The sequence below is a fragment of the Bacillus sp. FSL K6-2431 genome (assembly GCF_038005165.1).
Classification (GTDB): Bacteria; Bacillota; Bacilli; order Bacillales; family Bacillaceae; genus Bacillus; species Bacillus pumilus.
In genome coordinates this window covers 2,475,120-2,532,790 of record NZ_JBBOSQ010000001.1, presented here as the reverse complement: position 1 = coordinate 2,532,790, position 57,671 = coordinate 2,475,120, and the positions used below count along the sequence as shown (strand labels likewise).

64 protein-coding genes (1 of these 64 only partly in view) are annotated in these 57,671 nt (G+C 41.3%); 18 read left to right on the top strand and 46 right to left on the bottom strand.

Annotated features, from left to right (window positions below):
- Positions 1-16: the final stretch of an MFS transporter gene (locus MHH40_RS12665; protein WP_050944419.1), read on the top strand. 1,172 nt of this gene lie to the left of the window's left edge; only the last 16 of its 1,188 coding nucleotides appear in the window; its start codon lies off the left edge, out of view; its stop codon occupies positions 14-16.
- Between the two features lie 104 nt (positions 17-120).
- On the top strand, positions 121-720 hold the full coding sequence (locus MHH40_RS12660; protein ID WP_050944704.1) for an undecaprenyl-diphosphatase: 600 nt from the start codon (positions 121-123) through the stop codon (positions 718-720).
- A gap of 37 nt (positions 721-757) precedes the next feature.
- On the opposite strand, the gene MHH40_RS12655 is transcribed toward MHH40_RS12660, so the two are convergent.
- Complete coding sequence (locus MHH40_RS12655) at positions 758-2,146, bottom strand: MFS transporter (protein ID WP_050944420.1); 1,389 nt, start codon at positions 2,144-2,146, stop codon at positions 758-760.
- A 168-nt stretch (positions 2,147-2,314) separates the two neighbouring features.
- On the opposite strand from MHH40_RS12655, the gene MHH40_RS12650 reads away from it, so the two are divergent.
- The 5 genes from MHH40_RS12650 to MHH40_RS12630 all read left to right on the top strand — a co-directional run bounded on the left by MHH40_RS12650 (position 2,315) and on the right by MHH40_RS12630 (position 6,439).
- Positions 2,315-3,202: a transporter substrate-binding domain-containing protein gene (locus MHH40_RS12650; protein ID WP_050944421.1), complete on the top strand. Its 888-nt coding sequence runs from the start codon at positions 2,315-2,317 to the stop codon at positions 3,200-3,202.
- Between the two features lie 40 nt (positions 3,203-3,242).
- Entirely contained in the window at positions 3,243-3,920 is a 678-nt protein-coding gene (locus tag MHH40_RS12645; RefSeq protein WP_078061638.1) for an amino acid ABC transporter permease, read from the top strand.
- Positions 3,921-3,930: 10 nt separating this feature from the next.
- Complete coding sequence (locus tag MHH40_RS12640; RefSeq protein WP_050944422.1) at positions 3,931-4,671, top strand: amino acid ABC transporter ATP-binding protein; 741 nt, start codon at positions 3,931-3,933, stop codon at positions 4,669-4,671.
- A 193-nt stretch (positions 4,672-4,864) separates the two neighbouring features.
- Entirely contained in the window at positions 4,865-6,073 is a 1,209-nt protein-coding gene (locus MHH40_RS12635; protein WP_050944423.1) for an ammonium transporter, read from the top strand.
- A gap of 18 nt (positions 6,074-6,091) precedes the next feature.
- Positions 6,092-6,439: a P-II family nitrogen regulator gene (locus MHH40_RS12630; RefSeq protein WP_003214763.1), complete on the top strand. Its 348-nt coding sequence runs from the start codon at positions 6,092-6,094 to the stop codon at positions 6,437-6,439.
- Positions 6,440-6,518: 79 nt separating this feature from the next.
- Here the strand turns inward: MHH40_RS12630 and MHH40_RS12625 are convergent, their stop codons facing one another.
- Positions 6,519-7,415 (bottom strand): peptidoglycan DD-metalloendopeptidase family protein, encoded by an 897-nt coding sequence (locus MHH40_RS12625; RefSeq protein WP_003214850.1) that lies wholly within the window; start codon positions 7,413-7,415, stop codon positions 6,519-6,521.
- 116 nt (positions 7,416-7,531) lie between these two features.
- Here MHH40_RS12625 and MHH40_RS12620 point away from each other — a divergent pair, with 116 nt between their 5' ends.
- Positions 7,532-8,041 carry a GNAT family N-acetyltransferase gene (locus tag MHH40_RS12620; protein WP_034620260.1) on the top strand — a complete coding sequence of 170 codons (510 nt, stop codon included), beginning with the start codon at positions 7,532-7,534 and terminating at the stop codon, positions 8,039-8,041.
- 32 nt (positions 8,042-8,073) lie between these two features.
- Here the strand turns inward: MHH40_RS12620 and MHH40_RS12615 are convergent, their stop codons facing one another.
- The 3 genes from MHH40_RS12615 to MHH40_RS12605 are packed head-to-tail and all read right to left on the bottom strand — an operon-like array spanning position 8,074 to position 10,959.
- Positions 8,074-8,604: a TlpA family protein disulfide reductase gene (locus MHH40_RS12615; RefSeq protein WP_050944424.1), complete on the bottom strand. Its 531-nt coding sequence runs from the start codon at positions 8,602-8,604 to the stop codon at positions 8,074-8,076.
- Positions 8,601-9,158, bottom strand: coding sequence for a MauE/DoxX family redox-associated membrane protein (locus tag MHH40_RS12610; RefSeq protein ID WP_050944425.1), 558 nt, complete (start codon positions 9,156-9,158; stop codon positions 8,601-8,603). Before MHH40_RS12610 ends, MHH40_RS12615 begins: the two co-directional genes overlap by 4 nt.
- A 1-nt stretch (position 9,159) precedes the next feature.
- Positions 9,160-10,959 (bottom strand): ABC transporter ATP-binding protein, encoded by a 1,800-nt coding sequence (locus tag MHH40_RS12605; protein ID WP_050944426.1) that lies wholly within the window; start codon positions 10,957-10,959, stop codon positions 9,160-9,162.
- Between the two features lie 98 nt (positions 10,960-11,057).
- Here MHH40_RS12605 and MHH40_RS12600 point away from each other — a divergent pair, with 98 nt between their 5' ends.
- Complete coding sequence (locus tag MHH40_RS12600; protein WP_050944427.1) at positions 11,058-11,567, top strand: thiol:disulfide interchange protein; 510 nt, start codon at positions 11,058-11,060, stop codon at positions 11,565-11,567.
- Between the two features lie 45 nt (positions 11,568-11,612).
- Here the strand turns inward: MHH40_RS12600 and MHH40_RS12595 are convergent, their stop codons facing one another.
- A complete protein-coding gene (locus tag MHH40_RS12595; RefSeq protein ID WP_050944428.1) occupies positions 11,613-12,017 on the bottom strand; it encodes a hypothetical protein in 405 nt (134 codons plus the stop codon).
- Positions 12,018-12,544: 527 nt separating this feature from the next.
- Between MHH40_RS12595 and MHH40_RS12590 the strand changes: the two genes are divergently transcribed.
- The 4 genes from MHH40_RS12590 (at position 12,545) to rpsN (ending at position 14,825) form a co-directional block, all read left to right on the top strand.
- Positions 12,545-12,967: a DUF5362 family protein gene (locus MHH40_RS12590; RefSeq protein WP_050944429.1), complete on the top strand. Its 423-nt coding sequence runs from the start codon at positions 12,545-12,547 to the stop codon at positions 12,965-12,967.
- Between the two features lie 144 nt (positions 12,968-13,111).
- Entirely contained in the window at positions 13,112-13,261 is a 150-nt protein-coding gene (gene rpmG / locus MHH40_RS12585; protein WP_003214771.1) for a 50S ribosomal protein L33, read from the top strand.
- Between the two features lie 81 nt (positions 13,262-13,342).
- Positions 13,343-14,539, top strand: coding sequence for a GTP-binding protein (locus tag MHH40_RS12580; protein WP_050944430.1), 1,197 nt, complete (start codon positions 13,343-13,345; stop codon positions 14,537-14,539).
- A 16-nt stretch (positions 14,540-14,555) separates the two neighbouring features.
- Entirely contained in the window at positions 14,556-14,825 is a 270-nt protein-coding gene (gene rpsN / locus MHH40_RS12575) for a 30S ribosomal protein S14 (RefSeq protein WP_003215208.1), read from the top strand.
- Between the two features lie 253 nt (positions 14,826-15,078).
- Here the strand turns inward: rpsN and moaA are convergent, their stop codons facing one another.
- Together moaA and fdhD are read right to left on the bottom strand one after the other, a co-directional pair.
- A complete protein-coding gene (moaA, locus tag MHH40_RS12570; protein ID WP_050944432.1) occupies positions 15,079-16,086 on the bottom strand; it encodes a GTP 3',8-cyclase MoaA in 1,008 nt (335 codons plus the stop codon).
- A 10-nt stretch (positions 16,087-16,096) separates the two neighbouring features.
- The gene (gene fdhD, locus MHH40_RS12565) at positions 16,097-16,885 is read right to left on the bottom strand and encodes a formate dehydrogenase accessory sulfurtransferase FdhD (protein WP_050944433.1); all 789 of its coding nucleotides are present in this window, start codon (positions 16,883-16,885) and stop codon (positions 16,097-16,099) included.
- 136 nt (positions 16,886-17,021) lie between these two features.
- Here fdhD and MHH40_RS12560 point away from each other — a divergent pair, with 136 nt between their 5' ends.
- Both MHH40_RS12560 and MHH40_RS12555 read left to right on the top strand, forming a co-directional pair.
- On the top strand, positions 17,022-18,287 hold the full coding sequence (locus MHH40_RS12560; RefSeq protein ID WP_003214916.1) for an L-lactate MFS transporter: 1,266 nt from the start codon (positions 17,022-17,024) through the stop codon (positions 18,285-18,287).
- 82 nt (positions 18,288-18,369) lie between these two features.
- Positions 18,370-20,718 (top strand): FdhF/YdeP family oxidoreductase, encoded by a 2,349-nt coding sequence (locus tag MHH40_RS12555; protein ID WP_050944434.1) that lies wholly within the window; start codon positions 18,370-18,372, stop codon positions 20,716-20,718.
- Positions 20,719-20,770: 52 nt separating this feature from the next.
- Here the strand turns inward: MHH40_RS12555 and MHH40_RS12550 are convergent, their stop codons facing one another.
- The 6 genes from MHH40_RS12550 to MHH40_RS12525 form a co-directional block, all read right to left on the bottom strand.
- The gene (locus tag MHH40_RS12550; RefSeq protein ID WP_050944435.1) at positions 20,771-21,448 is read right to left on the bottom strand and encodes a VWA domain-containing protein; all 678 of its coding nucleotides are present in this window, start codon (positions 21,446-21,448) and stop codon (positions 20,771-20,773) included.
- Between the two features lie 82 nt (positions 21,449-21,530).
- A complete protein-coding gene (locus MHH40_RS12545) occupies positions 21,531-22,229 on the bottom strand; it encodes a VWA domain-containing protein (protein WP_080984771.1) in 699 nt (232 codons plus the stop codon).
- Between the two features lie 326 nt (positions 22,230-22,555).
- Complete coding sequence (spoIID, locus tag MHH40_RS12540) at positions 22,556-23,581, bottom strand: stage II sporulation protein D (RefSeq protein ID WP_044140138.1); 1,026 nt, start codon at positions 23,579-23,581, stop codon at positions 22,556-22,558.
- A gap of 256 nt (positions 23,582-23,837) precedes the next feature.
- Positions 23,838-25,145 (bottom strand): UDP-N-acetylglucosamine 1-carboxyvinyltransferase, encoded by a 1,308-nt coding sequence (gene murA, locus MHH40_RS12535; protein WP_003214862.1) that lies wholly within the window; start codon positions 25,143-25,145, stop codon positions 23,838-23,840.
- A gap of 32 nt (positions 25,146-25,177) precedes the next feature.
- Entirely contained in the window at positions 25,178-25,912 is a 735-nt protein-coding gene (locus MHH40_RS12530) for a YwmB family TATA-box binding protein (RefSeq protein ID WP_050944436.1), read from the bottom strand.
- A gap of 128 nt (positions 25,913-26,040) precedes the next feature.
- On the bottom strand, positions 26,041-26,271 hold the full coding sequence (locus MHH40_RS12525; protein ID WP_003214947.1) for a DUF1146 family protein: 231 nt from the start codon (positions 26,269-26,271) through the stop codon (positions 26,041-26,043).
- A 170-nt stretch (positions 26,272-26,441) separates the two neighbouring features.
- Here MHH40_RS12525 and MHH40_RS12520 point away from each other — a divergent pair, with 170 nt between their 5' ends.
- Positions 26,442-26,915: a hypothetical protein gene (locus tag MHH40_RS12520; protein WP_050944706.1), complete on the top strand. Its 474-nt coding sequence runs from the start codon at positions 26,442-26,444 to the stop codon at positions 26,913-26,915.
- 42 nt (positions 26,916-26,957) lie between these two features.
- Here the strand turns inward: MHH40_RS12520 and MHH40_RS12515 are convergent, their stop codons facing one another.
- From MHH40_RS12515 to prfA, 21 genes are all read right to left on the bottom strand, one after another.
- Positions 26,958-27,353 (bottom strand): F0F1 ATP synthase subunit epsilon, encoded by a 396-nt coding sequence (locus MHH40_RS12515; protein WP_050944437.1) that lies wholly within the window; start codon positions 27,351-27,353, stop codon positions 26,958-26,960.
- A 24-nt stretch (positions 27,354-27,377) separates the two neighbouring features.
- Positions 27,378-28,799, bottom strand: a complete 1,422-nt coding sequence (gene atpD, locus MHH40_RS12510) for a F0F1 ATP synthase subunit beta (protein ID WP_034660283.1) — start codon at positions 28,797-28,799, stop codon at positions 27,378-27,380.
- A 24-nt stretch (positions 28,800-28,823) separates the two neighbouring features.
- Positions 28,824-29,690: a F0F1 ATP synthase subunit gamma gene (locus tag MHH40_RS12505; protein ID WP_003214656.1), complete on the bottom strand. Its 867-nt coding sequence runs from the start codon at positions 29,688-29,690 to the stop codon at positions 28,824-28,826.
- Positions 29,691-29,778: 88 nt separating this feature from the next.
- The gene (gene atpA, locus MHH40_RS12500; RefSeq protein WP_003214775.1) at positions 29,779-31,287 is read right to left on the bottom strand and encodes a F0F1 ATP synthase subunit alpha; all 1,509 of its coding nucleotides are present in this window, start codon (positions 31,285-31,287) and stop codon (positions 29,779-29,781) included.
- A gap of 16 nt (positions 31,288-31,303) precedes the next feature.
- A complete protein-coding gene (locus MHH40_RS12495; RefSeq protein WP_012011549.1) occupies positions 31,304-31,849 on the bottom strand; it encodes a F0F1 ATP synthase subunit delta in 546 nt (181 codons plus the stop codon).
- The gene (gene atpF, locus MHH40_RS12490; protein WP_003214532.1) at positions 31,846-32,367 is read right to left on the bottom strand and encodes a F0F1 ATP synthase subunit B; all 522 of its coding nucleotides are present in this window, start codon (positions 32,365-32,367) and stop codon (positions 31,846-31,848) included. The genes MHH40_RS12495 and atpF overlap by 4 nt, the downstream gene beginning before the upstream one ends.
- Before the next feature lie 120 nt (positions 32,368-32,487).
- Positions 32,488-32,700 (bottom strand): F0F1 ATP synthase subunit C, encoded by a 213-nt coding sequence (gene atpE / locus MHH40_RS12485; RefSeq protein WP_003214968.1) that lies wholly within the window; start codon positions 32,698-32,700, stop codon positions 32,488-32,490.
- A 48-nt stretch (positions 32,701-32,748) separates the two neighbouring features.
- Entirely contained in the window at positions 32,749-33,483 is a 735-nt protein-coding gene (atpB, locus tag MHH40_RS12480; RefSeq protein WP_003215198.1) for a F0F1 ATP synthase subunit A, read from the bottom strand.
- Positions 33,484-33,490: 7 nt separating this feature from the next.
- Positions 33,491-33,874: an ATP synthase subunit I gene (locus MHH40_RS12475; RefSeq protein ID WP_003215321.1), complete on the bottom strand. Its 384-nt coding sequence runs from the start codon at positions 33,872-33,874 to the stop codon at positions 33,491-33,493.
- Positions 33,875-34,370: 496 nt separating this feature from the next.
- On the bottom strand, positions 34,371-35,000 hold the full coding sequence (gene upp, locus MHH40_RS12470; RefSeq protein WP_050944438.1) for a uracil phosphoribosyltransferase: 630 nt from the start codon (positions 34,998-35,000) through the stop codon (positions 34,371-34,373).
- 147 nt (positions 35,001-35,147) lie between these two features.
- Entirely contained in the window at positions 35,148-36,395 is a 1,248-nt protein-coding gene (gene glyA, locus MHH40_RS12465) for a serine hydroxymethyltransferase (RefSeq protein WP_050944707.1), read from the bottom strand.
- Between the two features lie 177 nt (positions 36,396-36,572).
- Complete coding sequence (locus MHH40_RS12460; protein WP_003214786.1) at positions 36,573-37,112, bottom strand: TIGR01440 family protein; 540 nt, start codon at positions 37,110-37,112, stop codon at positions 36,573-36,575.
- Between the two features lie 12 nt (positions 37,113-37,124).
- Complete coding sequence (gene rpiB / locus MHH40_RS12455; RefSeq protein ID WP_050944439.1) at positions 37,125-37,574, bottom strand: ribose 5-phosphate isomerase B; 450 nt, start codon at positions 37,572-37,574, stop codon at positions 37,125-37,127.
- A 140-nt stretch (positions 37,575-37,714) separates the two neighbouring features.
- Positions 37,715-38,173, bottom strand: coding sequence for a low molecular weight protein arginine phosphatase (locus MHH40_RS12450; RefSeq protein WP_050944440.1), 459 nt, complete (start codon positions 38,171-38,173; stop codon positions 37,715-37,717).
- Between the two features lie 63 nt (positions 38,174-38,236).
- The gene (locus MHH40_RS12445; protein WP_050944441.1) at positions 38,237-38,791 is read right to left on the bottom strand and encodes a manganese efflux pump MntP; all 555 of its coding nucleotides are present in this window, start codon (positions 38,789-38,791) and stop codon (positions 38,237-38,239) included.
- Between the two features lie 60 nt (positions 38,792-38,851).
- Positions 38,852-39,904, bottom strand: coding sequence for an L-threonylcarbamoyladenylate synthase (locus MHH40_RS12440; RefSeq protein ID WP_080984762.1), 1,053 nt, complete (start codon positions 39,902-39,904; stop codon positions 38,852-38,854).
- Positions 39,905-40,065: 161 nt separating this feature from the next.
- Complete coding sequence (locus MHH40_RS12435) at positions 40,066-40,509, bottom strand: GNAT family N-acetyltransferase (protein WP_003215151.1); 444 nt, start codon at positions 40,507-40,509, stop codon at positions 40,066-40,068.
- Positions 40,510-40,572: 63 nt separating this feature from the next.
- Positions 40,573-41,229: a stage II sporulation protein R gene (gene spoIIR, locus MHH40_RS12430; protein WP_340901151.1), complete on the bottom strand. Its 657-nt coding sequence runs from the start codon at positions 41,227-41,229 to the stop codon at positions 40,573-40,575.
- A gap of 118 nt (positions 41,230-41,347) precedes the next feature.
- Positions 41,348-41,827, bottom strand: a complete 480-nt coding sequence (locus tag MHH40_RS12425) for a hypothetical protein (protein WP_003214608.1) — start codon at positions 41,825-41,827, stop codon at positions 41,348-41,350.
- Positions 41,828-41,969: 142 nt separating this feature from the next.
- A complete protein-coding gene (gene prmC / locus MHH40_RS12420; RefSeq protein WP_340901150.1) occupies positions 41,970-42,854 on the bottom strand; it encodes a peptide chain release factor N(5)-glutamine methyltransferase in 885 nt (294 codons plus the stop codon).
- The gene (gene prfA / locus MHH40_RS12415; protein WP_050944445.1) at positions 42,844-43,911 is read right to left on the bottom strand and encodes a peptide chain release factor 1; all 1,068 of its coding nucleotides are present in this window, start codon (positions 43,909-43,911) and stop codon (positions 42,844-42,846) included. The genes prmC and prfA overlap by 11 nt, the downstream gene beginning before the upstream one ends.
- A 210-nt stretch (positions 43,912-44,121) precedes the next feature.
- Here prfA and racA point away from each other — a divergent pair, with 210 nt between their 5' ends.
- Positions 44,122-44,670 carry a chromosome-anchoring protein RacA gene (racA, locus tag MHH40_RS12410; RefSeq protein ID WP_340901149.1) on the top strand — a complete coding sequence of 183 codons (549 nt, stop codon included), beginning with the start codon at positions 44,122-44,124 and terminating at the stop codon, positions 44,668-44,670.
- A 35-nt stretch (positions 44,671-44,705) separates the two neighbouring features.
- Here racA and MHH40_RS12405 read toward each other — a convergent pair whose 3' ends face one another.
- The 10 genes from MHH40_RS12405 to MHH40_RS12360 all read right to left on the bottom strand — a co-directional run bounded on the left by MHH40_RS12405 (position 44,706) and on the right by MHH40_RS12360 (position 55,095).
- Complete coding sequence (locus tag MHH40_RS12405; RefSeq protein WP_003214757.1) at positions 44,706-45,662, bottom strand: AEC family transporter; 957 nt, start codon at positions 45,660-45,662, stop codon at positions 44,706-44,708.
- Positions 45,663-45,750: 88 nt separating this feature from the next.
- Positions 45,751-47,451, bottom strand: a complete 1,701-nt coding sequence (malS, locus tag MHH40_RS12400) for an oxaloacetate-decarboxylating malate dehydrogenase (protein ID WP_003215037.1) — start codon at positions 47,449-47,451, stop codon at positions 45,751-45,753.
- Positions 47,452-47,729: 278 nt separating this feature from the next.
- Positions 47,730-48,332, bottom strand: coding sequence for a thymidine kinase (locus tag MHH40_RS12395; RefSeq protein ID WP_003214626.1), 603 nt, complete (start codon positions 48,330-48,332; stop codon positions 47,730-47,732).
- Between the two features lie 87 nt (positions 48,333-48,419).
- Complete coding sequence (gene rpmE, locus MHH40_RS12390; RefSeq protein ID WP_003215407.1) at positions 48,420-48,620, bottom strand: 50S ribosomal protein L31; 201 nt, start codon at positions 48,618-48,620, stop codon at positions 48,420-48,422.
- A gap of 130 nt (positions 48,621-48,750) precedes the next feature.
- Positions 48,751-50,034: a transcription termination factor Rho gene (gene rho, locus MHH40_RS12385; RefSeq protein ID WP_003215202.1), complete on the bottom strand. Its 1,284-nt coding sequence runs from the start codon at positions 50,032-50,034 to the stop codon at positions 48,751-48,753.
- Positions 50,035-50,398: 364 nt separating this feature from the next.
- Positions 50,399-51,364: a class II fructose-bisphosphatase gene (gene glpX, locus MHH40_RS12380; protein ID WP_003214904.1), complete on the bottom strand. Its 966-nt coding sequence runs from the start codon at positions 51,362-51,364 to the stop codon at positions 50,399-50,401.
- A 32-nt stretch (positions 51,365-51,396) separates the two neighbouring features.
- Complete coding sequence (locus MHH40_RS12375; RefSeq protein ID WP_340901148.1) at positions 51,397-52,686, bottom strand: UDP-N-acetylglucosamine 1-carboxyvinyltransferase; 1,290 nt, start codon at positions 52,684-52,686, stop codon at positions 51,397-51,399.
- A gap of 247 nt (positions 52,687-52,933) precedes the next feature.
- On the bottom strand, positions 52,934-53,572 hold the full coding sequence (gene fsa, locus MHH40_RS12370; protein ID WP_003215343.1) for a fructose-6-phosphate aldolase: 639 nt from the start codon (positions 53,570-53,572) through the stop codon (positions 52,934-52,936).
- 112 nt (positions 53,573-53,684) lie between these two features.
- Entirely contained in the window at positions 53,685-54,542 is an 858-nt protein-coding gene (locus tag MHH40_RS12365; protein WP_003214879.1) for a class II fructose-bisphosphate aldolase, read from the bottom strand.
- A 178-nt stretch (positions 54,543-54,720) separates the two neighbouring features.
- Complete coding sequence (locus MHH40_RS12360) at positions 54,721-55,095, bottom strand: response regulator (protein WP_003214681.1); 375 nt, start codon at positions 55,093-55,095, stop codon at positions 54,721-54,723.
- Positions 55,096-55,275: 180 nt separating this feature from the next.
- Between MHH40_RS12360 and MHH40_RS12355 the strand changes: the two genes are divergently transcribed.
- Positions 55,276-55,806 carry a DUF2529 domain-containing protein gene (locus MHH40_RS12355; protein WP_050944447.1) on the top strand — a complete coding sequence of 177 codons (531 nt, stop codon included), beginning with the start codon at positions 55,276-55,278 and terminating at the stop codon, positions 55,804-55,806.
- Positions 55,807-55,848: 42 nt separating this feature from the next.
- Here the strand turns inward: MHH40_RS12355 and pyrG are convergent, their stop codons facing one another.
- Positions 55,849-57,456: a glutamine hydrolyzing CTP synthase gene (gene pyrG, locus MHH40_RS12350; protein ID WP_003215143.1), complete on the bottom strand. Its 1,608-nt coding sequence runs from the start codon at positions 57,454-57,456 to the stop codon at positions 55,849-55,851.
- Positions 57,457-57,671: the final 215 nt, after the last annotated feature.

Sequence of the window (57,671 nt, the reverse complement as noted above, 5' to 3'; positions counted from 1 at the left end):
CTCCCTATCAGAATAGGATTCTATTTTAAACTTCAACGGAAACATGCTAAAATATAGGATGTTTCAAATAGACGATTATTTGAAAAATAGTTGGCATTAAGCGAAGGTATAGGTGATGTTTTGAATTACGAATTGTTTAAAGTGATACACGGGATGGCTCATCATTCTGAGTTTTTAGATCAGGCCATGATTTTCATTACGAAAAAGGCCATTCTTGTGTACGCCCTTGTCTTATTGATTTGCTGGTTTTTAGGTAATCACAAATTTAAGAAGCATGTCTTCTTTTCCGGTGTAACGGGTATCGCGGCACTTATCGTCAATTTTGCGATTACACTGTTTCATTATGAGGAGCGGCCGTTTGTGGCGCATAAAGTCGACACACTCATTCCGCACTCAGCAGATGCTTCCTTCCCAAGTGACCATACAACAGGTGCACTGGCTCTTTCACTTGCCATTCGATCTCGTAATAAAAAGCTTGGCAACATCTTGCTCGTCTTTGGATTACTCACAGGATTCTCCCGCATCTGGGTCGGTCACCATTATCCATTAGATGTTTTAGGCAGCTTGGTCGTATCGATTGTGGTCGTCTTTATCATGAATAAATTATGGAAATTCTTTGACTCTCCAATTGATCGCATCGTTACTTTCTATGAGACAATTGTAGGGAAAATATTTAGAAGGAAGCAAAAGGGTCAGGGCTCTGACCTGTCTAACTCTTAAGCGGCTTGCGATAACGTGATGAAGAATCTTCTTCCACTTATCGCGCCGCTTTTTTTATTGACTGTCCTCCTCTGACCTTGTTCGAAAAATAAAGACTGACACCGATGCCGATAAGGGAAATCATGATCAGCGTCCAGCCTAACTGCTCAAAATGAGGACCAGCAATTTCATCTCCAAACAGCATACCGAGAACAGCAGATGACAGAATGGAACCAAGGTAGCGACATGTTTGAAAAAGCCCAGAGGACGTGCCAATCATATGCTGAGGGCTTGCCTTGAGCATCGCAGCTTGCAGCGCAACATTTCCAATCCCGTAACTAAGTCCAAGCAGCGCTAGAACAAGCCCTTTTCCCCATAATGGTGCCGGAATAAAAAAGAAGGTCATCGCAGACGCCCCAGCCAGCATCAATACCGCACTGGCTAATACCGGATGGCGTTCATCCCCGCGGTCCACCCACTTACCCGTCAGCGGAGAGACAATGATGCTCACCCCAGACATGCAAAGCATAAAAAGACCCGTCATTTCCACACGCCAGCCTAATTCATCTTGGAAATAGCTCGGCAAACCAAAGAAAAGACAATAGAAAAAGATATTTAAAATGATAAATTGCACATACACGAGTGAAAGTCGCTGCTCCTGTCTGAACATCCGAATTTGAATAAACGGTTCATCCACCTGATACTCCCACCAAATAAAAGCGCCTGCACTCACGAGACAAAGAATCCCCTGTACATATTGAATGCCATGACCTAGTGATAATAAAAACGAAAGCAGAAGGACAATACAAACTGTAAAAAGCAGCATCCCTGGCAGATCGAGCTTCCGTACCGTTTCACCTATACGCAGCTTTCTCTTTTTCTGCTCCTTTGGAAACAAAGATAGTCCAAGAAAGAAGCTGATTAAAATAAAAGGCAGATTCACTAAAAAGATAGCCGGCCAGCCGCCGATTGTCATTAAAAAGCCGCCAAGTGTCGGTCCAAGCGCCGTCATCGCTGAAGCAAAAATGGACAATACCGCTAACGCCGATGCCTGCTTGTCTTGAATATGATCCCGAATGAGTCCGACACCAGAAGGATAAATGGCACTGCTCCCAATTGCCTGCAATAGCCGGATCACAATCAGCACCGCAAACGTCGGGGCAAACGGCGCACAGATGGCTGAGACCGCGACAAGACCCAGTCCGAATAAAAATAATGTTCTCCGGTTCATCACATGATCCCCAACCCGGCCGCTCATCGGCTGCGTCACCGCACTAGCTAAATAAAAAGACGAAATAAGCCAAGATACAGTCGTAAATGACAAACCGAATTCATGCTGGATTTGATGCAAGGCCAAAGAAATCATTGAGGAATTCAACGGATTTAACATCGTCCCAAAGGCAATCGCAGTTAAAAAGACTTTTCGGTTGTCCCTCCACTTCTTCATACACCGACCCCCTCTTTGTGTTCTGACATGTTTCCTTCCGTTATTATGAGATTCATTTCCCTTTTTTACCCTGATCAATTCAAGTTCTCTCTTGGAAAAGCAAGACATACATTTTAAAAAGGGCGAGTGTTGGAAAAACACATATAAAATTGAGAATATGAGGAACAAATGGTAAGATGCTACACATATTTAAAAGCCTACTTTCTCCTTATATGGAGAAAGGCTGAAAAGGAGGAGAAGCTTATTATTAAGAAAAGACGGTTTTGGGTCCCAGCCCTTTTCTCGGTTGCAGTATTACTTCTGTCTTCGTGTGGTGCAAATGAAACAAATGGGAACGGAGATAAACGTAATTCTACAGCGAAAGGGTCGCCAATTTTGGAGGATGGAAAATTTATATTTGCAGCATCAGGTGAATTTCACCCGTTCAGTTACATGGATGGAAATCAGATGTCAGGCTTTGATATCGATGTAGGCAATGCGATTAGTGACAAACTAGGCCTCGAGCCTATACAGAAGAAATATAAATTCGCAGGCATCGTTGAAGGTGTGAAATCAGGAAAATTTGATGCGGCAGTTGCAAGTCATACCATCAATGAGGAACGAAAAAAACACGTCCTTCTTTCTAAGCCCTACTACTACTCTGGTCCGCAAATTTTCACAAGACCTGGTGCAGACATTCAACATGCTGATGATTTAAAAGGCAAAGAAATTGCTGTATCAAAAGGCTCGTCCTACGCTGATATTGCAAAGGAACATAGCGGGCAGGAACCAAAATATTACGACAGTGATGTAGTCGCTTTAGAAGCACTAGCCAACGGAAAACACGATGCAGTCGTGACGGATTTTGCGACAGGTGCAGAAGCCATGAAGAAAAAATTAAAGATCGAAGCGCAGGAAAGACTCGGACAAAGTGAGCAGGCAATTGCTGTATCTAAAGAAAATGAACAGCTCATAAAAGAGATCAACGATGCGATTGACGCATTAAAAAAGGATGGAACATTAAAACAAATTAGCGAGAAATACTTTGATGAAGACATCACAGTCAAACAAAATTAAAACCACGATTGTGCGCCTTTTTTAGGCGCACTTTCTTCAAATGGAGATGATTGTTTTGCCTACCCTATCACATTTTTTTCAGACGCTGATTGATTCAAGAGGTATTTTTTTAGAAGGAATGCTGCTCACCTTACAGCTCACTGTGATCAGCATCTTCATCGGCATGTTCATCGGGCTTTTCTTTGCTTTATTGAAAATATCACGCGTGGCTGTCTTTGGTTATATCGCCAACGCCTATATCTTCCTTGTACGCGGCACACCACTGATTGTTCAAATTTTCATCCTATATTTTGGACTGACAGAATTAAATATTCCCGACTTCTGGGCCGCTTCCATTGCGCTCGCCTTTCATAATGGAGCGTATATAGCAGAAATATTCAGAGGTGCCATCCAATCAATCGATCAAGGGCAAAAAGAGGCTGGACGCTCTCTTGGCATGGGGCGTTTTCTAACAATGAGACGTATTATTCTCCCGCAAGCGATGCGGCGTGCCCTCCCCCCTCTTGGCAACCAGTTCATTATTGGCTTAAAAGATTCATCACTCGCCGCCTTTATTAGCGTCAATGAACTATTTAACGTCGCCACGACCCAAGGCTCAAACAGCTTTGACAATATGACCTATTTACTTGTTGTAGCCGTCTATTACTTAGTTCTTGTCCTGCTGTTAACATTCGCTGTCCAAACCTTTGAGAAGAAACTATCAGTCAGTGACCATTAGGAGGAGAAACATGACAGAATCAAAGGAACTCATTCGTGTTGAAAAACTCAATAAACACTTCGGAGAACTGCATGTTTTAAAGGATATCGACCTCACTGTTTATGAAAATGATGTGGTCGTCTTAATCGGAGCCAGTGGCTCTGGAAAAAGCACCTTGCTCCGCTGTATGAACTTTTTAGAAATCAAAAATGATGGAGAAATCGTCATTGATGGCAGCCCTGTTCACCCAAAACGCGATCAATTAAACGAGATGCGGCAAAAAATAGGCATGGTGTTTCAGCATTTTAACCTCTTTCCGCATAAAACTGTGCTTGAAAACATCATCGAAGCGCCTGTTATGGTGAAAAAAACAAAAAAGGCTCAAGCTGTATCAGAAGCCAATGTCCTGTTAGAAAAGGTCGGACTTGCGGATAAAGCCAACGTATATCCTTCTAAGCTATCAGGCGGTCAAAAGCAGCGTGTGGCTATTGCAAGAGCTCTCGCCATGAAACCAGATGTCATGTTATTTGACGAACCTACGTCTGCCCTCGATCCAGAGCTTGTAGGCGAGGTACTACAAACAATGAAAAGTCTCGCAAAAGAAGGCATGACGATGGTTATCGTCACACATGAAATGGGCTTTGCAAAAGAAGTCGCCGATCGTGTCGTCTATATGCACGAAGGCCGTATCGTCGAAGAAGGCACGCCATCAAAATTGTTCGATTCTCCTCAAGAGGAACGAACCAAGCTGTTTCTCAGCTCCATTTTATAGGTCAAACGCCCTTTATTTTTCGTGCTCAATGCACGTTTTTTCTCATATTTCACGAACTTTTCATCCATTTATATTGAATATAACCAAAAACCATGTAAGATTACCTTACATGAATATGTTATATATGACTTTTCTCTCTATAATGAAGAATTAAGAAATCAATTAATTCTGAATGATTCAGGGGGAATGCAGCATGCAAATGGGTGATACAGTATTTATGTTCTTCTGCGCACTACTCGTGTGGTTAATGACACCAGGTTTAGCCTTATTCTACGGAGGACTCGTGAGAAGTAAAAACGTCTTAAGTACAACCATGCACAGCTTAACTTCACTAGCGATCGTCTCTATCGTATGGATCATGTTTGGCTATTCCTTGGCTTTTGCGCCAGGCAATGCATGGATTGGAGGCTTAGACTGGATTGGATTAAAAGGCGTTGGCTTTGAACCCGGTCCCTACAGTGAGACCATCCCACATTCATTGTTCATGATGTTCCAAATGACCTTTGCCGTCTTAACAACAGCCATCATCTCAGGTGCCTTTGCTGAACGAATTCGCTACTCAGCGGTCGTTGTGTTTACACTCCTTTGGGTCACATTTGTATACGCGCCAGTCGCACACTGGGTATGGGGCGGCGGTTGGATTGGCGAAATGGGTGCGCTCGACTTCGCTGGAGGAAACGTGGTTCACATTTCATCAGGTGTTGCAGGTCTAGTCGTAGCGATTGTGCTCGGGAAGCGTAAAGAAGCAGCAAGCTCTTCTCCTCACAATTTGATTTATACTCTTCTTGGCGGAGCTGTCATTTGGTTTGGATGGTTTGGCTTTAACGTTGGAAGTGCCCTTACCTTAGACAGTGTCGCAATGTATGCCTTTATTAACACCAATACAGCTGCTGCTGCAGGAATCATCGGCTGGCTGTTAGTCGAGTGGATGATCAACAAAAAACCGACCATGCTCGGCGCGATTTCTGGAGCCATCGCAGGTCTTGTGGCAATTACACCTGCCGCCGGTTTTGTCACACCTTTTGCTTCTATCATCATCGGAATTATTGGCGGGATTGTGTGTTTCTGGGGAGTCTTCTCACTCAAAGCCAAATTTGGCTATGATGATGCACTAGATGCATTCGGTCTTCACGGAATTGGCGGGACTTGGGGAGGAATTGCAACCGGGCTTTTCGCAACAACCTCTGTCAATGACGGTGGAGCCAATGGATTATTCTACGGAGATCCCAGCTTACTTTGGAAGCAAGTCGTCGCTATTGTGGCCACTTATACCTTTGTAGCTGTTGTGACATACGTAATCATCAAAGTGGTCAATCTCTTCTTTAAGATTCGCGCAACCGAAGAAGAAGAATCAGTGGGTCTTGATTTAACCATGCATGGGGAAAAAGCTTATCAAGATTAAAGAAAAAGGGGTGTCTCTATGAGCAAAATGTATAAAGTGGAGATTGTCACACGTCCAGCCAATTTTGAAACATTAAAGGTGGAGCTTGGAAAGATTGGCGTCACTTCCATTACCTTTTCGAATGTACACGGCTGCGGTTTACAAAAGGGACATACAGAGCTATACCGTGGCGTCAAAAAGGAAAGTAATGTGTACGAACGATTAAAGATTGAAATCGTCCTAAGCGAAGTACCTGTCGAACAGGTCGTTGAAACAGCTCAAAAGGTACTTCGTACAGGCGAACCAGGGGATGGGAAAATTTTTATATATGAGATAGAAAATACAATCAACATTCGGACAGGTGAAGAAGGACCTGCCGCTCTTTAAACCATCCTCCGCCGAGTGCGGGGGATTTTTTAAAGACAGAAAAAACCTCTGCATGATTCATATACAGAGGTTTCAAGACTTAAGATTGTTTTGTTTCTTCAGATTGACTGCTGTCTTTAGAGGAATCAGAAGACTTTTCTTGATCAGAGGATTTGCCCTTCTCATCAGACTTTTCTTCAGATTTTTCTCCAGCAGGCTCTTTGGCCTTATCTTCAGCAGCAGGTTCCTTCGTTTTTTCATCAGCTTTTGGCTGAGCAGGTTCTTTTGCTTCTTCCGTCACTTCTTGCGCGGCCTTTTCAATAGTTGAAACAGGCTTGTCAATGAAGCTAAGTGGATTAAGCGCTAAACCTTCCATACGAATTTCAAAATGCACATGGTTGCCGCTTTCAGCACCATAAAGATTTTTACCAGAAGCACCGATGACATCATTCTGCTTCACTTCATCGCCTTCTTTAACACTCACCTGTGACAACGATTGATAAACAGTCGATAATCCATCTTCATGTTCAATTTCAACGACGTGACCGAGAACTGGATCTTTTTTCGCTTGAACCACTGTTCCACTAAGAGCAGCTGTGACATCAAACACTTTGCCATCTTTATCTGCAAGATCAATACCTTTGCTCAAGGTATAGGTGTTATTATAGTTTACAAGTGCTGCTTCTTTTTCTTTTTGATCAGCATCTGCTTCATAGAACTTTTTCACGACAGAAACATTATCAGAATTCTGGACTGGCATGGCAACATTTTCAATTGGCTTTCCAACTTCAACGGCATCATCACGCTGTTCTTGCCCTGTTTGATTTCCATCAGATAGTTGGTCTTTCACATCTTTTGATACAGCTTGATACCAAAGAACGGCTGTTAACACGACCGCTGCGCTGACCAAGTAAATTGCAGGGAATACCCAGCGCTTACGGAAAAATTGCTGAACTTTTGTGATTTTGGAAGTACGTTTCTTTTCTTCCTCTCTCATTTTTCATCACCTCAGCAACATTCTGAACACTTTTCAAAAAATATATACACACGAAATCATTTTTCTTTTTATTTTGCGCAATCGCATCAATAATATGTATGATGAATGAAAAAAAGATGGGGGACTTTAATGTGAAAACTTTCAACCGTATAGCAACAGAAGATGACCTCAAAGCAATCGTTGATATTTACAATTCGACTATAGCTTCAAGAGAAGTAACCGCCGATACAGAACCAGTTTCAGTTGAAGACCGCCGGCAATGGTTTTTGAATCATTCAGAGAAAAGACCTCTCTATGTGAAAACAGATGAGGATGGACATATTTACGGCTGGCTCAGCTTTGAAACGTTTTATGGAAGACCTGCATACAACGGGACCGTTGAAATGAGTATTTACTTAAACCAAGACGATCGAGGGAAAGGCTTAGGGTCACTTTTTTTACAAGAGGCCATTGAGTTGGCACCTTCACTAGGCATTCGAACATTACTCGCCTTTATTTTCGGGCACAACGAAGCCAGCATTCGATTATTTAAAAAGCACGGCTTTGAAACATGGGGTCACCTGCCACGCATCGCAGAAATGGACGGCAGCAGGTACGATTTAGACATTCTAGGAAAAGAATTATAAAATGAGCGTCTCTCCAACAAAGAGACGCTTTTTTATGATGCGTGTAACAGCTGTTCAAACTGTTTCGCATTTTGAACAGATTTTCTTTGGAGGATGATGCCATGTTCATCTATCAGAATCGCTTGCGGAACAACAGTTACCCCATACAGCTCCATGATTTGCGAAGAGCGCATATACACAGCTTGATCAGGCAGCAATTGAAGGAGCAATGCATCATCTCCTTGTTCATCTCCATTGATGAACATGAATTGAGTATCATCGCTAGAAATGTGCTGACGCATATCAGACAAAATGCTTTTGCATGTCATACAAGTGGTATTTACAAATAACAGCATCACGGCTCTTCCGTTTTGTAAATACTCCTTTAAAATAACCTTATCTCCTAAACGTGTATAGCTTCGAAATAACGGCGCACCATCACCAACATCCGCTTCCTTTAATTCAATCCCATCAAGGGATTTAATTTTACTCATAAATTTTCCGATAAAGCGGGCAAGCAAAAACACGACCGCCAGCTGAGCTATGACAATGAATAACACAATAATTAGTAGAATATCAGTCATTTCACTTGGTCTCCTTCTATAAACGATTCAAATTGATTCATCCATTTTCTTTTGAACATCATGATTGTTTTCCCAACCGCTATAATCAGACAGACAGCCACTGCAATCAGAAAACAAATAATATGAAGTGGCCACGGAATTGTTTCTACATAGGGATGGACATAAAACAACCCAATCACAAGAGCCAGCATCGACACATTACGAATCACAATTCCCCAGTGAAGATGGTCATTTTCAAGCAAACCTCCACAGCCGCATGAAATGTTACGATGTCCTCTCAATAAATTGAAGGTGACCGCTCCAGTATAGATACATAAAAGTGCTGTAAGACCAATCGCAGGTACAAAAGACATGTTCCACACGAACAATAAACCCGTACAAGCCAATTCAACAGTCAAAAACAAATAAAACATGGGCGCCGTGAGCGCAGGAGGCAGCAGGCGATAAGCATTCATCTGCTGAATATGCGCCGTTTGTTTTCTCACTTTATCAAGCCATGCACCTGCAAAGATGATTCCTAATAAATAGACACCTATAAAATAAAAGACACTCACCTTACGCCATCTCCTTTTGTTGAAATAGTTGGGATTGTGCCTCGTAAAGCCTTTTGTACTCTCCATCTAGCGCCATTAGCTCTTCATGGTTCCCCTCTTCAACGAAAGCACCATCTTTCATCACGATAATCCGGTCTGCTAAGCGGGCCGCTCCCATACGGTGTGTGATAAACAAGACCCCTTGATCCTGCGTATGATCGAATAGCTTTCGAATGAGTGAAATCTCCGATAGCGGATCGAGAGCAGAAGTCGGTTCATCTAAAATGATAAAATCACTTTCTCTAAAAAAGGTTCTCGCCATCGCAAGCTTTTGCCATTGTCCGCCAGACAGTTCATGACCTTCTTCAAAAAACCGGCCAAGCTGCGCATCGTATGTTTCTTCCATTTGATGAATTCTTTTCTCTATGCCGGCTTGCCGTGCAGCTGAGATCATGCGCTCTTTATCATCTATTTCGTCAATACGGCCAAATCCAATGTTTTCTTTCACAGTGAATTCGTACTTCATAAAATCTTGAAAAAGGACGGCCATTCTCGCATGATATGATTTTTTATAAATGGTCGAAATCGATTCACCATTGACCTTTTGCATATTCGGCTTATCTGGATCATATAAACCAGTCAAGCATTTAATCAAGGTCGTCTTACCTGATCCGTTATCCCCCACCAATGCAATGCGTTCACCTTTATCGATATGAAAATGTATATGTTCAATAGCAGGCGTTTTCATATTCGGATAGGTAAAAGAGAGATTTTCTAGCGTAATGGACTGAATACATTCAATCCTCCGAAGCGATGCCGCTTCCTCTGTCTGCTCATCAATTTCTTCTTCTCTCTTTTGAAAAGCTCTCATTTCATCAATATAGAGACTCGTTTCATATAAACTAGAACATTCCCTCGTCAAATCCTGAAAACCACTTTGAATATTTTGCACAGCTTGGAGCACAGCGACAAACGTACCCGCAGCTAATTTCTTTTGAAAGATAAGAAAGACAATAAAAAGACCGCAGCACACATAGGCAAATGTCATAAGCAATCCACCTGCCATCTCCCAGCGAACCTGACGTTTTAGTAATTTATATTTTTCATCTGCACTTTTTACATAATGGCCTTTCCATTTTTGAAGAAGGTAATTTCCTATTCCATATAAACGGATTTCCTTCAATGAATCTCGCTGCGCAACAAGATCAGACACATACATTTCTCTTCGATCATTTGCCGTTAACATGCGGTTTAATTGATACCGTGCGCCTCCAAAGAAAAGCTCAATCCACAAGACAGGCAGAGTACATAAGATCAGAATGACCGCCAAGCCCCAATGGATACCAATCATATAAATGAGAAGTGATACAACAGTAATCAATGCGCTCATGATTGTAAAAATACTTCTAACCATACTCAGAACATGCTGATGACTGTTCATCACACGTTGACTTTCATTATAAAAAGACGGGTGTTCAAATGTAATATATGGAAGCCTGATCGCCTTTTGAAGCAATTCACCCTTCAAATGCAAACCAATCAGATTTGTCGCTTTCTGCTGACTAAGCTGAAGAATGAATTGAAGCCCATATCCTAAAATCACAATGACCATTTGCAACCCAAATAACCTTAAGACCTTTTGAATATCTCCTGAAGAAGTCATGAATAAAATAATTTCATTAATCAATGTTTGAATAATCCAGACACTAGCCAAAGGCATAAAGCCAACGATCACTTGGATGAATAGAGTTAACAGAAGATATGATCGACTTCTTTTCCAAGTATAGGAGATTGCATATAAACAATGGTTCACTGTACTCATCAAACGCTCCACCTTACACCATTTAGTATAATTGACATATTTTTGATATTTATATTATGATAGCTCTGCGTAACTTCATTCTGAGAGGACGATATACGATGACTTCAATCTTACTTTTACAGCTAACTCTTATTCTTTGTAGCCTTTTATTGACGATCGGAATCATGATCTATTTAAAACACCAGATGGAATTAATCATCTTACCGATCCAGCATGTTGGACAAAAACTTGTTCATCCGCTACTCGAAAAACCATCACCTATTCAAATAAATGATCTACTGCAAACCAATCACAAGCAGCTGCTGCTTATATTCACTGACACAGCATGTCCGCATTGCATCCCATCACTGGAACAATTCCTAGAAACGAAAAAGCAGCGTCAATTAGCCATTTCTTTTAGTATTTTGCTAAAGAATGGGAAAGAAGAGGATCAAGAATTATATCGTGATAACCAAACCAACATGCGAATTATCTCAGTGGACGAACAAATGATAGGCGCCTTTCATATTGAAGAGTTTCCATATTACATCATGGTAGAAGAAGATAAAACAATCTCATATGCAGCCCCTTTTCCGGATGGTCTTTATTCAAGGTTTTCTGCAAAATAAACATAAATGAGGCATGTGAAGATAACAAACACACGCCTCATTTTTTTATTGGTTTGGATCTGCCTGAACATCCTGATCCTTTTCCCTTGCGGCGATTTCACTCGCTTCACTTGAAGCTGTGGCTTGTTCCTCAGCTTGTTCAAACTCACTGCGAGCCTCATTTGAAATATCTACTTGGTCACCATGCTGATTCACAGTAACGGACGAAGAAGACGATTCTTTTTGAACCTCTTTCTCTAGTTCCTTTAATTTAGACACATGAAGCTCTAAATCTTTTCCTTGCTGAACTAGAGTCAGTTGTTGAAATAATGCCTTTCTCTCTTCTGGAGAATGGTCGCCTTGAACAATTTTCGCTGCTTCGTTTAAAAAAGAATTGGATGTTTGACTCGCTTGACGACTGTTTGACGTCTGCATAGCATTTGTTAAGAATGAAATTGAAGATATGCTCATGCGTTCACATCCTATTAAATAAAATCCTTGAATTTAGCAGCCACATCTAATGCGTTCTTGGCTAGTACAAATCTCACCTGTATCACGATCCACGTAGTAACGGAAAGTTCCAACACCTTGAAGGAAACAAGTTGGCGCTGATTTGCATGAAGTGACTAATTTTTGCAAAATACATCTTGAAGCTGCAGGTTGAACATTGGTCATTTTGTTTAAGAAACGATCTAACATATGAATTCCACCTTCCAATTTTTATGGTAATACAACACAATAATAACCAATTACAAGACAACTAACAACATATTTTGATAATTTTACTAATTATTTTTAACTACTAATCTTATTTATCACATAAATTGTCGTTAAAATTCATAGTAAATGTTACTTTTTTCTTATTCGAAGATAATTTATTTATCCATAAATAGTAAAGTGAAGATAGAAATTTTTAAAAATTGTTCTACATTCACTCTTCCTAAAGTACTACCTGCTCAAGTATGATAAAGAGTGAATACATAAAGGAGTGAACACCATTGCAACAAACTGAGAAAATCATTCAATCTCTTCATTCGATCACAAAGTGGGGAAAAGTTGGTAGTATATTTCTCTATATTTCAGGTGGCTTAGCTATTCTTATTGGTTTTTGGCTTGTTCTTCCTGCTGCCCTTGGCGTCTTCCTCATTATGATGGGAATCCATGTACAAAAATCTGTAAACGCAGCGGAACAATTAATTCAAGCTCCTGATACTTCTTATGAAGAGTTATTAGAACAATATGCTAAGATGATGAAAATGCAGACACTATTTGCCATATCAAGTATTGTCGCAGCCATTCTATCATTCATCGCCATTATCCTGATGCTGGTATTAGGCGGTCTAGCATTTCTTCAAGAAATTCCTAGTGACATTCAGCACTACGAAGGTGAATACGAAGAAGAGCTTGGTGACTTTTATTAATGGAGAGGGGGTATCAATGAACATTTGATACCCCTTTTCTTTGATATTTGGCATCGTTTTACCCTTCTAAGCTTGACATTCTATCTTGATCATTTTAAAATACAAATCGTAACCATTACGAATTAAAGGAGGTTCCTATTACCGATGCGTGTAAAAATTACCTTAGCCTGTACTGAAACTGGTGACAGAAACTATATCACAACAAAGAATAAAAGAACGAATCCGGACCGACTGGAGTTAAAAAAATATTCTCCTCGGTTAAAGAAATATACCCTTCATAGAGAAACAAAATAATTTTTTAGGTTTCAAATCGTAATCATTACTTTTTAAGAGAGGCGGAAATGAACATGAGCATTGGCAAAGGGACAGAAGGAAATGAATAAGCGAATACCCGTTACAGTATTAAGTGGTTTTTTAGGAGCTGGAAAAACAACGATATTAAATCATGTACTACAAAATCGTAAAGGGTTAAAAGTAGCTGTTATTGTTAATGACATGAGCGAAATTAATATTGATGCAGAACTAATCAAACAAGGCGGTGAGCTCTCTCGATCAGATGAGAAGCTAGTTGAATTATCTAATGGTTGTATTTGCTGCACATTAAGAGAAGATTTGTTAATCGAAGTAGAGCGCCTATGTAAGACTGGTCATATTGATTATATTGTCATTGAGTCAACAGGTATTAGTGAACCTATTCCAGTCGCGCAAACTTTCTCTTATATTGATGAAGAAATGGGGATAGATTTGACGCGCTTTTGCCGGCTAGACACGATGGTCACTGTTGTAGATGCGAACCGTTTCTGGACCGACTTCCAGTCAGGAGAAAGTCTATTAGACCGTAAACAAGCCGTTTCCGATGATGACGAACGAGAAATTTCCGATTTACTGATTGATCAAATTGAATTTTGCGATGTGTTGATTATCAATAAGTGTGATCTAGTATCAAACTCAGAATTAGACCGACTTGAGCACGTGCTGACCACACTTCAACCAGAAGCATCTATCATCAGAACCTCAAAAGGGCAAGTAAAGCCAAGTGACATTTTAAATACTGGTTTATTCGATTTTGAAAAGTCCAGTGCTTCTGCTGGCTGGATTAAAGAAATCAACGCTGGGCATTCTCAGCATACGCCAGAAACAGAAGAATACCAAATCTCATCCTTTGTTTATGAAAGAAGACTTCCCTTCCATACTGGCAGGTTAAATAATTGGTTAGATCAGATGCCAGAGCAAATAGTTCGCGCTAAAGGATTTACATGGCTTGCCACACATCATGATTTAACCATTTTAATTTCACAGGCTGGAAAATCTGTTGCGATTGAACCAATTGCCTACTGGATTGCTGCCTTGCCTGAGCAAGAAAAAGCACAGATATTAAAGCAAGAACCAGAGCTTCTTGATGAGTGGGACGCAGAATTTGGTGACAGGCATACAAAACTTGTGTTTATTGGCGTAGATTTACCTAAAGCAGATATCATTCGCACACTTGATCAATGCTTACTCACACCTGAGGAATTTGATCAAGAATGGACTACGTTTGAAGACCCCTTTCAATGGAAAATCCAACATTAAGCCAGGAGGGTTTTAAATGGCAAAGAAATCTAAAATTGCTAAAGAAAAAAAGCGGCAGCAGCTTGTATTGAAATATGCAGAATTAAGAAAAGAGTTGAAAGAAAAAGGTGAATATGAAGCTTTAAGGAAATTACCTAGAGACTCTTCCCCTACTCGCTTAAAAAACCGCTGTGAGTTAACCGGTCGTCCTAGAGGTTACTTACGAAAATTTAAAATGTCCAGAATTGCTTTTCGTGAGCTTGCCTATAAGGGCCAAATTCCAGGAGTGAAAAAATCGAGTTGGTAAAGATTGAGTTGATCTTATCACAGCTCCCATAAAAGTAAAGCAGTAAAAAATGTTGAAAAATCTATTTTCTAAGCATATCTCAACCTTTTTGAGCCACAAAATAACATTTTAAAAACCAGCAGAGTTTCTGCTGGTTTTTGATCATGACAGAATTCTAAGATGAATAGACCTATTTCTATAAAAGGATTTTCAACAATGATTACGACATTTTCTCTACTTTTCAAAAAATCATGATCATGATACTTTGTTGTCACTACCCACCGATGTATGACATTTCAACTTTTTTCTGATCTTTCTTCTGCTCTCTCTCAGCTGAATATTGATCATCTCTATTCGACCATAGTTCCTTCAATATGTTCTTTATATCTTCATTATCTTTTGTTGAGCGAATCACCCGCTTCAGATCAAAACCCGATGATGCAAAAAGACATGTAAACAATTCACCGCGAGCAGAAAGTCTCGCTCTATTACATGTTCCACAAAAGGCATCTGAAACAGAAGAAATAATGCCTATCTCTCCTGAACCATCTTGGTAATAGAATCGGTTGGCTACTTCACCTGGATATTGAGGAGGTTCTGGTTTGATGGGAAATGTTGAATCAATTAGACCAATAATCTCTTTCTTTGTCATGACATGCTCTAGATTCCATTTGTTCGTATTTCCGACATCCATAAACTCGATAAATCTGAGAACATGTCCTTCTTTTTTAAAGTAAGCTGCCATTGGTAAGACATCCTGATCATTCACACCTTTTTGAACAACCATATTGATCTTAATAGCAAGTCCAGCTTTTTTTGCAGCCTCAATCCCATCAAACACTTTTTGGATAGAAATATTCCTTCCGTTCATTTGCTTGAAACGGTCAGGGTTTAATGAATCCAAACTAATGGTGACTCTTTGAAGACCTGCTTTCTTTAACTTTTCAGCATATACAGGTAAAAGCGTTCCATTGGTTGTCATAGCAATATCTTCGATTCCTGGAATTTTCGAGAGCTTTTCTATTAAGATAGGCAAATCTTTTCGCATTAAGGGTTCACCACCCGTGATGCGTATTTTCACCACACCTAGGTCCTTTGCAAAAAGGGTAGCAAGCTGTTCAATTTCTTCGAAACTAAGCAGTTCTTCTTTATTCAAAAAAGGATAATCTGGTCCAAAAATTTCAGCAGGCATACAGTACGTACATCTAAAGTTACAGCGATCTGTTACTGATATTCTTAAATCGCGCAATGGTCGATGTCTCTTATCCAATATACTGTCCATACTTTGCCTCCTATTCTGTTATACGCTGATGGTGAGTGTATATATTAAAAGATTCTCCTCTGACAAATCCAACTGTCGTGATATTTAATTCTTCTGCCATATTAAGCGCCAGCTCAGTAGGTGCTGATTTTGAGATGACGATCGACACTCCTAGTTTTGCTGCCTTCAATAGAACTTCTGACGATATCCGGCCGCTAAACACAAGGATTTTATCTCTAAGCGGAATTCGATGAAGTAAACAGTATCCATAGATTTTATCTAAAGCATTATGTCTTCCTATATCAGTTCTAGTGATGAATAGCTTTTCTGTGTCACACAGTCCAGCATTATGCACACCACCAGTATGTTGAAACAATTGACTTTCTTCTTGTAAACATTTCATTAGGCGTATACAAGTATCAGCAGAAATGTTGATTCGATCAATGGCTGTTTTTGCTGTTTTCACATCTTGGAGAAAATAAAAATGTCTCCCTTTCCCGCAGCAAGAACCAATCACCCGCTTTGTAAAATCTGATGACTGAAATCGGCTTGAGTGAACTAAATCAACATAGGCAAAGCCCATACTTTCATCTATTGTAAACCTTTTAATCTCATTTTCAAATCGAATGACTCCTTCTGAAGCTAAAAAACCGATCACCAATTCTTTCAAATGATCTGGTGAACAAACAAGTGTTACAAATTCCTCTCCATTCACGATCACAGTTAAAGGAAATTCTTCTACAACTTCATCTGTTTTGCAAGTAAATTGACCTTCACGGTATTGGTGTATAACTCGTTTCTTTTTAACAGAAGGATTCATTGTATGATCTTCCTTTCAGCACAAATTTAGTTATATGAACCAATCGAATTGTGATATTATTTTAAAAAGTCATAAAAATGTAACATATTTCTATCTTATCAAACTTTTTGATTGCTTTATATGGGGGGGGAACAAAATGAATAAATCGAAAAATCGCTGGCTCATCGCAACAAGTGCTGTAGGAATTCATTTATCTATTGGGTCTGTTTATGCTTGGAGTGTTTTTACGAATCCTTTACATCAGGCCTTTCAGTGGTCATTGACAGAAATAAGCCTGACCTTCAGTATTGCTATTTTATTTTTAGGATTATCTGCTGCTTTCATGGGGCATTTCGTTGAAAGATATGGCCCAAGGGCATCAGGGCTCTTCTCAGCAATTTTCTTCGGTATCGGGATGACAGGGTCAGGATTCGCTGTACACATGTCCTCACTCCCTCTCCTCTATTTATTTTATGGTGTACTCGCTGGGATAGGATTAGGGGTAGGCTACATTGCACCTGTATCAACTTTAGTGAAATGGTTTCCGGACCGAAGAGGACTTGCAACCGGCTTAGCTATTATGGGTTTTGGATTTGCGTCTCTTATTTGCAGCCCAATTATCCAATATCTCATTGAAAAAGTAGATATCGCAAATACCTTTTACATTCTTGGAATTTCCTATTTTATGATCATGGTGATTTCATCTCTTTATTTATCACCACCAACACCTGATGACGTCAAACAATTTGATGTGTTAAAAACAAATCAAAGAAAAATCCCTCAGGATTTATCACAGCTTACAGCAAATGAAGCGATCAAAACACGACGTTTTTATTATTTGTGGCTCATGCTCTTTATTAATATCACATGCGGAATTGCCATTATTTCAGTAGCATCGCCTCTTGCTCAAGAAAGTGTTGGATTCACTGCTGGTGCTGCAGCTACCCTTGTTGGCATTTTAGGTGCTTTTAATGGTTTAGGACGGATTGGCTGGGCTTCCTTCTCAGATTATATCGGAAGGCCGAATACGTATACAATCTTCTTTAGTATCCAGCTCATTGCCTTTCCTTTACTTCCCTACTTAAAAGAACCGCTCGTCTTTTCAATCGTGATGGCGATCATTTATACGTGCTATGGAGGAGGGTTTGCCTCAATTCCAGCCTATATTGGGGATTTATTTGGCACGAAACAACTTGGTGCCATACACGGTTATATTTTGACAGCCTGGGCAGCTGCTGGTTTAGCAGGACCTTTATTTTCATCCTTTATCCGGGATATAACAGGTAACTACACGCAGAGTCTGATGGTGTTCTCTGGCTTATTTTTCATCGCTTTTATCATATCTCTTCTCATACGGAAGGATATTCAGCAGCTTAGAGAAACAAACCTTACTGCTGATGCTTCTGTCTCATCCCGACCTTAATTTGAATTTGACAGAATCACAATCTAAAGGTAATTTTTAGATATGAAAACGCTTTATAAAGTAATAGGAGGGTGATGATATCATGGGGAAAACAAAACATAAGGGGCCTATTAAGCTTAATAAAAAACCCTCACCAAAGCTATGGGCCTCTTTTGCGCCTATGGGACTTGGAAAAGTAAAGCCGAAACACATTCGAGATACGATGAAAGTGGCTTGGGAGAACAAGGATAATCTCCCCTATGCATATCGCATTTTAACGCAAGGCGTGTGTGACGGCTGTGCCCTTGGTGTTTCAGGGCTATATGACCAAACGCTCGCAGGACCTCATATATGCACCACAAGACTAAATGTACTTCGTCTTAATACAATGCCAGCTATTGATCCAAAATGGTTTGAAGACATTCAACAGCTCAAACAAATGGACAGCACTACTCTCCGCAAACTTGGCCGTATCCCTTATCCACTGATTCGAAAAAAAGGTGACAATGCCTTTACACGTATTTCCTGGGATGATGCATTAGATCAAATCGCAGCTAAAATCAAATCAATTGATAAACGGCAGCTCGCTTTCTATTTAACAGCTAGAGGAATTACAAATGAAGTCTACTATACCGCTGCGAAGGCAGCTCGCTTTATCGGGACAAATCATATTGATAATGCGTCTCGCATTTGTCATTCACCGAGCAAAACCGCTCTTAAGCGATCCCTTGGGATAGGAGCCTCCAGCTGTAATTACAACGATTGGATCGGAACAGATGTCTTAATTTTTTGGGGATCTGTCGCAGCAAACAATCAGCCCGTTTCCACTAAATATATGTATGCGGCGAAAAAGAAAGGAACCAAAATTATTGTCATCAATCCGTACAAAGAGCCTGCCATGGAAAAGTACTGGGTTCCCTCTATTCCAGAAAGTGCTTTATTCGGCACAAAAATCGCGGATGATTTCTATCAAGTCAATATAGGCGGCGATATTGCATTTATGAATGGTGTCATCAAACATTGGTTTGACATGGAGCAGCACGCGCCCCATTCCGCTCTTGATCATGAATTTATTCAAGCCCATACTACCGGCATACAGGATTTACAGCAGCATGTCGCACAGTTGAAATGGGAAGACCTTGAAGCATCATCAGGCTTATCAAAAGAAAGAATGAAGGAATTTGCGATCCTTCTTGCCAATGCCAATTCAGGCGTTTTCATTTGGAGCATGGGTCTTACTCAGCACCGCTTTGCAACTGATAATATATCACAGGTTGCCAACCTTGCTATGTTACGTGGGTTTATTGGCAGGAAACATTGTGGTGTCATGCCAATTCGCGGGCATAGCGGTGTTCAAGGTTCTGGTGAAATGGGTGCTGACCCGTTTGTTTTGCCGGGCAGTGATTTTGATGAAGAGAATATTGAAAGAATCGAAAAGATTTGGGGGTTTGACATTCCGAAATGGCATGGTGACACCATTGGGCAATCATTTGAGAAAATGGCTCTCCCTAAAGAACATCCGCAAAAACTCAAAATGCTGTTTACGAGTGGCGGGAACTTTTTAGAAACGATGCCAAATCCAGATGCGATTGAAAAAGCTTTATCTGGGCTTGAACTTCGTGTCCATCAAGATATCATTTTGAATACCTCTACACTTGTAGAGGCAGAAGAGACGGTAATTATTCTCCCTGCTATGACAAGATATGAGCAGCCAGGAGGCGGTACTTCCACTAGTACGGAACGCATGGTATATTTCAGTCCAGAAATTGAAGGACCTCGGATTGAGGAAGCCAGAGCAGAATGGGATATTTATATGGATCTTGCAAAAAGAGTACGTCCACAAGATGCGGAGCTGATTCATTTCGAAACGGCTGAAGACATTCGCCGTGAGATTGCGATCGCAAATCGAAACTATGATGGCATCCAGCATTTACGTCATAAAGGAGACGTTTTCCAATGGGGAGGTGCCTGGCTATGTGAAGACGGAGAGTGTCCAACACCGGATGGCAAAGGACATCTCCTTCCTGCCCAGCTGCCTCAATACCGAAAAACCGAGGGACATTTTAATATTACGACAAGAAGAGGAAAGCAATTCAACTCCATGATCTATAGTGAAAAGGATGCCTTTAATGGTGGGAAGCGTCATTCCATCTTGATGAATGAAGAAGATGCTAAAGAGCTTTATGTCAAAGAAGGTGATCCAGTTGTTTTGTTTAATCAGTATGGATCCTACCAAGGAGTCGCTCAATTTGGGGAGTTGAAACGTGGCAATATCGCTGTTTACTGGCCTGAAGGGAACGTTTTAATTCCAAAGGGTGTGTATGAGAGCTACTCACAGATTCCCGAATATAATACGGCGGCCATATTAGAAAAAGCCGAAACCTTTCATGCAAGAAAAGACCAGCACTACGTGGAGAAACGAATTGATGAATTAGAAACCACCTTGAATTGATCTTCAACTAAAAAACAGCTGGGGAAAACAATCCCCAGCTCCCATTCATATCCTACTGACTAAAAGTGCTCGCTGCATTTTGTAGAATGTAATTCAATTCTTCGGCATTTGCAGCCGGTTGATATTGTCCACCGCCTGCTTTTGCAACAGACTTTAGACTTCTGGCTTCTTTTTCATTCACGTCAAAGCCAATGATATTAACAATGGTGTCAATTCCACCTTCATGTAATTCCTTTGCTGCTTGTGAAGGGCTTCCTCCACAAGTTTCTTTACCATCGCTGACGACGTAGACAATATTTTTCCCTTCAGCCTGGTGATCTTCAAAATCTTGCTTCGTATCTGTTAATGCTTTTGCAAGTGGTGTCCATCCGGTTGGCTTATACACATTCAGCGCTTGCTGAAATGTTGATGACTCATATGAACCAAATCCATAAACGGCTTCAGAGCTTTCACAAGAAATTGCTTTTCCAGCATTTTTATTGGTTCCTTCATGACCAAACACACGAAGAAGAACTTGTGTATCATCTGATAAAATACTTGCGAAGCTTTGAATAGAACGTTTGGCGATATCGATTTTCTTTTCGCCTTCAACTGATTGCGCCATGCTGCCGCTTAGATCGAGTAATATCACCACATGAGCCGGCCCCTGTTTTTTTGTCACAGCATGAGCTGGTGAAGAAAGAAGCAGGACAAGACTAGCCAAAATGGTTAATACGATATTGCGTTTCATTCATAAAAACCTCCCTTTTTACATTTGTACAGAAAAAGAGAAACGAAAGCATACATCAATCGTTTCCCTTTTGTTCAGCAAGTTATTCGTGTAGTTTTAATGATTCTGCTGACAGGATAGAACCCATTTCTTTACCAGTGCTTGCTTGGTAGTAATGCCCTTTACCAGCTTTGGCTACTTGCTTTAATTGACCTTCATAGCCATCATTAAAGTCTAATCCAATGACATTAACAACAGTCGAACCTTTTGAGTTATGCAATTCTTTTGCTACTTTTACTGGATCTCCGCCACAAGTTTCTTCGCCATCAGTGATGAGGTACACAATATGTTTTGTTCCATTATTAAGCTGCTCATCCGCTTGCTTTGCATGTTCAAGAGCACGAGCAATCGGTGTCCAGCCATTTGGTCCAAGTCCGTTTAAAGAGTTTTCAAAGCTTTCTTTTTCGTAAGGCTGTACGCCATAAACGCCTCTAATGACTTCACATGATTGAGCTTTACCTGAATTTTTGTTGTTTCCTTCAGAGCCAAACAAGCTCATACGAATTTTAGCGTCTTTTGGAAGTGACTGAGCAAATTTAAATACCTCTTGTTTTGCGAGGTCAAATTTGCGTTCTCCCTCTACTTTTCTTGCCATGCTTCCACTTGCATCAAGTAAGATGGTGACTCTTACATCTTTGTTATGTTTTTTGACTGTAGATGCTTTTGCAAATACAGGTGAAGAGATCGACATAGATAATGTCAATACAGCTAAGGTTACGAGTGTAAATACTTTTTTCAACATCATTTTTTCCTTCCTCCCTATGTATTAAATTGAAACATCTTAATCGTAAAATATTCTGTCTTGGAATGGTATAGGACTCGGTCCCTTTTTCTCTTTCATCAAAATCACTAAAAATCTGTCAGTTGTCTAGATACATTCACCCAACACATCATTTTTTCTCTTGTTTTCTCCTTCTTTCGAGGGGCTTTGTATCGGCCATCGGTTCTTGTCGGGACGTAAATGTTTAAGATTTCCTGAGGTGCGTCTTAAGTCGCAAATTGACACATTCTGTTCAAAACTCTTGGAACACACAAAAAAGATGCCCCTATTCTGGAGGCACCTTTGCTTTATTTTTTAGCCATATACGTGTTAAGAAAACGATCAGCTGATTCAATTTGAATCCCTTTATAATAATGTTTCACGATAGCATCTACTTTTTTACCTGACTGTGCCATATAATGCGCACCGTACTGACTCATTCCAACACCATGGCCATACCCTTTTGTCGTAATGATAATTTGCTGGCCCTGTCGTTCCCATGTAAAGTCTGCTGAATGAAGTCCTAATGACTCTCGAATGTCTCTGCCTGTCAATGTTTTACCGTTTATTACGGCTTTTGCTACTTGATTTCCTGGTGTCCGCTCTACTATCTGTCCTACCTGAGCCTGCTGAGTGAGCGTCACACCTAATTTTTGCTGAAATTCACTAACTGGGATGGTTTTCTTGTTTTGAAATTTTGGCGATTTTTCGTCCCATTTACTTGAGACACTTTTCAAATATGGGATTTCATTTTTCCAATAAGCTTCGGCATTTTCCGTTTTCCCATTACTTGTTGAAAAGAATGAGGCATCAATTGGTTTCTCGTCATAAGTGAGCACTTTTCCTTGTGTGCTGGCGACAGCCTCTGTGACTTTTTTTAACTTCCAATTGTACGCTTTTCCCCAAATTTTCTTGAGTTCCTGCTTGTTTTTATACACTTGGAACATTTGGGTATCATCTACAAGAGAGCCCTTTGGTGATTTGACGGTCTTATCGATGATCATTTGTCTGACGATATACGTTCTTGCGGCGAGTGCCTGTGCCTTGAGTGCTTCCATCTCAAAATCAGCTGGCATTTCAGATGCTACGACACCAATCACATACTCTTCTAAGGGGATGTTTTCTACCTGCTGATGAGCTGAACGATAGACGGGGATAGCGACGGGTGATTGCTTCAATTTGACTGTACCCTTTACTTCTTTTTTAACTGATGGCTCCGCTGATACATGCTGGCTTGCCTCCGGTTTCCCTTGAAACGTCGGCAACACAAGTAAAGTTGGAATCATTAAAATAATGATGCATATTCCTGCGATTGTCCATATCATTGGTTTCATATTTGGCTGCCCCCATTTGTCATTGAATCTCTTTTATCCTATGGGCGGGGACAAGCTAATATGACAGCTTCTTTCATTCAGTGGACAAGTCTTTTGATGAAGATAAGAGGCTCTTTATCAACTGATTTTACTGTTCGTCTTTATGAATAAAATTTAAGATGGTTGGATACACTAGTGATAAGCTTTTAAAATAAAGCATTCTATGATTCTAAAAAAAAATCAGCATGCCCCAATGGACACACTGATTTCTTTATGATTACGCGTTCAGATCTGATACAACTTGTTCTTGTGTCACATCTGCTGTTTCATCATTTACTCTTTCAATATCTGCACCGATTGCTGCAAGCTTCTGGTGGAAGTTCACATAACCACGATCGATATGCTTCAACTCAGTGACACGTGTATGACCTTCTGCTACTAATCCAGCAAGTACAAGTGCTGCTCCTGCTCTTAAATCAGTCGCTGACACTTCAGCACCTTGAAGTTGAACCGGCCCGTTGATAATGACAGAGCGACCCTCAATTTTAATATCACCATTCATACGGCGGAATTCTTCTGCATGCATAAAGCGATTTTCAAATACCGTTTCTGTGATCATGCTTGTTCCGTTCGCACGAAGCAATAGCGCCATCATCTGAGATTGCATATCCGTTGGGAAACCAGGATGTGGCATTGTTTTTAGATCGATTGGCTTGAGCTCAGATGGTCCAATGACTCTTAAACCTTCTTCTTCTTCAATGATCTGAATACCCATTTCTTCCATTTTTGCTACAAGTGATGTCATGTGCTCCGGCACTGCGCCTTTCACAAGAACATTTCCTTCTGTAATGGCTGCTGCCACCATGAAAGTACCTGCTTCAATTCTGTCAGGGATGATGTTGTGTTTTGCACCGTGAAGTGTTTCCACACCTTCGATTTTGATTGTACCAGTACCAGCTCCGCGAACCTTACCACCCATGGCATTGATGTAGTTTGCCAAATCAACAATTTCAGGTTCTTTTGCTACGTTTTCTAAAATCGTTGTTCCTTCAGCTAATGCTGCTGCCATAATGATGTTTTCAGTTGCGCCCACACTTGGGAAATCCAAATAGATTTTCGCACCTTTTAAACGGCCTTGAACTTCAGCCTCGATGAAACCATTTCCTACTTGAATTTTAGCTCCCATTGCTTCAAAGCCTTTTAAATGCTGGTCAATTGGTCTTGAACCAATCGCACAGCCTCCAGGTAATGCAACTCTTGCATGACCTGTTCTTGCTAAAAGTGGTCCCATGACGAGCACAGACGCTCGCATTTTACGGACATACTCAAACGGAGCCTCAGTTTCTAGTGCATGAGATGCATCCACTGATACTTCGTTATTTTCAAAATGTACTTCTGCTCCTAAATGACGTAACACTTCATTGATTGTATATACATCGGAGAGCGTAGGTACATCACAAATTACGCTTTTTTCTGTACTTGCTAACAAAGATGCAGCGATAACTGGTAAAACGGCATTTTTTGCTCCTTCTACTTTAACTGTGCCGTTTAACTTTTGACCGCCGCGGACGATGATTTTTTCCAAGGTCTTCCCCTCCGCGTCCCAAATTCTCTATATTAATATTCAGTCGTTACGATTGGTGTGCCAACCGTAATCGTATGATTTTCGTTCATTTCCGAACTTCTGATGGCAATTTGAACATTCATTTTATCATTTGAAGTCATAATGAACTGTTCCCACTTATCTGTGTAAGCGGAAAGCGACACAAAATTAGACTCAACGAGATACTCAACTGGTTTTGCTTGAAATTCATTTGCTAACATTTCAGCCTTTTTTTGCAAAACAACATCCATCATACCATTTACATGACCATCGAGACAAGTAAAAATTACAAATTTCTCTTGTAATATGCTTTTTGCATGACGTACGAACTGATCATATGTATGCTTCCAGGTATTCAGTGGGCGAGCACCTTTTTGCTCATATAATAAATACGACTTTTGATTGGATTTTGTGTCGGTCTTCACGAGTAAAATTTTCGATAATGTATCATTTTTTTCATCTTTGTAAATTCCTGTGACTTTGGTGACATGTTTTTCTTCTTTTTCGGTCCACTCATACTGTCGTAGTTCGTCTCTCAAACGTTTCACTTTTTTTGAAAATTGTTCGGATGAAATGTCTACATTTGTTTTGGCGTGAAGAGTCCATCCATCTACTTCAATTTGCTGGCTTTTCAAACCTTCTGCTATTTGGACGAGCGGAGAAGATTCTTCCGCACGAACACCTTGAATCATCAGAACAAAAAAAAGAATAAACGCAAATAATGGCCAACCTTTTACATACTTTCTCACTTGTCATTCCCCCTTGCTACAAGTGTTGCCGCAAGGAGGTCTATGCATACGTGGAAAAGTCATCAAAGGCCATACTTTTGACACTTCTTTTTACGTTCCCGCATAAGACAGTGACCAAACCTTTTATGTTAGAACATATAAGGTATTTGTTTGGAGAAATTTAAGTAATCAAGGAAGAAATTGCTGACTGCAGATGCAATAGCAATGGTAATGAGCATCATCAGCAATCTTGCCTGAATGATTTTCCCTTTTTTAATCAGTGGGTCAATATTAACGGCAAGCAATGCCCACCATGTAATCGCAATAAAAAACAGGTGGATCACAATACTAACAATTGCTTGTTGTCCTACGTCTTCCATACAGTTGAATCCTCCTTATATTTATTTCTGTAAAGGAAAACTCCCTTTCATTATATCCTCGAAAATCGGAAAGATGAATCATTTGGAAAAAAGAGCTACATTTAGAGTAAATCCCCTCTTATCCTGGTGCCAAGGAGATGATATACTGCGTGTGGAAGGAGCTGAACATATTGAAAGATTCTTTTCCTGACTTTGTTGATTTGTACGGAGAACTGGTTCCCTCATTTGATCATGAATGGGAGGCCATTGCTTTCTACTTTGATTATAGACAGACACAGCTAGAAGAATTAGCGCAATTGTGTCATTTTCATAACATTTCTTTGGATTATTCTGAGGAGAGCCTGTATCAGTTAGAAACACTTTACTTTGATGCATTTACCAAGCAGTTGTTTGCTGAGTGGAAAATGCCAATAGATGCATTAGAAGCGATGATGAGTGTATATATGGGAGAGGTTGTCCTCCGTCATCATTCTGATGCTGACTGGGTGGTACGTCCTTATATGGACTCTCCGCATCAATATACGCTGGGTTTGCGCCGGCACAATAAAACGTGGCATAGTACGCAGTTTTGCGAGCACTTATATTTTGAAAAACAGGATTCTCACCCGTATGTGTCAATGTACCAATCCCTCATGTCATGCTAAAAAAAATCCTTCTTATCATTGTGATAAGAAGGATTTTCTGTTTTATTTCCCTGCTACATTTAAACGGTTTAATGCCCGTTTTAATGCGAGTTCCGCCCGGCGTACATCACTTTCATTCGGGTGGTTCAAATGCTCTTCAGCACGCTGTTTCGCTGATTTCGCACGATCGACATCAACTTTTTCTGATGTTTCAGCGGCCTGAGCAAGAATGGTTACTTGTTCAGGGCGGACTTCAACAAATCCGCCACTGACTGCAACCAATTCAGTTGATCCACTATGTTTTAAGCGAACTGCACCGATTTTTAGCGGAGCAACCATTGGAACGTGGCCAGCTAAAATACCAAGCTCACCGCTTTCTGCTCTGACACTGACCATTTCCACATCCGCTTGATACACTGGGCCGTCGGGAGTAACGATATTGACTTGAACGGTCTTCATGCTTTTACCCTCCTAAGGACCAGATTAGGCCTCTACACCCATCTCTTTGGCTTTTTCAACCACTTCTTCAATGCGTCCAACTAAGCGGAATGCATCTTCTGGAAGGTGATCGTATTTACCAGATAAGATTTCCTTGAAGCCTTTAACAGTTTCTTTCAATGGCACGTAAGAACCTTTTTGGCCAGTGAACTGCTCTGCTACGTGGAAGTTTTGAGATAGGAAGAATTGAACACGACGCGCTCTGTGTACCACAAGCTTATCGTCCTCTGATAATTCATCCATACCTAAAATGGCAATGATATCTTGTAGTTCTTTATAACGCTGCAATGTTTGCTGCACTTCACGCGCAATGGCATAGTGCTCTTCGCCAACGATCTCAGGTGCAAGTGCACGAGATGTTGAAGCAAGAGGATCAACCGCTGGGTAAATACCCATTTCAGTCAGCTTACGCTCAAGGTTTGTCGTTGCATCAAGGTGAGCGAACGTTGTTGCTGGAGCTGGATCCGTGTAGTCATCCGCAGGTACATAGATCGCTTGAATCGATGTAACCGATCCTACGTTTGTAGACGTGATACGCTCTTGCAGCTGACCCATTTCTGTTGCAAGTGTCGGCTGATAACCTACCGCTGAAGGCATACGTCCAAGAAGGGCTGATACTTCAGAACCTGCTTGTGTAAAGCGATAGATGTTATCGATGAAGAACAATACGTCTTGACCTAGTTCATCACGGAAATGCTCTGCCATTGTCAAACCAGTTAGGGCAACACGCATACGTGCACCTGGTGGCTCGTTCATTTGACCGAAGACCATGGCTGTTTTTTCGATAACGCCAGAATCTTTCATTTCGTAGTAAAGGTCGTTTCCTTCACGTGTACGCTCTCCAACACCAGCGAATACAGAAATACCGCCGTGTTCTTGTGCGATGTTGTTGATCAATTCTTGAATCAGAACGGTTTTACCTACACCGGCTCCACCGAATAGACCGATCTTTCCGCCCTTGATGTAAGGAGCAAGAAGGTCAACAACTTTAATACCCGTTTCAAGAATTTCAACTTCTGTAGAAAGTTGATCAAAAGAAGGCGCTTGTCTGTGGATTGGATCTCTTTGAGCTTCCACACCAAGTGGCTCATCTAAGTCAATATTATCTCCCAGTACGTTGAATACGCGTCCAAGTGTTACGTTACCAACTGGTACTGAAATTGGTTTTCCAAGGTCTACAGCTTCCATACCGCGCTTCACACCATCTGTTGATGCCATTGCGATGGTTCTGACTGTATTATCACCTAAATGTAGTGCTACTTCTAAAGTTAAGTCGATCGTAACTTCACTTTCACTTTCCGCTTTATGCGAAACTCTGATCGCATTATAAATCTCAGGCAAGTGACCGTCTTCAAAATGAACGTCTACGACTGGTCCCATGATCTGACTGATGCGTCCTGTTTTCATTGCATTCCCTCCTGACAATTATTTCTATTCTAAGGCAGCTGCTCCGCCGACAATTTCTGTAATCTCTTGTGTAATCGCTGCTTGACGAGCACGGTTGTAAGAGAGTGTCAGGCCGTCGATCAATTCCTTTGCGTTGTCTGTTGCACTCTTCATTGCTGTCATCCTTGCAGCATGTTCACTTGCTTTGCTGTCAAGAAGCGCACCGAAAATCAAACTCTCTGCATATTGAGGAAGGAGAACTTCAAGAATTTCTTCTTCAGAAGGCTCAAACTCATAAGATGCGGAACGTTTATTGGGTGTCGCTGCGGCCGAAATGTCCGTTAGCGGCAATAATTTCTTCTCTGTTACTTCTTGTGAAATGGCACTGACAAAGTGGTTGTAGAACATGTAAAGTTCGTCAAACGCTTCATCAGAGAACATTTGAACTGTACTGCTTGCTAATTCTTTAATATCAGCAAACGCTACTTCGTCTCCCAGCCCTGTGACTTCAGAAATAACTGGAATACCGCGCTTTTTGAAGAAGTCGCGTCCGATTTTACCAATCACAATCACCGCATATTCATCAGCAGATTGATGACGAGATTGAATGGTTTGGTAAGCGGCACGCAAAATCGAGCTGTTAAAAGGTCCTGCAAGTCCTCGATCAGATGTAATGACGAGATACCCTGTTTTCTTGACAGGTCTTGAAAGAAGCATTGGGTGCTTAGCACTTGTTCCAGTTGCGATTGCAGCAACGACTTCCTGGATTTTTTCCATGTAAGGAACAAAAGACTTCGCATTGTTTTCAGCACGATTCAGTTTCGCAGCTGATACCATTTGCATCGCTTTTGTGATCTGACTCGATTTTTTCGTTGACGTGATCCTTGACTTTATATCGCGTAATGAGGCCAAAGATTTCACCACCTTTTTTCAGGAATCCGTGTTCATTTACGTGAAAAGAGAGAAAAAGAGAATCTTTTTCTCTCGGAAAGATTACTAATTAGTTGCTTGGTGCAAACGTACGTTTAAAGCCTTCGATTGCTGTATTCCACTCTTCATCAGCAGGCATGTTTCCTGTTTGAGAGATCGTGTCAAACAAGCCTTTATGGTTTTCTTCAATGTACATGAATAACTCAGCTTCGAAACGTTTGACATCAGCAATCGCGACATCGTCTAAATATCCTCTTGTAAGTGCATAAAGAATCGCTACTTGTTTTTCAACTTTAAGCGGTTTGTTCAAGTCTTGTTTTAAGACTTCAACTGTTCTAGCACCACGGTTTAATTTTGCTTGAGTCGCTTGGTCTAGATCAGATCCAAATTGAGCGAATGCTTCAAGCTCACGATAAGAAGCAAGATCCAGACGAAGTGTACCTGCTACCTTTTTCATCGCTTTGATTTGTGCAGAACCACCTACACGGGATACAGACAATCCTGCGTTTACTGCTGGACGTACGCCTGAGAAGAAGAGGTCAGATTGTAAGAAAATCTGTCCATCTGTGATTGAAATAACGTTTGTTGGGATATATGCAGAGATATCGCCAGCTTGCGTTTCTACGAAAGGCAATGCTGTGATAGAACCGCCACCCTTTTCGTCACTAAGCTTCGCTGCACGCTCTAATAAACGAGAGTGAAGATAGAAAACATCACCAGGGAATGCCTCACGACCTGGAGGACGACGAAGCAATAATGAAAGCTCACGGTAAGCTGCCGCTTGTTTAGAAAGGTCATCATATACAACAAGTACGTGCTTGCCGTTATACATGAATTCCTCACCCATCGTTACACCTGCATAAGGAGCAAGGTAAAGAAGTGGGGCTGGCTGTGATGCAGAAGCTGTGACTACAATTGTGTAATCAAGCGCACCATGCTTACGAAGTGTTTCAACAACACCACGAACCGTTGATTCCTTTTGTCCGATTGCTACATAAATACAGATCATGTCTTGATCTTTTTGGTTTAGGATCGTATCAATTGCAACAGATGTTTTACCTGTTTGACGGTCACCAATGATCAATTCACGCTGTCCGCGTCCGATTGGAATCAAGGCATCAATTGCTTTAATCCCTGTTTGAAGCGGCTCATGAACAGATTTACGATCCATAACGCCTGGTGCTTCACTTTCGATTGGACGAGTTTTGCTTGTTAAAATTGGACCTAGTCCATCAACAGGCTGACCAAGTGGGTTCACAATACGTCCGATTAACTCTTCACCAACTGGAACCTCCATGATACGACCTGTACGTTTTACATCGTCACCTTCGCGGATATCTTTGTAAGGTCCTAAAATAACGATACCTACGTTAGACTCCTCAAGGTTTTGAGCCATACCCATTACACCGTTAGAGAACTCAACCAGCTCTCCTGCCATAATGTTGTCAAGGCCATGTACACGCGCGATACCGTCCCCTACTTGGATGACTGTACCGACATCTTTTACTTCAATTTCAGATTGATAGTTTTGGATTTGCTGCTTTATCAGCGCGCTAATCTCTTCAGCTTTGATACTCACTAAGGTTTCACCCCTTCTAACGATTTTCGCCTGCAAGCTGACGTTCAATGCGGGAAAGCTTTCCGCTGACACTGCCGTCATAAATGCGGTTTCCGATACGGATTTTCACTCCACCTATTAGATCCTTGTCAATCACATTTTCAACACGCAGTGATGTGACTCCGGCTTTTTTGGCAAATACTTCAGATAAAGATTGAATTTCAGCACCGCTCAGCGGTTTCACTGAATACACGATCGCATCGTCTATTTGTTTCGTGCGGTTTGCCAGTTTCACAAACTCAGACGTCATTTCAGAGAAAATATTCGTGCGTCCGCGGTCAATCAATAAATACATTGTGTGCAATACATGTGTCGAAACACCTTTGAAAGCTTCTGCAATCAAATGTTTCTTTTTGTCTGCCGTAATCTTTGGATGAACAAGAAAGTCATTCAATTCTTGGTCAGCCTTTAGAACTTTTTTGATCTCATTCAGCTCTTTTTCAGTTTCGTCTACTGCCGAAGAAGCAAGAACGATGTCAAAAAGAGCAGAAGCGTAACGCTTAGAGACAATAGTCACGCTCATCGGCTTTCGCCTGCCTCTTTAAGATACTCTTGAATCAATTTCTCTTGTGCTTGCTCATCAAGTTCTCTTTCAATCACTTTAGATGCAATAAGTACAGATAGTGATGCAACCTGCTCGCGCAGTGCAGCCACAGCTTGTTCTTTTTCTTTCACGATTTCAGTTCTAGCAGACTCTTTCAAGCGCTCTGACTCTTGACGTGCTGCTTGAATGATCTCTTCTTTTTGTTTCTCACCAATCTTTTTCGCATTTTCGATGAGTGTATGTGATTCTTCGCGTGCTTCTTTCAATAAGACACGTTGTTCTTCAAGAAGCTTTTCAGCTTGAACGTGCTTTTGTTCAGCACTTGAAATTTCATTTCCTATATAATCTTCACGCTGTTTCATAATCCCTAATAAAGGCTTAAGCGCAAATTTCTTTAAAAGTGCAAGCAAGATGAGCATAGCGATCAGCTGGAATATCATATCCCCGGCGTTGAAACTTAAGCCACCTGCTCCTAAAACCACTGGTAACTGAGACATTTAGTACGGCAACTCCCTTCTTTAAATAATATGTTAAGAAACAAAACATAAAGGAATGGCGAAGTTTCGAACTAATCTGATCTTCGCCATTAAAATTCATATTAGAACGCTTCTCACATATTAACCAAAGAATGCCAAGAATGCGATAACGACAGCGATAATTGGAAGTGCCTCAACTAAAGCTACCCCGATGAACATAAGAGTTCTTAGTTCTCTACCAGCTTCTGGCTGACGAGCGATTCCTTCAACTGTTTTAGATACGATTAGACCGTTACCAATACCTGCTCCTAGTGCTCCCAAACCGATTGCAATTGCTGCTGCTATTAAATTCATTAAAAAGCTCCTCCTTTAAAATAACGTCCTTTTTGGACTCTCAATTTTTTAGTGTTCGTCGCTGACTTTATGAGAAATGTACACCATTGTCAGCATGGTGAAGATAAATGCTTGGATTGTTCCGACAAACAAACTAAATGCCTGCCATACAATCATCGGCACGATGGCACCTAATGTACCAACGATACCAAGCGCAATGTTTTGCGTGTAGAAATTGGTCGCAAGTCCTGCAAGCAAACCAAGAAGAATCTCTCCAGCAAAAATGTTTCCATAAAGACGCAAACCAAGTGTTAGCGTGTTTGCAAATTCTTCAATAAGTTTCAATGGTACTAAAAGCGGAATTGGTCTAAAGTAGTCTTTCGTATATTCCTTGACTCCTTTTGCCTTGACACCGTAGTAATGTGTCAATCCCATGACCATAATCGCTAGTGTCATTGTAATTGCAGGGTCTGCTGTTGGTGATTTCCACCACAAGTTGTGATCGACCGTAATCGAAAATGGCAGTCCAAGCATGTTTGAAACAAATATGTACATGAGTAATGTAACGCCAAGCGCTAGAAATGGGGCTCCTGTTTTCATGTCCATCGAACTACCTATGATATTTCGAACAAAATCAACAATCCATTCCATGAAGTTCTGCGCCTTTGTCGGACGAATAGACAGAACACGAGTAGTCAGCACCGCTATGAGAAGAACGATGATACTAGCAATCGTAATCATGAGAACATTGGATAAGTTGAACGTTAACCCTAAAAATTCTGTCGTTTTTGAACTGTGACCCAAAGAGTATTCACCTCTCTTCCATAGTAGAACGTTTAAGTTGAATGAAGGAATCTATCATAATGACAGGATATATTGTCATTAATCCTATAACAACACCTGCCAGATGAACTTCATTAGGGTAACGCCAAGCAATCGCTACTGCGAGAATTGCGTTGGCCCACCTGGCTGTACTTCCCATTGAACGAATGGATTTTCCTTTTTTAACCGCTCGATCAAAAGCGTGCATTCTCCGTATAAGTAGGAATAAATTAAAGAAAGCAAAAATTGTGCCGATAATCAAACCAAGAAACAGTGGTTTAAAACCAGGCATGGCATAGCCAAACACAAAAATTGCCAATAGATAGAACATGTATTTACTCTGTCTGCGGAAAATCGCGTTTGGATCGTTCATTCATCTGACTCCCGATGAAAAATATTGTAAAAAAGGTAATAAATGGTGATGAAAACTGCGTAGAAGACGCTTATGATAAGCAGTCCTGTTCGAAAAAAATCAATCACCCATCGGTCTAATTGCACAATCAGACTTGAAATCTAAAGATCTATGGGATGTTGCTTCATTCGCTGATACAAACCCTGATAATTAAAGGGTTCACAATGAGGATTAGTAGAGTGCTATAGGCTATGAAAACCTTACCATAATACCCTCGTTTAGCATACAATAGCGTCTATGATGTGTCAATCCGTTGAAAGTTAAAAAACTTTTCTATAATGATAGAGCACACAAAATGTTCACAATTTCATCAAACTTTAGGAGACACGTGACATTCATTGAAAAAAACAGCTAATGTTCAGTATACATTGATTTTTCTAAGAACGATATCAACCGTTTGTCATATATTTCAAAAAGCCCACATGCATGTTTGCATGTGGGCTTTTATTAAAACATGTTATTTCGTTCCATACATACGATCACCGGCATCACCAAGACCTGGGATAATGTATCCTTTTTCGTTTAATTTCTCATCTAATGCTGCAATGTAGATATCAACGTCAGGATGGTGCTTTTGCATTTCTTCTACACCTTCAGGAGCAGCAATCAGACACATGAAGCGAATGTTTTTCGCTCCGCGTTTTTTCAAGCTGTTCAATGCTTCGACTGCTGAACCGCCAGTTGCAAGCATTGGATCTACTACGATAAATTCACGCTCTTCCACATCAGATGGAAGCTTCACATAATATTCAACAGGCTTTAATGTTTTCGGATCACGGTATAAACCGACATGTCCCACTTTAGCAGCTGGAATGAGGTTCAAAATCCCGTCCACCATACCAAGACCTGCTCTTAAAATTGGCACAACACCGAGTTTCTTCCCTGAGATCACGTTTGATTTTGCTACTTGTACAGGTGTTTCTACATCTACCTCTTCAAGCGGTAAGTCTCTTGTGATTTCAAATGCCATTAATGTTGCGACTTCATCCACTAGCTCTCTAAATTCTTTTGTTCCTGTATGAACGTCACGAATATATGTAAGTTTGTGTTGAATAAGCGGGTGATCAAATACATAAACCTTTGCCATTGCTTGCTACAACTCCTTTTCTGTCATCTTCCGGTGAACTTTGCACACTTCCTACAATTCTACATAAAAAGACATCATCTTTCAATATGATTCGCAAATCCTACAAAAAAAACCCACATGCCAAAAATAGGCAAATGGGTCTGCTTTTTAATAATCTAATTCGTTATATAAAGGGAAGCGGGCAGTCAGATCAGATACACGCTTTTTCGCTTCTTCTAATTTCGCTTCATCTTCATGATGTTTTAGAGCAAGCGCAATAATGGAACCGACTTCTTTCATTGCCTCTTGATCGAAACCGCGGCTTGTCACTGCTGCTGTACCAACACGTACACCACTTGTGACAAAAGGTTTTTCTGGATCATAAGGAATCGCATTTTTGTTCACTGTAATACCGATTTCATCAAGAACATTTTCTGCAATTTTTCCTGTGATACCAAGAGAACGCAAATCGATGAGAACAAGATGGTTATCCGTTCCACCGGACACAAGCTGAATATCTTCAGATAAAAGGGTTTCAGCTAGCTGCTTTGCATTGTCAATGACGTTTTGTGCATATGTTTTGAAATCTCCGTTCAATATTTCACCGAAAGAAACAGCTTTTGCAGAGATGACATGCATCAGTGGTCCACCTTGAATACCAGGGAAGATCGATTTGTCGATCTTTTTACCAAACTCTTCACGGCATAGAATCATTCCGCCGCGAGGTCCACGTAATGTTTTGTGAGTCGTCGTTGTCACAAAATCTGCATAAGGAACTGGATTTGGATGAAGACCTACTGCAACAAGACCTGCAATGTGAGCCATGTCGACCATAAAGTAAGCACCGACTTCATCCGCAATCTCACGGAACTTTTTGAAATCAATTTGACGTGGGTATGCACTTGCACCCGCAACAATTAGCTTTGGCTTATGTTCACGTGCTTTTTCAAGTACATCTTGATAGTCGATATGTTGCGTTTCTTTATCAACACCATATTCTACAAAGTTGTACTGTACACCACTAAAGTTAACAGGGCTTCCGTGCGTTAAATGCCCGCCATGTGATAAGTTCATACCTAGCACTGTATCGCCATGCTCAAGAATGGTAAAGTATACGGCCATGTTCGCTTGAGCACCTGAGTGAGGCTGTACGTTCACATACTCAGCGCCAAAAATTTCTTTTGCGCGGTCACGTGCGATATCTTCTACAACGTCTACATGTTCACAACCGCCATAGTAGCGTTTACCAGGGTAGCCCTCTGCATATTTGTTTGTTAATACAGAGCCCTGCGCTTCCATGACTGCTTCGCTTACAAAGTTTTCTGATGCAATTAATTCAATTTTGTCTTGCTGGCGTTTCCGCTCTAGTTGAATTGCCTTGAATACTTGTGCGTCTTGCTCAGGTAAATGTTTCATCAGCGAAATCCTCTCCAATCTATTTCCATTCGATGTTTTCACCATCTCATTGTACACGGTTTTTGAGTGAAATGTAAAAGTTTTTTTGGAAAATCGACTTCTTTTTTTGCGAAAAACCGAATATTCAAGTGGTGAAGCGCCTTCATCATTCAACATTATATTAGAAATATATCTTAGCTAAGATTTTGTATAAACCGCTCGTTCTCCGCCAATCAGCTTCGGACGCGTTTTCGCAAACGTCACATGTGCATGTCCTAATTGATGACGACTAAGGCGAACAGGTACAGCGACTCTCTTTAGATGCATCCCAATGAATGTATCACCGATATCGATCCCAGCATGCGCCTCGATGGATTCAACTAACACAGGATGTTCCATGTGCTGATACGCATGAGCCGCCATCGAACCACCCGCCTTTCGGACAGGTACTGCCGCCACAATCTCTAGATTAAGCCGGAAAGCCACTTCTTCCTCCACAACAAGAGCACGATTCAAATGCTCACAGCACTGGAAAGCGACCTCAATGCCGGTCTCTCGTCTTAGCTGATCCAATTCTTGATAAATGGACGCAGCTATTTGCTCACTTCCTGCTGTCCCAATATGCTCACCAGCCACTTCTGATGTACTGCAGCCGATCACTAAGATTTGCCCAGCACGCAGTTCGACCATTTGATGAAACTCTTTTAACATTTCAAGCCAATCTTGACCAATGTTCATGTTAAGCGCTCCTTATAGGTGCTTTTCTTCGTAATTAGCGATCTTACCAATCCGTACAGCATGTCGTCCTGCCGTAAATTCTGTTGTCAGCCAAATGTGTGCAATCTCACGTGCTAATCCAGGTCCAATGACTCGTTCTCCCATTGCAAGGACGTTTGTATCATTATGTTCTCTAGTCGCTTTCGCACTAAATGTATCATGTGCCAGCGCGCAGCGAATTCCTTTTACTTTGTTTGCTGAGATACTCATACCGATGCCTGTCCCGCAAATTAAAATGCCGCGGTCCACTTCTCCGTTTGCCACCATGTTAGCTACAGGAAAAGCATAATCTGGGTAGTCTACAGAACCTGATCCACATTCACAACCCATATCAATGTATTCAATCTTCAATTCATCCATCAGTTGTTTGATTTCTTCACGAATATTCGTTCCGCCGTGATCGGATGCAATAGCTACTTTCATCGGGCAATTCCTCCTAAGGGTGAGTTGATCTGTTATGCCTTACATTTATTCTTTATTTACAGTTATATTTTAACCTCTGCTTAGTCATTTGCAAACAAAAGCAGAAAAACCGTTGATGCAACGGTTTTACAGGTTGTCCATTATGAGGACGTCTGATCCTTTTTCAATTTCTCAGCCAGCTGCTGGAGCAATGCTTCAAGTTCATCACGTGTTTCCTGATAAACAGACAGGCTTCCTCCAAATGGATCGGATACATCGCCTTCTGTCCCTGTCGCGAATTCCTTTAGAGTGAAAATCTTGTCTTTTGCATGTGCATATTGCTCCACAATCAACTGTTTATGCTGCATGGTCATGGTGAAGACGTAATCAGCTTCTCGCAGAAGATCCTCTGTCAGTTTTGCTGAAGAGTGATTCAGTGGAATGCTTTTCTCAAATAGTGCTTCGACCGCTTGAGGAGAAGCCTTCCCAGCATCTGAGGCAAAAATGCCCGCTGATTTAACAGTGACCTCTAAACCTTTCTCTTGTGCAATTGAAGCAAAAAGGGCTTGAGCCATCGGACTTCTGCATGTATTTCCCGTACAAACAAATAAGATTTTCATCTTTCGCCCTCCTTTTCTTCTATTATATAGCATTTCATTCTACATGTTATGTAAGGAGACTGACTAGAGCGGAAATAATAATTTGATACCAAAGGCTAGTAAAATGATTCCGCCAAGCGCTCCGCTATATGATCCCACCCATGAACGGACCTGTTTACCGAGTAATAATCCAAGCCATGTGAGGATCATACTAAAAAAACCAAACAATAAAATGGTCATCCATACGCGAGAACCGTAAATTCCGAGACTTAAACCAACGGAAAAACTATCTAAGCTGACACTTGTTGCAAAAAGAACAAGACCAGCGCCAACAGGTGCGATAAATGGTTTATCTTCTTTGCGAATAGACGCAATGATCATTTGCAGCCCGAGCACCAAAAGCAGCGCCCCGCCGATATAGGTGGCAAGGAGACCGAGCCAGCCTGATAGGAGCTGACCTGTTAGCATGCCAAAAAGCGGCATAAACATATGAAATATCCCAATGACAAGTCCAATATAAATGATCTGGCGGAACCTCAGCTGAATCATTCCCATGCCAAGTCCAACCGAAAAAGCATCCATCCCCAGTGCAAAAGCCATGATGCTGAGCGTCAGCAATTCGCCAGCTAGTTCGTACATGTAAATCCCCCTTGGACACGCATTCTCCTTTAACCTATGTTTGTCCAAGAAGGGTTAGAACTATTTGAATGAAGAGAGAGTGCGCCCTCCTGCCGCTTTTTGCAGACGGTTCATAATTGCTGAACCAACCCCCTGCTCTGAAAAGGATTCTGAAATAATGACATCTACATCTGTCTCATCAAATTGTCTTAGTACACGATATAAGTTTGCCGCTATCGTTTCAGGTTTTTCTCTCCACCCACAGCTGAAAACAACATCTGCCACAAACAACGATTTCTTTTCTTCTGTTGTCAGCACGCCAACTTTGAAACCTTCCGCCTGGTATGTTTGAATGTGACGCTGCATCTCTTCATCACTTCCAAAAAAGAGATACATCTTAGCTTCAGGGGCGTAGTGTGTGTATTTCATCCCTGGCGATACAGGCGCTTCGTCCTTTTTTGTCAGCCCTGGGTCAATACTAACCGTTCCTACTACCTCTTCTAAAGCTTCTTTTGTAATCCCGCCCGGCCTTAGGATGACTGGAATCTCGTCGACACAGGATACAACCGTTGACTCAACGCCAATACCAGTTGAACCACCATCGACAATTCCAGCGATTCTTCCATCGAGATCACTCGCTACATGGTCAGCTTGTGTTGGTGATGGTTTGCCTGAACGGTTGGCACTTGGTGCGGCAATCGGCAGGCCAGCCGTTCGGATGAGCTCAAGCGCAATCGGATGGTCAGGCATTCTCACACCGACCGTGGATAAACCTGCCGTGACCTGCTTTGATAAAGTGCCCGGCTTACACGGAAGAACAATGGTTAATGCACCCGGCCAAAAGGCATCCATCAATGCCTTTGCTTTTTCGCTTTCTATTTGCGCAAATTCATGAAGCTGCTCAATTGCCGCAATGTGGACAATCAATGGATTGTCACTTGGACGCCCTTTCGCTTCATATATTTTCATGACAGCTTCTGTCTCTTTCGCATTAGCCCCTAGTCCATACACCGTCTCTGTCGGAAAAGCGACCACTTCGTTTTGCTGCAATAACAACGCTGCCTGTTCAATTTGTGGATAGTATGTGGATAAATTCTTTTCTAAATCCACAGACCACCTTCTTGTATTTAACATCATACAAACTCCTTTTAAAAAAGATAAAACTGTTGATATATCTCAATTATCCTTTTGAAAGTATAAAAGATGATGATCAATAAAACAAGCGTTGTCCACAATTTGTGGATAACGCTTGTTTAACGGTGGATAAGTATGTGTATAAGTTCAATATATTGTGATTAACTGGCTTTTTTTTGAAGAACCACTGCCTGTTCTTTCGCTAAGATCTCTTTTGCATGTGCAGATACCCACATGCTTTCTGGAATATCCTCTAAAGCCGTGAAGCCCATCAATGCCAAAAAGTCATGTGAGGAGGAATGGTTGGCGACGACATAAAACGTATCCACACCTATTTTCCCTCCGAGCGTTTGAACACTTTGGAACAAAGATACGATGTGTCCCTGACCTAGTTTATCTGATATGACAAGAGACCGCAGCAGGCCCTCTTGTTCACTAAGCTGTTCAAGACCTAAACACCCTGCCAGCTGACCTTCTGCATCTTCCATGACAACAAATGTCGTACGCTCTGCAAGCGTGACGCCGCCTTTCGCTTGTCCTTTTTCAAGAAAAGCATTGATCGCTGGGGCATCTTCTTCTGTGGCTATTCTTAATTGATAAAACATGCTTTCACCTCTTTTTGATCTCTTACTTCAACTCTATGAGGCAAAAACAGATTTATACCTTTTTTAGGAGAAAAGACTAGAGACCCATTCGAATAAAAAGAATTTCACTTCACCCGTCTCTTCTTTCTCTTCTTTGACCACTTCATTCACAGACTCATCTGTTTGCTGTGCTGTCACTTCGGTATCCCCATCCCCCTCTGGCGACGCGATGGCTTCTCCATTTGAAAAATCGATAAAGCAGAGCGGCGGGAATAACACACACCACCAATTGGCTCCATCCCCTTCTCCAAGCGTAATTAAAATGGCTTCATATTTCCCTGCAGGATAGACGAAATTTCCATAGAGCTTTGTTGGAAATGAGGCTTTTTGAAAACTGACTGATACGGATTGATCAATGTGCTGCTCCTTCAATTTCGCTTTGGCAATGCGATTGATTTCTGGCAGCTTGGACCGAATCACACGTCTTGCTTCTTCAATGGATGTAAGGTCTTTGACCCATTCTGTCATATTGGCATTGACTTCGTCTCGAATGCTTCTTTTCACATCCTGATCTGCTGAACGATCACTATTTGCTAAAATGCGTAATCGAATGGATTCCTCTGGTATCACAACAGGCTGATTTGCAGAAGCAGCCGCTGTCTCCTCTCTGCCAAGGTTTGCAAAAGCACCGCATAATAATAGAAACATATAAAGACAAATCATCATTTTACTTTTAAACATGATGTGTTCCCCCCACTTTTTCTCTTCGCTACAAACATTGTGTCCAGGAAACCCATCTCATAAACAGGAAAAATGATTTTTTTAATAGATTATGAGTCAAATGAAAAAAACTGTTCCATTAAGAACGGCTTTGGAGTGAGGATTGGTAATCGGAAGGATACAGTCTTCCATCCCAATCTCGGCTGATTTTTAACCCTGCATCTGTTTTGATGACAGTCATTGCTCCTTTTTTCTTGATTTCTTTTTTGACTTTTCCGTTCTGATTAATAAATTGAATCATCATTTCATAGTTAAATTCAATTCTGTCATCGCTTTCATCTGAAGGCGTAAACGTAATTTTCTTCAGCTTAATTTGACAATCTTGATCCTTTGCTGCTTCTAACACGCTCGGGAACATGCTGTCTTGTGTATATTCTTGATATTCATGCTCGGTTAAATAAGACTTCAGCTTCTCCTTCATGTCAGTTAGGTCATCTGTTCGATTCACTGTGTATTGTGCTTTTTTATAGCTTTCTCCAAATGCTGCTGCTTCTTTTTTAAAGCTCGGTTTGCCACAAGCACTCACAATCAATAGTACACTGACGATGACCAACACCATCGCATACCTTCTGTTCACACCATTCGCTCCTTCAAAACAAATTTATGTAAAAAAATCATGATCAGAATGTTCATTCTTCTATATATACGTTTCTCTTTTACCATAAGTTTCATCTTTACATAATAAAATAGTCCGACTTTATTCAGCCGGACTTTCCGTTTTGAATGTGTGCGCAAACAGCTCGGTCTTTCTCGTTAATATCCTTGACGATGCGGACATCTGCCGCGGGAAATGACTGCAAGAGAAGTGCTTTTACATCTTGCCCTTGCGTATGTCCAATTTCAAAGACAACGACCGCCTGCTTATGAAGTACATGGTGAAGATCACGAATGAGACGCTTATAAAACCACAGACCATCACGTCCATCTGTCAGCGCATTTACTGGCTCATGCTTCGTAACCACCTCTGACAAGCTGTCCATTTCTTCTGCCGCAATATAAGGTGGATTGGAAATAAACAGATCCACTTTGATGCCCTGATCCTTGATAGGTTCGAGTAAGTCCCCTTGTAAAAAATGAACGTCTGCACCTAGCGCTTGCTGATTCCGCTTTGCTACCGCAAGTGCTTCATGTGAAATATCCGTTGCTGTGACAGATAGTGTTTCTTTTTCAAGAGCGAGCGTAATCGCAATTGCCCCGCTTCCGGTGCCAACGTCTACTGCTTTGAGCGGCTGATCGTGCGGGAAGATGTCACTCATCAAATTCAGCGCCGCCAAAACGACCTCTTCCGTTTCAGGGCGAGGAATGAGAACATGTTTGTTCACCTCGAAGGGACGGCCGTAAAAAAATTCAATACCTGTTAGATGCTGAACAGGCACGCCTTTCTTGTGCTGCGTGACAAACTCGCTGAATAACCGATCTTGCTCCTCTGGCAGCTGATCATGAAAACGTGCAAGAAGTTCACTTCTGCTTAAGTCCAGTACATGCAACAAAAGGAGCTCTGCTGCGTTTTGGTCTCTACCGGCTTCCGTTAACAAAGAAGAAGCCCATTTAAGGGCTTCAAAGTTGGTACGCTGATTATTTTGCATTTTGAAGCTTTCTTGCTTGGTCTTCCATAATTAATGCATCTATGACCTCGTCAAGTTTTCCTTCTAAAATTTGATCAAGCTTTTGAATCGTTAATCCGATGCGGTGGTCTGTTACACGGTTTTGTGGGAAGTTGTACGTACGGATACGCTCTGAACGATCCCCTGTTCCAACAGCAGATTTACGCGTTTGATCATATTCAGCCTGTGCTTCACGCTGGAATTTATCATAAATTCTCGCACGTAATACTTTCATGGCTTTTTCTTTGTTTTTGATTTGTGATTTCTCATCCTGACAGGAAACAACCACGCCTGTTGGAAGGTGAGTTAATCGAACAGCAGACATGGTTGTGTTAACACTTTGTCCGCCAGGCCCGCTTGATGTGAAAGTATCTACACGGATGTCTTTTTCGTGGATATCAATTTCAACTTCTTCAGCCTCGGGCAAGACAGCAACTGTCGCTGTTGATGTATGAATCCGTCCGCCTGATTCCGTTTCCGGAACACGCTGCACGCGGTGTGCACCGTTTTCAAACTTTAGTTTGGAATATGCGCCTTTCCCGCTAATCATAAAGATAATCTCTTTATAACCGCCAGTTCCAGTCACATTCGCTTCCATTACTTCTGTTTTCCAGCCCTGCATTTCAGCATAACGGCTGTACATACGGTAAAGATTTCCAGCAAAAAGCGCGGCCTCTTCTCCTCCTGCTGCACCACGAACCTCCACAATAACGTTTTTGTTGTCATTCGGATCTTTCGGGATCAGCAAGATTTTCAGCTCGTCTTCTAAACGTTCCGTTTCCTCTGTGAGCTCTGAAATTTCTTCTTTGACCATGTCGCGCATCTCGGCATCCAGCTTTTCTTCCAGCATTGCTTTCGCTTCGCTCAACTGGTCGTATGCCGCACGATATTGTCTATATACCTCAACAGTTTCTTGAATATCAGATTGTTCCTTCGAATATTCACGAAGCTTCTTAGGGTCGTTCACCACTTCAGGGTCACTTAAATATTCATTTAGCTTTTCATAGCGTTCTTCAATTGATTTTAAACGGTCTAACATGGTCTTCACCTCTGTTTTGTGCGTAACAGTCTAATTATAGTATAGCGGGGTATGACAGTCAAAAAAATTTCCAAAACAATTGATTTTCTGCAATTTTCCGCTAGAAAACACGATCTTTGGCGATTGGTTACTTGTTTTGTCTAACGTGAAGGAACAGTTCCTCCTTGAAGAGAATGGTACTTATAATTGAAAAAAGGGAGGGCATTTGGTTTGAATACAAATGAGGTTGCAAAAGAAATTGGCGTTTCTTCAAAAACGATTCAGCGTTGGGTTAAACAGCTCAACATCCCTGTCGCCCGGAATGAACTTGGACATTATGAATTTCATGAAGATATTGTACAGCTTCTCAAAGAAGTCAAACACCAAATGAGTGAAGGTGTGATCCTTCAAGACATTCGACTGCCAATCCACACGGAAACCGTTCAACAGTTATCGCCTGCTGCAGAAACTGCTGCCTCCACAAAGCGGATCGAAGCATTGGAAAAGCAGGTGAATCAGCTCATTCAGCAGCAATTGCACAGCACTGATGTAGAAAAACGACTGCAAGAACTCGAACGGAAACTGGCTAAAAAAGCAGATGAAGGTGTATCCTATCAGCTGCTCCAGCACCGTAGAGAAATTGAAGATCTCACCACTAAACTTGAGCGTCTTGCTGCGAGCTTGAAACAATCCTCTCAAATAGAAGAAAAAAAGGAAATCACGCACACTGACATCAAAAAAAAGCGTGCGCTCTTCCCTCTGTTTCATTCATTTCGCTAAGAAAGGCTGCCTCATGAGGCAGCCTTTCTACTTTATTATGAGGTAAGTGCAATAATGATCGGTAATGAAATTAATGACATGATTGCACTGATCACAAATGCGGATGCAGTTTCTGCTTCTTGTTTTTCAAATCGGGTTGCGATCATGGCTGCAACAGCTGAACCTGGGAAGGCAACAAGTAATACAGCTTTTGTAATTTCATCAGCCGAAAGACCCATGAAAATGGCGATAAAATACATAAGCAATGGTTGTACAGCTACTTTTAGCAATGCGATACTGAATGCTGGTAGGCTTAATTTAATTTTACGGATACCAACAGTGACACCGACTGCAAATAGCGCAACCCCTGACGTAACACTTCCAATTTCCTCTAGCATTTCATGTCCAATTTCAGGCAGTTTAAATCCTAAAAGAACAAGAATGATACTTGCTAGTGGTGCAAGTGCAAGCGGCTCTGATAAACCGTGCAAAATAGCTTTCGTCGTCATTTTAAGGAAACTTTCGCCGTCTTTGGCTTTTCCTTTTGTTTTTTCACCGACAGTTGACACAATAATCGCAATTGGATCAAGCATTGCATTTACAACTATTCCGGTAATTGCAATCGGAATTGCAACTTCTTGAGCCCCAAATAAACTGCCTAGGACTGGAATCCCCATAAATGCAAAGGTCGGTTGAGCTGAGTTTAACGAGAAAATAGATGAATTTGTTAAATCGTATTTAAAAGCAAATTTCGTAACAAGAAGGATAATGATATAAAAACCTACGATTCCTAAAATCAATGCAACGAAAAATGGAATTTGACTATAGAATTTATCTTTTGGTGTTGACAGAATGCTGGCGATAAAGTGCGCTGGCAAAGCATACTTTGTCACAAGTGTACTTACACCTTTTGCAGATTTAGCGTCATAGCTACCGAAGTGTCCTGCGAACCAACCCAGCGCGATAACGAAAAAAATCGGTGCTAGGAGGATCAAAATATTTAAAAAGTCCACCTTACTCTTCCTCCTTAAATCCTTACAAGTTTCTATTTATTGCGGCATTGTTTAAATTACCCTAAACAATGCCGCGTTACACAATTTATTATGCTCTTACAATTTTTTTATATTCAGGAATCCACATTGCATCTTTCACAGCTTGTTCGATGTCGTCAGGCGTTCTTCTTGCGACACCATCTTTAATTGCTGCTTTTGCCACTTCAATGGCCACTTTGATAGAAACTTCTTGCAATTTATCAATGCTTGGAAGAAGACCAGCACCTGGTTTATCATGATCAACCATTTCAGCAATCGCATCTGCAGAAGCAACGAACATGCCTTTTGTGATGATTTTTGATTCCGTTACGATTGAGCCAAGACCAAGTCCAGGGAAAACGAACGCATTGTTTGATTGTCCAATTTCATGTTCAATTCCGTTATACTCAACGTTTTCGAACGGGCTTCCTGTTGCAACAAGTGCACGGCCGTCTGTCCATTTGAATAGATCTTCTGGAACAGCTTCCGCAAGTGGTGTTGGGTTAGACATTGGCATGATCACTGGACGCTCTGTATGTGCTGCGATTTCTTTAATGATTTCTTCAGTGAATGCACCGCCTTGACCTGATGTACCAATTAGAATCGTTGGCTTCACCCTGCGAACAGTTTCAGCAAATGAGATTTGCCCTTTTTCATCACGTGCCCAGCCTTCTACTTCATCAGAAGAACGAAGGTAAGGTTTTTGGAAATCAAACACTTCATCTTCGAATTGATCTGTCAGTAATCCTCTGTAGTCTAAAGTCCAGAAAGCATTGTTTGCTTCTTCTTCACTTAGACCTTCAAGAACCATTGTGTCACGCATTTGATCTGCGATTCCGATTCCAGCTGATCCAGCTCCGAAGATCATCACACGGTGATCTTTCAATTGAGTACCAGTTTTCTTGACAGCTGCAAGAACACCCGCTAAAGTAATGGCACCAGTACCTTGAATATCATCATTGAATGTTAAGATGTTATCATTGTATTTTTTCATGATGTTACGCGCATTTTTGTTTCCAAGGTCTTCCCAGTGAAGCAATGCTTTCGGGAAGAATTTAAGCGCTGCTTTTACATATGCATCAATGAATTCTTCGTATTTTTCACCTTGTACACGTTTGTGATGGTTTCCGATGTATAATGGATCATTCAATAATTTTTCATTGTTTGTTCCAACATCTAATACGACTGGAATCACGCGGCTTGGATCAATACCTGCAGCAGCCGTGTAAACAGCTAATTTACCAATTGCGATGTTGATACCACCAACACCCCAGTCACCAATTCCAAGAATGCTCTCAGAGTCAGTTGCTACGATCAGGTCGATATCTCCTGCTGTTGCATGTAAGTTTTCAAATGCTTTCTCAATGCCGTCAATGTTCTCGATTGAAAGATAGACACCATGAGGTCTTCTGTATTCATGGCTGTATTCTTGAATCGCTTCACCAACAGTTGGTGTGTACACAACAGGAAGCATTTCACGAAGCTTGTCTGATATAAGCTTATAGAACAATACTTCGTTACGGTTTTGCAAATCACTTAAGTATACGTTTTGACGAAGACGATCTGGCTGTGCTAGGAATTGCTTGTACGCTCTCTCCGCTTGTTGTTCTAAAGTGAGAACAGTTGGAGGAAGTAAGCCTTCTAGTCCAAGCTCTTGTCTTTCTTCTTCAGAAAAAGCAACGCCTTTGTTCAACGTTGGAATCGATAATACATCTTTACCTGTCAATGTGGTTTCGAGGTACCCTTCTTTTGTTTTCTTCACGTTGTTCATCAAAAACTACCCTCTTTCTAAAATATAAATAAAGTGAACTATTAATTTAAAGAACGATTAAGGAGAATAATCCTTAATCAAAAAAATTATGACAAGAAATCGAACTTTTCGTTAAAATGCTTTACACTACAGTTAGTCATTTTATGCCTGCTTATACTAAAACGCAAGCGTTGAAAATTAGATAATTTTTTCGTAGCGTTATTTAATTTATTTAAGTACAAATGATGGGTGTTCAGCCAAAATCTCAAAAAACGAAACACAGCGGCATTTGCTATTTTTTAATTGTCAAGTGTTGTACCAACGTCAAGTCTTGGTACTTCATGGTGATGTCTGCATCGTGCTTCGTATGATTCCTGCGCACCTACTAAAATAATGGGATCATCATAGGATGCGGGTTTACCGTCGATCAAGCGTTGTGTTCTACTCGCTGGGGAGCCGCATACCGAACAAACTGCTTGAAGTTTTGTTACAAGCTCTGCACATGCCATTAAATGCGGAACAACACCAAATGGCTCTCCTCTGAAGTCTTGATCAAGGCCTGCAACAATGACTCGGTAACCTTTATCAGCCAATTGAGTGACAATGTCAATGATTGTCTCATCAAAAAATTGCACCTCATCTATGCCAATGACATCGGTTCTTTCTGATATGTGCGTTATTATGTCTTTTGGTGAGGCTACTGCAATCCCATCGACCGATGAACCGTTATGTGAAACAACTGAGCTTGTACTATATCGGTTATCAATCGCTGGTTTGAATATTTTTACTTCTTGTTTGGCAAAGGTGGCCCTTTTGGCTCTCCGAATCAATTCTTCCGACTTTCCAGAAAACATACTTCCGCAGATGACTTCAAGCCAACCGCTTTGTTTCATCACATACATAAGGTCTTCTCCCCCGTTTTAAAGTTCCATCAATCCACGTAAAAAAACAGGCAAGAACGGATTCCTGCCTGTTTATTGTATCTATTATTACTTAAGACCGTATTTTTTGTTAAAGCGGTCAACACGTCCATCAGCAGAAGCGAATTTTTGACGGCCTGTATAGAAAGGATGGCACTCAGAGCAAATCTCGATGCGTACCTCTTCTTTTACTGATCCAGTTTCAAACTCATTTCCACAAGCGCATTTGACTGTAGCTTTTTTGTAGTTAGGATGAATTCCTGTTTTCATCTACTGTCATCTCCTTCCGCCCTGAATCCAATTCGGAAACAGAGTTAATATCTCAGAATAAATTCTGAAACGCACATGATGAAATTATAACAGTGTGAGTCTATGATTGCAAATGTATTTTTTCAACAAGCTATCTTCTTGATGCAGACATGTTCGCTTGTTTCCATTCTTGCGTTAAAATATCGAAAAATTCTTGGTTTGTCTTTGTTTTTCTCATTTTGCGCATGAACTTCTCAGCAAAGTCAGGTGTATCTGACATCGATTTTCTCATCGCCCATAAACGATCAAGATGCTCTTTTGGTACAAGCAGTTCTTCTTTTCTCGTACCAGAACGACGAATGTCGATTGCTGGGAAAATTCTTCTTTCTGCAAGAGAGCGGTCCAAATGAAGCTCCATGTTCCCCGTTCCCTTAAATTCCTCATAAATCACATCATCCATACGTGATCCCGTATCAACGAGCGCAGTGGCTAAAATCGTCAAGCTTCCGCCTTCTTCAATGTTACGCGCAGCACCAAAGAAGCGTTTTGGACGGTGGAAAGCCGCTGGATCAATACCGCCGGAAAGCGTTCGGCCGCTTGGCGGGATGACAAGGTTGTACGCACGAGCAAGCCTTGTGATGCTGTCCATTAAGATGATGACATCTTTCTTATGTTCGACAAGACGCATGGCACGCTCTAATACAAGCTCTGCTACTTTAATGTGGTTTTCCGGTACTTCGTCAAAGGTTGAACTAACAACATCCCCTGCAACAGAACGTTCGATATCTGTTACTTCCTCTGGGCGTTCGTCAATTAAAAGGACAATCAGCTCTGACTCTGGATGATTTTCAGAAATGCTGTTGGCAATTTCTTTGAGCAAAATGGTTTTCCCAGCCTTAGGCGGTGCAACAATTAAACCACGCTGCCCAAACCCAACTGGCGCCATCATATCCATAATTCTAGTAGACAGGTGATTAGGCTGTGTTTCAAGAATCATTTGACGATCAGGGAATAGCGGCGTGAGTGCAGGAAAGTGAACACGTTCCTTAGCTGATTCTGGGTCGTCCCCATTTACCGCTTCGACATGAAGGAGGCCATAGTAGCGTTCATTCTCTTTTGGAGGTCGTACCTTTCCAGACACCTTATCTCCGTTTCGTAAATCAAAGCGTCTGATTTGTGAAGCTGAAATATAAATGTCTTCAGAACTTGGGGAGTAGTTAATTGGTCTTAAGAAACCAAATCCCTCAGACTGAATAATTTCAAGAACCCCTTCCATAAATAAAAGATCCTCTTGCTCAGCGTTCGCCTTTAAAATGGCAAAGATTAATTCTTTTTTTGTTAGTTTGCTGTAATAAGAGATTTTGTACTTTTTTGCTAGCTCATACAGCTCTTTTAATTTCATATTTTCCAAAGATGAAATCGAAACATCTTTCAATATGGACACCACACTTTTCTAGTCAATGTATTTCATTACAAATGCATGACCATTGTATTTGATTAGCTTTTAATTCCGTTTTTGTTGGAATGACCTCGCTCTCATGGTAACGCTCCCACTCGTTTTATCGTAAAGATAGGAACAATGTGAACTCGAGCTTTGTCAACATAGAGAAGGATAATGAGTATATCGTCATGATGCGGCAGTATTTAAACTTGTTGAAGCTTAAAAGAAGTAAATTCGCAGAAAATTTCGCAGCACTCTTTAGTTTTACCTCATTTGCAGAGAATATTCAACTTTAAAAAGAAAATGATATACATTTGACACCTATATGAAAAGCGGGTAATAAATACCCGCTTTCAGATTACGGACGAATGACAAGATTCGGTTTTTTCTTTAAGCTATGTCTGCCGTCTACGAAACGAACTGTACCTGATTTCGCACGCATAACAACGCTATGTGTTGTTCCAACAGAGCCTTTGAATTGAACACCTTTTAATAGCTCACCGTCTGTTACACCAGTCGCTGCAAAAATGGCGTCGTCGCCTTTCACGAGGTCTTCCATTCTTAGGACTTTGCCAACATCTAGCCCCATTTTCTCACAGCGTCTTAATTCTTCTTCACTTTGAGGAAGAAGCCTTCCGTGGATTTCACCACCAAGTGCCTTTAACGCAACAGCAGAAAGGACACCTTCGGGCGCTCCGCCTGAACCAAATAGAATATCAACACCTGTATGATCAAATGCTGTATTAATGGCTCCTGCAACGTCACCATCATCGATCAGTTTGATTCTTGCTCCTGCTTCTCTCAGTTCAGCAATGATTTTCTCATGTCGATCTCTGTTTAAAATCGTTGCAACCACATCTTCAATATCTTTGTTTTTTGCTTTTGCTACAGCGCGAAGATTGTCAATGACAGGCGCTTCAATGTCGATGCAGCCTACCGCTTCTGGACCTACTGCGATCTTATCCATGTACATATCAGGTGCATTCAGCAAGTTGCCATGATCTGCAACTGCAATAACAGCTAAGGCATTCCAGCCGCCACTTGCCACAATATTTGTTCCTTCTAATGGATCAACAGCTACATCCACGCGAGGTCCGTATCCGTTCCCAAGCTTTTCCCCAATATAAAGCATTGGTGCTTCGTCCATTTCCCCCTCGCCAATGACCACTGTTCCTTTCATCGGAATGGTATCAAATACATCACGCATTGCACTTGTTGCAGCATCATCCGCTTCGTCTTTTAATCCTCTTCCCATCCAACGAGCAGATTTTAATGCGGCTGCTTCTGTCACCCGTACTAGTTCCATCGATAAACTTCTTTCCATTTTTGTCCAAATCTCCTCTCACAGTCAAAGCCTTATGAATTTTGAAGTTCTTCTATTTCTTGGTCACTCAGCTTTTCACGCCAGATGGTTGCACCCAAGCCTTCAAGCTTCTTCTCAAGCAAACTATATCCTCTGTCTATATGTTCAAGCCCTGTGATTTCGGTCACACCGTCTGCCATTAGCCCTGCAACGACGAGACAAGCACCTGCACGCAGGTCACTTGCTTTCACCTTTGCTCCTTGAAGCTGCGTTTGTCCAGTGATAATGGCAGATCTTCCTTCGACCTTCATGTTTGCACCCATTCGACGCAATTCGTCAATGTGCTTAAAGCGGGCTGAGTAGATCGTATCTGTGACCACACTCGTGCCTTTCGACTTTGTTAACAGCGCCGTCATCGGCTGCTGAAGGTCCGTCGGAAAGCCCGGATACACAAGGGTTTTGATATCGACAGGCTTGAGCCCTTCGTTTCTGCCAACGATCAGCATCTGATCGTTGCTCGTTTCAATGGTGAACCCCATCTCTCTAAGTTTCGCCGTAATTGATTCTAAATGAGTTGGGATCACATTATCAAGTACAACTTCATCTCCCATCGCAGCACCAGCAATTAAAAATGTGCCTGCTTCTATACGGTCAGGGATGATGGAATGCTTACAGCCATGAAGAGATTCTACACCTTCGATTCGAATCACATCAGTACCCGCACCTTTGATTTTGGCTCCCATGCTTGCAAGCAGTGTCGCTACATCAATAATTTCGGGTTCTTTTGCGGCATTTTCAATGACCGTTTTTCCTTCAGCCAGTACGGCTGCCAGCATGATATTGATGGTCGCACCTACACTGACCACATCAAGGTAAATACGGGCTCCGACTAATTTTTCAGCGCGCAAATAAATGGCACCCTGCTCGTTTGTCACCTCGGCTCCGAGTGCTTCAAAGCCTTTGATATGCTGATCGATCGGCCTAGGTCCTAAGTGGCACCCTCCTGGCAGCCCAATGACAGCCTGCTTGAATCTTCCCAGCATAGCGCCCATTAAATAATAAGACGCACGCAGTTTCTTCACTTTCCCATTAGGAAGAGGCATACTGATCATGGAAGCAGGATTGACAACCATTTCACCTTTTTCAAACGTGACCTTTCCGCCAATCTCTTCTAACAGATCTCGTAATGTGTCAATATCTGAAATATGCGGAAGGCCCTCAATCGTTACTGGAGAATCAGCGAGAATCGTGGCAGGAATCAGTGCCACTGCACTATTTTTCGCACCACTAATATGTACGGTCCCGCGTAAGGGGTCACCGCCGGCAATGTTTAACTTTTCCATATTTGTCTCCCTTCTTAAAGAAGATCACTGTTGGAGTTATACTGTTTGTGGATGTCGCGCTTTAAAAGGTCTTGTCCAAAATTTAGCCAATATCAAGAGAAAGAATACAGGTTAAACGAAATTTGTCGGAAGAAAAATAATCGAAGCTTTGCGAGGCTGTGATGTTCTCTTCTTTGCACAAAACATTTCTTAGCGTTTTTAAGGAAAACTGCGGCAAACAGGAGACAATCCCGCCTGCCACAATCACTTATTTATTCCAATCTGCTAAAAATTGCTCAATGCCCGCATCCGTTAATGGGTGTTTCGTCAGCTGCTTGATGACTTTCAGCGGCATTGTGCCGATATGAGCACCTCTAAGTGCAGCTTCTGTCACGTGCTGCGGATGACGAATGGATGCAGCAATGATTTGTGTATCTAAGCCATGAACATCAAAAATGGTTTTCACTTCGCTGATGAGATCGAGACCATTTTGGCCAATGTCATCTAAGCGGCCGAGGAATGGAGAGACATACGTCGCACCAGCTCTAGCTGCAAGAAGTGCCTGGTTTGCACTAAAAATCAAAGTAACGTTTGTTTTAATTCCAAGGTCTGTTAACGCTTTGACAGCTTTAAGACCATCTGTTGTCATTGGAATTTTAACCGTGATATTTGGTGCGATGGCAGCAAGCTCTTTTCCTTCTTCAATCATTTCTTCTGCTTTGAGGGAAATGACTTCCGCACTGACAGAACCTGATACCACGTCAGTGATTTCGCGAAGACGGTCGTGGAATGATACGTCCTTTTCTTTCGCTACTAAACTAGGGTTTGTTGTGACGCCTGCTAAAATGCCAAGCTCGTGCGCCTCTTTGATGTCTGCGATATTCGCTGTATCTACGAAAAATAACATAACCGTGCCACTCTCCTATCAATAAATTGTCTGAAATGTAAATTTTGATTGCGCTTTCTCAAGATATGGAGAAAACCGCCTGTGACTCAGGCGGCTTTCGGTTCTCATCAAATTATGCTTGGTTAGAAGAACCAAATTCACGCATTTTGCCGATAACAGTCGCTTTAATTGCGTCACGAGCTGGTCCAAGATATTTACGTGGATCATACTCTTCTGTTTTTGCAGCAAGTGTTTCGCGTACTGCTTTCGCAGAAGCAATTTGGTTTTCAGTGTTTACATTGATTTTAGCTGTACCAAGTGAAATTGAGCGCTTGATGTCAGCAGTTGGGATACCTGTTCCGCCATGAAGAACAAGTGGAAGACCTGTCATTTTACCAATTTCTTCCATTTCAGTGAAACCAAGGTTTGGTTCACCTTTGTATGGACCATGTACTGAACCTAATGCAGGTGCAAGGCAGTCAATACCAGTGCGTTCTACAAGCTCTTGGCACTCTTTTGGATCAGCATAAATAACGCCCTCAGCGATGACGTCGTCTTCTTGTCCGCCAACAGTTCCAAGCTCAGCTTCTACAGATACACCGTGGAAATGAGCAAGCTCAACTACTTTCGCAGTTGTTGCTACGTTCTCATCGAATGGATGGTGAGAAGCGTCGATCATGACAGAAGTAAATCCTGCATGGATTGCTTTTGCACAAGATTCAAAGCTTGAACCGTGATCTAAATGAATCGCAACAGGAACTGTTACATTATATTCTTCGATTAACGCTTTAACCATTGCGACAACTGTTTTGAAGCCGCCCATGTAGCGTCCTGCTCCTTCAGATACTCCTAAGATAACTGGAGATTTCTCTTCTTCAGCAGCTTGTAAAATCGCTTGCGTGAATTCTAAATTATTTAAGTTAAACTGTCCAACAGCGTAACCTTTTTCCTTTGCGTCTTTCAACATTTCTGTCATTGAAACTAAAGGCATGATGAAAAATCCTCCCTATGTAGCTAATTTGCTTACTAAAAAAAGCTCTCCACCCTAGCATGACCAGAATTTCTCGCCATATGTAAACTTTCAAAGTCAGATCGCTTTCTTCTTCTTATCTAGGATACCAATTATTCGACAAATCGGCAACAGAATGACTCGATTCAATCATTTCCATCTAACCGTTTGTTTCGAGCGGTAAGTATTCTTTGACAGCATCTCGGATCTCATCAATATCAAAAGGTTTCGCAAAATGCGTCAAAGCACCGAGTTCTTTGGATTCTTGGATCATGTCTAATTCGCCATAGGCTGTCATAATGATGACACGGATGTCTTCATCAATTAATTTCATGCGTTTTAAAATTTCAATTCCATCCATTCCGGGAATCTTCATATCAAGCAGCACAAGGTTTGGTCTATGATTTTTCACAATATCTAACGCCTGAAGTCCATTCGCTGCTTGGAAGGTTTGATAGCCTTCTTTATGAAACACTTCATTCAATAATATTCTAATACCATATTGATCATCGACAATTAAAATTTTCTCATTCATCTGTTACACCCCATTGCTTTCATTTTTCGCCATAAAAAGAGCTGTTGTTAAATAATTCTGTTTGATTTTCACATTTCCTTTATTTATAATAGTTTACTTTACGACATTTTCTGAGCATTTTTCCTAATATTCTCTTTATATTCTATTATAAAATGATCTGACCGAAGGAGGAAATCAGTCTTGTTAAAAATTTTCACGACCCAGTTATCAGGTATTTTTTCACGTATTGGAGAAAAGCAGGCTGAAGCGATCGAGGATGGTGCACGCCTTCTTGCACAAGCCATTGTCAGTGGACATGCTGTTTATTTTCACGGGAAGAATGAACTGGCTGCTGTAGCCCTAGAGGCAACTGAAAGCAAGGAGCCATTTCCAGGTGCGAAAGTGCTGCCGCTTGATCAAATGGAGCGTAGCTTGCTTCATCCAAGCGATAGAGTGCTGCTATTTTATTCAGACCCAGAAGACGAGGAGATTCAATCTCTTGTAAAAGAACTGCACGCGCAAGGGACGCCCGTTGTTGGTGTCGGGCCGGCACAAAAGGAGCCGTCCATGATTGAAGAGCTTTGTGATGTCCATATTGATTTTCAGCTCAAGAAACCGCTTGTGCCCGCTGATGACGGAACAAGGTTCGGTTATCCTGCTTTAATGACATGCTTATACGTCTACCACGCTCTATCGTTTACTGTGAAAGAAATCGTTGAGGAATATGAATAAAAAAACTGCCGAGAAGATGATATTCTCGGCAGTTTTTTTGTTTTATTTTGATTCAGATGCTTGCAGTGAAGCACCAACGAAATCTCTAAATAATGGCTGAGGTCTTGTCGGTCTTGAGACGAATTCTGGGTGGAATTGAGAAGCAAGGAACCAAGGATGATCCTTCAGCTCGATAATTTCAACAAGACGTCCGTCTGGGCTTGTACCAGAGAAGACAAATCCTGCAGCTTCCATTTGCTGTCTGAATTCATTATTAAACTCATAGCGATGGCGGTGGCGTTCGTAGACCACTTCATCGTTGTATGCAGCAAATGCTTTGGAGTCTTCATTTAATTTACATGGATACAGACCAAGACGAAGTGTTCCGCCTAAATCATCTACATCCTTCTGTTCTGGAAGAAGGTCAATAATTGGGAATGCTGTTTCAGGATCAATTTCCGCTGAATGAGCTCCTTCAAGGCCTAGTACGTTTCGTGCATATTCGATTGACGCAACTTGCATTCCTAAGCAAATTCCGAAGAATGGCACTTTGTTTTCACGGGCATATTGTGTAGCAATAATTTTCCCTTCCACTCCGCGGTCTCCGAAGCCTCCAGGAACGATGATGCCATCGACATCTTGCGCGAAATCAGCCATATTTTCTGCTGTCACTTCTTCTGCATTGATCCATTTGATTTGAACGTCTGCATCAAATGCATAACCAGCATGGCGAAGTGATTCAACGACAGAAATGTATGCATCTTGCAATTCAACATATTTTCCTACTAGACCAATTGTGACTTGTTTTGAGAGGTTTTGCACTTTATCGACTAGCGCTGTCCACTCCGTCATGTCTGCATCTTGACAGTCAAGTTTCATATGTTCACATACAAGCTTGTCTAGTCCTTGTTTTTGTAAATCAAGCGGAATAGAGTACAGCGTGTCTGCATCCTGACATTCGATAACAGCTTTTGTATCAATATCACAGAATAACGCAATTTTGTCCTTCATGTCTTGGGTCATTGGCATTTCAGTTCTAACCACAATAACGTTTGGCTGAATACCAAGGCTGCGAAGTTCTTTTACACTATGCTGTGTCGGTTTTGTTTTCAGTTCACCTGCTGCCCGAATGTAAGGAACAAGGGTACAATGAATGTACATGACGTTTTCACGGCCAATGTCACTCTTCATTTGACGAATCGCTTCTAGGAATGGAAGGGATTCGATGTCTCCTACTGTTCCGCCGATTTCTGTGATGACCACATCTGCACCTGTTTCTTTTCCGGCACGGTACACGCGATCTTTAATTTCATTTGTAATATGGGGAATAACCTGTACAGTTCCGCCTAAATAGTCACCGCGGCGCTCTTTCTTCAGAACAGTAGAGTAGATTTTACCTGTTGTGACGTTGCTGTACTTATTTAAGTTAATATCAATGAAGCGCTCATAGTGACCTAAATCAAGGTCTGTTTCAGCACCGTCATCTGTGACGAAAACCTCACCGTGCTGATATGGACTCATCGTCCCTGGGTCTACGTTGATATATGGATCGAATTTTTGAATGGTGACATCCATCCCTCTATTTTTCAGAAGGCGGCCTAACGAGGCAGCCGTGATCCCTTTTCCAAGTGAGGAAACAACTCCTCCTGTTACAAAAATATACTTTGTCATTTCGTATGCTCCTCTCTTTTTTACCCTTGCATGACTAGACATGCACAGCTTCATCCTTTTTAGAGTGTATCCCTAAATCTCTTGAAAAATAAGAAAGCTCCCTTTCAAATAAATGAAAGGGAGCGTAAATGAACGTATCTTTACGTACTCTTTTTAGAGAGCCCAAAATACATACTACATAGTTCGCTCTCGAAAGTCAAGACGGTTTTGTCCTG

Excerpts from the sequence above, each read along its gene's own strand:
- MHH40_RS12440 (WP_080984762.1), bottom strand. The coding sequence starts at position 39,904 with ATGTTAAATACAAGAAGGTGGTCTGTGGATTTAGAAAAGAATTTATCC.
- rpmG (WP_003214771.1), top strand. The coding sequence starts at position 13,112 with ATGCGTGTAAAAATTACCTTAGCCTGTACTGAAACTGGTGACAGAAAC.
- MHH40_RS12460 (WP_003214786.1), bottom strand. The coding sequence starts at position 37,112 with ATGAACATTGGTCAAGATTGGCTTGAAATGTTAAAAGAGTTTCATCAA.
- MHH40_RS12600 (WP_050944427.1), top strand. The coding sequence starts at position 11,058 with ATGACTTCAATCTTACTTTTACAGCTAACTCTTATTCTTTGTAGCCTT.
- MHH40_RS12395 (WP_003214626.1), bottom strand. The coding sequence starts at position 48,332 with ATGTATGTGATGAAACAAAGCGGTTGGCTTGAAGTCATCTGCGGAAGT.
- MHH40_RS12615 (WP_050944424.1), bottom strand. The coding sequence starts at position 8,604 with ATGACTGATATTCTACTAATTATTGTGTTATTCATTGTCATAGCTCAG.
- MHH40_RS12425 (WP_003214608.1), bottom strand. The coding sequence starts at position 41,827 with ATGGTGTTGGTCATCGTCAGTGTACTATTGATTGTGAGTGCTTGTGGC.
- MHH40_RS12450 (WP_050944440.1), bottom strand. The coding sequence starts at position 38,173 with ATGAAAATCTTATTTGTTTGTACGGGAAATACATGCAGAAGTCCGATG.
- rpsN (WP_003215208.1), top strand. The coding sequence starts at position 14,556 with ATGGCAAAGAAATCTAAAATTGCTAAAGAAAAAAAGCGGCAGCAGCTT.
- moaA (WP_050944432.1), bottom strand. The coding sequence starts at position 16,086 with ATGGACAGTATATTGGATAAGAGACATCGACCATTGCGCGATTTAAGA.
- MHH40_RS12645 (WP_078061638.1), top strand. The coding sequence starts at position 3,243 with ATGGAGATGATTGTTTTGCCTACCCTATCACATTTTTTTCAGACGCTG.
- MHH40_RS12545 (WP_080984771.1), bottom strand. The coding sequence starts at position 22,229 with ATGTTGAAAAAAGTATTTACACTCGTAACCTTAGCTGTATTGACATTA.
- malS (WP_003215037.1), bottom strand. The coding sequence starts at position 47,451 with ATGAACAACGTGAAGAAAACAAAAGAAGGGTACCTCGAAACCACATTG.
- atpF (WP_003214532.1), bottom strand. The coding sequence starts at position 32,367 with ATGTCTCAGTTACCAGTGGTTTTAGGAGCAGGTGGCTTAAGTTTCAAC.
- MHH40_RS12375 (WP_340901148.1), bottom strand. The coding sequence starts at position 52,686 with ATGGAAAAGTTAAACATTGCCGGCGGTGACCCCTTACGCGGGACCGTA.
- MHH40_RS12560 (WP_003214916.1), top strand. The coding sequence starts at position 17,022 with ATGAATAAATCGAAAAATCGCTGGCTCATCGCAACAAGTGCTGTAGGA.
- rpmE (WP_003215407.1), bottom strand. The coding sequence starts at position 48,620 with ATGAAAACAGGAATTCATCCTAACTACAAAAAAGCTACAGTCAAATGC.
- MHH40_RS12580 (WP_050944430.1), top strand. The coding sequence starts at position 13,343 with ATGAATAAGCGAATACCCGTTACAGTATTAAGTGGTTTTTTAGGAGCT.
- MHH40_RS12635 (WP_050944423.1), top strand. The coding sequence starts at position 4,865 with ATGCAAATGGGTGATACAGTATTTATGTTCTTCTGCGCACTACTCGTG.
- MHH40_RS12550 (WP_050944435.1), bottom strand. The coding sequence starts at position 21,448 with ATGAAACGCAATATCGTATTAACCATTTTGGCTAGTCTTGTCCTGCTT.
- prmC (WP_340901150.1), bottom strand. The coding sequence starts at position 42,854 with ATGCAAAATAATCAGCGTACCAACTTTGAAGCCCTTAAATGGGCTTCT.
- MHH40_RS12360 (WP_003214681.1), bottom strand. The coding sequence starts at position 55,095 with ATGAATGAGAAAATTTTAATTGTCGATGATCAATATGGTATTAGAATA.
- atpE (WP_003214968.1), bottom strand. The coding sequence starts at position 32,700 with ATGAATTTAATAGCAGCAGCAATTGCAATCGGTTTGGGAGCACTAGGA.
- MHH40_RS12595 (WP_050944428.1), bottom strand. The coding sequence starts at position 12,017 with ATGAGCATATCTTCAATTTCATTCTTAACAAATGCTATGCAGACGTCA.
- MHH40_RS12655 (WP_050944420.1), bottom strand. The coding sequence starts at position 2,146 with ATGAAGAAGTGGAGGGACAACCGAAAAGTCTTTTTAACTGCGATTGCC.
- pyrG (WP_003215143.1), bottom strand. The coding sequence starts at position 57,456 with ATGACAAAGTATATTTTTGTAACAGGAGGAGTTGTTTCCTCACTTGGA.
- MHH40_RS12650 (WP_050944421.1), top strand. The coding sequence starts at position 2,315 with ATGGTAAGATGCTACACATATTTAAAAGCCTACTTTCTCCTTATATGG.
- MHH40_RS12620 (WP_034620260.1), top strand. The coding sequence starts at position 7,532 with ATGGGGGACTTTAATGTGAAAACTTTCAACCGTATAGCAACAGAAGAT.
- MHH40_RS12515 (WP_050944437.1), bottom strand. The coding sequence starts at position 27,353 with ATGAAGACCGTTCAAGTCAATATCGTTACTCCCGACGGCCCAGTGTAT.
- glpX (WP_003214904.1), bottom strand. The coding sequence starts at position 51,364 with ATGGAAAGAAGTTTATCGATGGAACTAGTACGGGTGACAGAAGCAGCC.
- MHH40_RS12525 (WP_003214947.1), bottom strand. The coding sequence starts at position 26,271 with ATGGAAGACGTAGGACAACAAGCAATTGTTAGTATTGTGATCCACCTG.
- MHH40_RS12435 (WP_003215151.1), bottom strand. The coding sequence starts at position 40,509 with ATGTTTTATCAATTAAGAATAGCCACAGAAGAAGATGCCCCAGCGATC.
- spoIID (WP_044140138.1), bottom strand. The coding sequence starts at position 23,581 with ATGAAACCAATGATATGGACAATCGCAGGAATATGCATCATTATTTTA.
- upp (WP_050944438.1), bottom strand. The coding sequence starts at position 35,000 with ATGGCAAAGGTTTATGTATTTGATCACCCGCTTATTCAACACAAACTT.
- MHH40_RS12495 (WP_012011549.1), bottom strand. The coding sequence starts at position 31,849 with ATGAGCGTGACTATTGTCTCTAAGCGTTACGCTTCTGCTCTTTTTGAC.
- prfA (WP_050944445.1), bottom strand. The coding sequence starts at position 43,911 with ATGTTAGACCGTTTAAAATCAATTGAAGAACGCTATGAAAAGCTAAAT.
- MHH40_RS12555 (WP_050944434.1), top strand. The coding sequence starts at position 18,370 with ATGGGGAAAACAAAACATAAGGGGCCTATTAAGCTTAATAAAAAACCC.
- MHH40_RS12605 (WP_050944426.1), bottom strand. The coding sequence starts at position 10,959 with ATGAGTACAGTGAACCATTGTTTATATGCAATCTCCTATACTTGGAAA.
- MHH40_RS12625 (WP_003214850.1), bottom strand. The coding sequence starts at position 7,415 with ATGAGAGAGGAAGAAAAGAAACGTACTTCCAAAATCACAAAAGTTCAG.
- fsa (WP_003215343.1), bottom strand. The coding sequence starts at position 53,572 with ATGTTATTTTTCGTAGATACAGCGAATATCGCAGACATCAAAGAGGCG.
- MHH40_RS12640 (WP_050944422.1), top strand. The coding sequence starts at position 3,931 with ATGACAGAATCAAAGGAACTCATTCGTGTTGAAAAACTCAATAAACAC.
- rpiB (WP_050944439.1), bottom strand. The coding sequence starts at position 37,574 with ATGAAAGTAGCTATTGCATCCGATCACGGCGGAACGAATATTCGTGAA.
- fdhD (WP_050944433.1), bottom strand. The coding sequence starts at position 16,885 with ATGAATCCTTCTGTTAAAAAGAAACGAGTTATACACCAATACCGTGAA.
- glyA (WP_050944707.1), bottom strand. The coding sequence starts at position 36,395 with ATGAAACATTTACCTGAGCAAGACGCACAAGTATTCAAGGCAATTCAA.
- MHH40_RS12630 (WP_003214763.1), top strand. The coding sequence starts at position 6,092 with ATGAGCAAAATGTATAAAGTGGAGATTGTCACACGTCCAGCCAATTTT.
- spoIIR (WP_340901151.1), bottom strand. The coding sequence starts at position 41,229 with ATGTTTAAAAGTAAAATGATGATTTGTCTTTATATGTTTCTATTATTA.
- MHH40_RS12475 (WP_003215321.1), bottom strand. The coding sequence starts at position 33,874 with ATGAACGATCCAAACGCGATTTTCCGCAGACAGAGTAAATACATGTTC.
- MHH40_RS12445 (WP_050944441.1), bottom strand. The coding sequence starts at position 38,791 with ATGTACGAACTAGCTGGCGAATTGCTGACGCTCAGCATCATGGCTTTT.
- atpD (WP_034660283.1), bottom strand. The coding sequence starts at position 28,799 with ATGAAAACAGGACGCATCAGTCAGATCATGGGACCAGTCGTAGACGTT.
- MHH40_RS12365 (WP_003214879.1), bottom strand. The coding sequence starts at position 54,542 with ATGCCTTTAGTTTCAATGACAGAAATGTTGAAAGACGCAAAGGAAAAA.